Consider the following 53619-nt stretch of genomic DNA (forward strand, 5'->3'; position numbering starts at 1 on the left):
CGTAAGAAATTCGAAAAAAAACTCAACCACATAAGATACCATACTAAGACTGAGAGCTGAGCAAACCAGCTTATCCAAGTTCAGAGCCACTTCGCAAAACAAGCCCGCTTGGGAGCGCCGAAAAACCAATCCCGGAACAGGACCAACGTCAGCTCCGAGCCCAAAGCCTTGGCGCAATTTCCATCGCTCTGTCTGCATTGAATAATGGTTGCAGCTAAAGCTGTAACGAAGACTCTTAGTCCTCGGTTTTTCGCCGTTCCCTTCAAATAGTGTTGTTTTCATTGACACATTGCCTTGCATGCGATCCGCTAAACTACGTCATCTGTTTTAACGCAAGGATTTGATGTCATGCCAGAATCGCTCAACCTGCATAAATTTGAAAACCTAAGTCCTTTCCAAATCAAAGACGAACTTATTAAGTTGGCGCAAAAAGAGGCGCGGCAGATGGCTTTGCCATACTTCAATGCCGGTCGAGGGAACCCTAACTGGATCGCCACTAAAGCGCGGGAGGCGTTTTTCCTTTTAGGGCAGTTCGCTATGACAGAAGCTCAGCGCCATCGTAATGAGCCGCAGGTCGGTTTGGCCGGGATGCCGCAAGGGCCAGGCTGTTATGACCGGCTAAAAGCATATTGTTCCAAATCGGTTGAAGGAAACGGCCCTCCAGGTGCGGAAACTCTGGTGGCCGTAGTGGATTTTGCGATTGAGAAATTTGGTTTTACACCGGACGATTTCGTGCTCGAGTTGACCGACGGTATTGTTGGCGACCACTACCCAATGCCCGACCGGTGCATGGAGCACAACGAGGCGATTGTCCACGAATACGTTATGTGGGCGATGTGCGCGGGGCACCGTCCGGATGCGAAGTTCGATATCTACGCAGTTGAGGGTGGAACCGCTGCGATGTGTTATATTTTCAAGGCACTCAAGAACCAGCGGTTGCTGAATGCCGGCGACACCATTGCGTTGGGCACACCGATTTTCACGCCCTATCTGGAAATGCCGGTACTTGAAGACTATGGGCTGAACACCGTGGATGTATCTTCGAAAGAAGAGGACCACTTTCAACTGAACGACGATGATTTCGAAATTTTGTCCGATCCGAAAGTCAAAGCATTGTTTCTGGTCAACCCGGGCAACCCGTCTTCAGTCGCTATCAGCCCCGAAGTCTCGACTCGGCTTGTCGAGTTTGTAAAGAACCGCCGCCCGGACCTGATCATTCTGACTGACGATGTTTACGGGACCTTCGTTCCGAATTTTCAGTCGATCTTGGGGCATCTGCCTGAGAACACGATCGGGGTTTATTCCTACTCCAAGTATTTCGGTTGCACCGGGTGGCGTTTGGGCGCGATTTTGGTGGCCGAGAACAACATCTTCGACAAGATGATTGCGGAGGCTACGGACGAAACCAAGGCCGTCGTCAACGCACGGTACGAAACGTTGACGCCTGATCCATCCTCGTTCAAGTTCATCGACCGGATCGTCGCCGACAGCCGCGATGTTGCGCTCAACCACACCGCAGGTCTGTCACTGCCGCAGCAGGTGATGATGACTTTGTTTTCACTGGTCGAGCTTATGGACGAAGAGAAGGTCTATCAGAAATTCTGCTGGGGTATTCTGAAGCATCGCTTTGACGAGTTGGTCGAAGGGATGGGCATCGAAGTTCCAGATAACCCGCTGTTCGATAAATACTACGGTATCATCGACTTCGAATTCTGGCTCCGTAAATACGTGGGCGAAGAGGTGGTCGAATGGATTAAGGAGAATATCCACCCGCTAGATATATCCTTCAAACTGGCTCAGGATCACGGGATCGTTTTGCTGAATGGATCGGGCTTTGACGCGCCCAACTGGTCGGCGCGGGTATCGTTCGCCAATTTGGATGATAGCGCTTACCGCCAGATCGGAAAAGCGGTGCGCGCGGTGGCCACGGGTTACGTGCAGGCCTACCGTGCCTCGAAAGGACTGCCGTTGCACGGTTGAGATCTAGCAATAGCAAAGAGGAACGGATCAGCGTGATGGTTTGCACAAACGCTGATCCCACCCGTCCAGGTTAGGACTCCGGTTGTCGCGCCCATTTCCGGTTTGACTCACGGAACAAAAGCCACAACCAACGGTCCCCAGAGCGTTAGGAAGATGTTAGCCACGGCATAGGTCATGGTGAAAGCTGGTGTGGGAGTCGAGTTTCCGGCCTTTTCCAATAGTGTCGCAAAACCGGGATTGCCCGAGCGTGATCCGGTCACAACCGCACAGGCCTCAATCGGGTTTTTAATACGCAGGGCGAAATAGTTGATTGGGAACTGCACGATCATGGGCATCAATGTAACCACCACACCCAACAGCAACAGCGTGATCCCATATTCCTGAATCGCCTCTAGTGCGGGCTTGCCTGCATTGAGGCCAACGACACCAACAAACACAGCTAATCCAAAGCTCTGAAGGAAATTCGCGGCCCCTCGGTTAATGCCGCCGATCTTGGGTCGCCGGATGCGCATGTAGCCGATGATCAACCCTGTAACTAGGCAACCGAGACCGGATCCCAAAGCCACTTTGGTTCCTGCGATGACAAAACTGATCTCTCCTATCAGAAAGCCGATGGCGACGCCGATCCCCAATGCAATGAAATTGGTTACCGAGGCCGAAGGCGGAACGTAGCCCGCAACTTTCGCAACTCGATTCAGATCGTCCTTGTGACCGACAATACTGACCTCGTCACCTGCGTGTATCTCGGTGTTGTGCAGGACAGGGACATCATGGCCCATGCGGGTGATCTTTGAGATGTGAACACCGCGCCTCTGATCCGCTGTCAGAGCCTCGCTCAATTCTGCCAAGGTTTTGCCAGTCAGTTTGCGGTTGGTGACCACTACATTACGACGTTCCTCTACAACCGTCAGTTCAGGTGGATACTCTCCGATTTCACCACTGGCGCTACGCTCGAACTGGGTCAAAGTAGCTACGAGGCCGGAGACGACCACAACGTCTCCGGCATTGACTACTGTTTCAGGATTCGGATCCACAGGAGCGCCATCGTGGAGTAACCGTTCAACGATCAGATCACCATCATAACCGCTTTCGATGTCTTTGACGGGTTTTCCGGCAATGGTTGCATCGGCATTTACCTGATAGGCTCGGGCGTCAAACCGGTTCATAGGAAGGAACTCACCTTCCTCTAGTTTGCGACCGCCGCCGCTGAGTTTCTGAGCCAGCTTAATCGCTTCTTGCCGCAGGTCGACACGCATGATGATTGGAATGACACTAACTGCCAATATTGGGCCGATCGAGCCGAAGATATAAGTAACCGAGTATCCTACGGCGATGTTAGTTTTTAGCTTTTCCGCCTCATCTGCGGCCAGCCCAAGTAGATCGATGGCATTTCCAGCGGTGCCGATGATTGCAGATTGTGTCAGGCCACCAGCGGCCAATCCAGCCGCCAACCCTTTGTCCAAGCCGGCCAACCGAGCAACAACAATAACAAAAAACAACCCCCAGAGGGTCATCATAAACGCGGCAAGTAACTTGGTCAGCGCAGTTCGGTTCAAAGCCGCAAAAAATTGAGGGCCGCCATTATAGCCAACCATAAAAATGAAGAGGGAAAAGAAAACATTCTGAACATCGGTACTGAGGTTGATACCGCCGATCTGGCCAATGAAGACCGCCACCAACAATGTACCAGCGATGCCACCCAGTTCGAACTTGCCGACCCGAAACTTTCCTACGCCGTATCCCAGACCCAGACAAAGAAACAGTGCCATGATCGGGAAGGTGCGCAGTTGTTCTGTAATCAATTCCATTGTGAAATCTCCCGCGTCCCAACGGTGGTTCTTTTCGTTCAAGATACAGCGCCTTACTGTATTGAAAACAAAAAAATTTAGACGACGGGCGGGATGCGGAGTTTTCAAAAGTACTTGGAACAAGCAATTTTGAAGGGCAGATGCATTTGGAACCTAAAAACTAGTTTTTGGAATGAAGGTCACACCATTCACTCTTTGTATTTTTTTGGGGGGTGAGTTTTGGCCATCACGATGGATACCTGTGTACCCTTAAGACATGCTGCAGATATTTACGTAAGTTGCAGCGAACGGCGTTTGTTTTTCTGACCTGATCTGCAGAAATGAAGCCATAAGTTTGAACCTAGGGCGACTGTATACAGGACAGCGTCTTCATACACGCAGTTAAGTCTTCAGTCTCTGTTCTCAGACAATTCCAGTTCCGAGAGTATGGCAGCGTAGTTGGCGTGCAACTTTTCTTGGGTCTATTGGAAGACAACCAACAATAATATGCTAGTAAAAATTTGGTACCTAAACCGGTAACTTTGTCCCGCGGACCCGTGATCGACATACTGAGAATGCTGCGGGGCGCAGGAACGTCCGCAATGCGAGTTGCGCTCGCAGCAACAGGAGTAGCTGATGAACGTCGACTTTCGACGGACCTAACGCTAGATACTAGCTCGGGATCAAGTCAAATGTCTCGCCACCGCATAATATGTCCGAGTCCGTTCACACAAGTCGTCAGATCGCAGCAAAAGACCTGTCTGTTGCTAGGCGGGCTGCGTTCAGCCTTCGCTGGCGCATTTATCACTTTCGAGCAGTGGCGGAGCGCGACGCAAACTCCATGAGGCGTTTGAACTTCGGGCAGTCCATATGGGTCTCTGCCGGGCAATCTGCCACATGACGGAGCGCATCCCGAAGCCGGGTCAGGCCTCGGATTTGTTCGTCGAGAGTATCTGCCCGTAGGTGTAATTCGGGGCGAGGCAATTTCGGTGTTCCATCTTTGGCGAACATGTCCTTGATCTCAGCAAGAGAGAACCCCGCCATTTTCCCTAAAGAGATCAAGGCGAGTTGCGTCAACACCAAGGTCTCAAACTGCCGCCGCAGGCCAGTCCTCGCAGCCGATTGGATCAGTCCAATTTCCTCATAATAACGCAGTGTTGAGGGCGGGACGCCGCTCTTTTTAGACAAGACACCGATATCAAGAAGTTTCATGGTTGACCTCAAGTTGACTTGAAGTGGCAGAGTAACTTCTCACTGGTACACGAGACAAGAGAATTTACGATGACCGATGCGATACAGGCACAAAATCCCACTCCCATCCTGATTGCCCTCGCTGCGGCGACACTGACCGCCTCATTGGGAATCAGTATAGCGGCGGTACTGCTTCCGACACTTGCACACAGCTTCTCCGCCACAGTGTCGGAGGTGCAATGGGTAATGCTGGCTTATCTCACATCAGTGACCATCGCCGTCGTGTCGGCCGGACGGCTTGGCGATCTATTCGGCCATCGTCGCTTGCTGGTCTTAGGTCTCATCGTTTTTATAGCAGCGTCAGTATTAAGCGCGACGGCTCCCAGCCTCAGCTTGTTGATCGCTGGACGTGCGTTGCAGGGGCTTGGCGGAGCGATCCTGATCGCGCTTCCGATGTCTATCGCACGTGACCTCGTCCCGACAGAGAGGTTAGGCACGGCGATGGGGTTGCTCGGGACGACTTCCGCTGCCGGGACTGCTTTGGGTCTCTCGCTGGGTGGTGTGCTACTTGCTATGGGCAACTGGCGCATGGCATTCTGGTTTCTTGCCGGGTTCGCCAGTGTCACGCTTTGTCTGTCCGTCGCCTCTATCACGCGCGATTGCGAACGGAGGACCGTATCTTTCCGAGAGTTGGATTTTCCGGGAACCTTTGTGTTGGTGATAGCTCTCTCAGCCTACGCGGTGGCAACCAGCGGTGGGGCATCAAGCATTCCGTTGTCTCCGGGCGTGCTTATTTTCAATGTTTTGATCGCAATCGTCGTGTTTGGGATGGTCGAAGCCCGTGTGGCCTCTCCACTGGTGCCCATGAAATTGCTCCGCGACCAGAGAACAAGTATCGGGCTTTTGATGAACCTGCTGGTCAGTGCAATCATGATGTCAACTTTGGTTGTTGGTCCGTTCTATCTAGCTTTTTCTCTGGGGTTGAACGATGCAGCCATTGGTTTGGTTTTGGCGGTGGGGCCATTGGTCGCCGCGCTTTTCGGTGTTCCGGCCGGTTGGGTAACAGATCGGGTTGGCGCAGATCGTGCGATGATCATCGGCCTTGTGCAAACCACGCTTGGTCTGCTGTGCTTGGGATACCTGCCGCGATACTTCGGAGTCGGCGGCTATTTGATCTCACTCATCATCCTGACGCCTGGCTTTCAACTTTTTCTCGCCGCCAACAACACAGCAGTTCTGATCCACGCTGCCAGTGAACAGCGAGGCCGACTCTCTGGCCTCCTCGGGCTCTCGCGGAATTTGGGTCTGATGACGGGTGCTTCTGCTATATCCACACTGTTTGTTGCCATAGTCGGGACGGGAGATACTGCGAATGCTCCGGTTGCGGATATTGCACATGCTTTTTCGATGACCTTTACGGCCACTGCATGTTTGGCCCTGATCGCCATGGGATTATTAAGTTTGAGACCGGGTTGATGCCACACAGTTCGGGCTTGGACATGATTTTAGGCAAGAGGAATCGAAACAGTCCAATAGTACTTTCAGGTGAAAACCAACACGGATTGTGTTGCCCCAACAACAGACCACTTATGGATGCTGCGTAGTGCATCAACGGCAGCAATGGCGGGCAGCGCCGGAGCGTGACATGGCCCCGATCGGGTGGCTGCACTGGGCCGTCCTCGCTTGTGTAGACAGCCTTCCACAAGGCAAATGTCATGCTGCATCCAGAGTCTGGAATGTATCCAAAGCAGAAATCCCTTTTTGGGAGCATTGTTATCTTTCTTGAACCCTAGATTTGTTCCGGAACCAACTGCCTCCACCACTACTGCAGTTGCAATATATCCGGGACGCAGAGTTTTCTTTTGGCAGGCATTTTGTCTGCACCATCTGTTCGTTTCAATCGCTTCGGGCCGTCCTTGACCTTGATTTTCGGCTTAGCTAGTGGGCCTTTCAAAGTCACTGGCCAGGGGCTTTTCGAAAGAGGTTCGCCAATTTTGCGGGGCTGTAGATTTAAATCCAATACCTTGCCGGCTACATCGACGCCGCCAAAGACGACAACTTGGACATGATCTGTTTCCAATGTGGTTTGCTTCGTCGAAATACTTCCATTGGAGATACTAATCGGTGCGCGTAAGCATACGATTGGGGCAACCTTTTGTTTTTCTTTGGTAAACACCCAAGGTAGCACCCCTAGTCCTGCCAGATCTAAAAGCTGTGTCTCGATCGAACCGTCACGCATTGAAACTGTGGCGTTGCCACTCATGCTATTGATAAAATGTTTAGATGAATCGGTTCCACCGGTCACCGAAAAATCTGCATAGATCGTACCGCTTGCGCCTTTTTTGAATTTCAGACCATGAAGAATATCATCCAGCTGCCAGCCGCCTGCCTTGCCGGTCAGCGTGAGCAGACGCGCGTCGTTTGATAGATCCATTTGCACGGTGACGTCGAAATGAGCGCCTCCGTATTCAAATTTCAAAGGCCCAGCTTTAAGCTCATTCTTGTCGAGCGTCAGTTCGCTCTGCAAACTGCTAATTCCTTTGGCACCTTCTATGTGCCGAAGGTCAATGTCGACATCCATATCCATACCGGACAAGAGAACTGAACGCCCAATTGGTTTAAGCGTCACATCTCTTAAAGGCCCAGTGTCACCTGCTTCTTGATTGACGTCTTCCTCGTTGGGCTCCGTACCGCCTAGCTTCCGCAACTGTGCGGCGGCCTGAATGATGGTTCGAATATGATCTATCTTTATCAGGTCACTCTCTATGGAACCCTTCAGCACAGGGTTACTTGTTGCATCATCAAGATCGGCGACAATTTCCAGGACAGATTCAGCAACTTCGACATTGGCACTCGCGTTCCAATCGGTGCCTTCGCTAGCGAGGTCGATTTCAAGGCGAGCCTGTCCGGTTTCCACGCGTTCAAGCGATAGTGCCTCCAGAAGGTCCGCACCAGATGGGACTTCGACATCAATTGCCAAATCCAAGTCCTCGAACTTGAGTACGTTCTTGACAGTGCCATGTACTTCGAGGTTCCAGACTTCTGTTTCACTTGTCTTTCCATCTAAATTTGTCAACGAAAGCTGACTGATGTCGCCGTTCAAATGAAAGTTGCCGGAAAACCTGCCGAGTTGGTCGTCTGGTCCCAACAATTCTGGCGAGATCAAGCTGGCTGCCGGAATATCCATTAGACCTTCGGCTGATATTCCTTGCAACTGCAGCGCATCATCGACGGAACCGTTCAAGATAATAAACGGATCAGCAGGGTTTCCAATTCTCAAGTTGATGCTTCCGACCCTTAAGGCGCCTTCTGGTGTTCTGGAAAGCTCGGAGAACTTAATCGGGGGCGGACCCTCGCCAGAGGTGTCCAATGTGAACCCGTTGGTCTTAATGACCATTTGCCGCTGTGGAACCTGCCCGGGTACGCTGTCGATAACCATGTCGACTGCGACAAGTTTTAGATCATACCGCGATGCGGCCGGGGCTGGTTCAGCATCTTCAGGGTACAACCGAATGCGGGTTGTCAACGATACGTCTTCCGGATTTCCCAATTCCCCGATCTGCCCCGTCAACGAAAGGCTTTGTCCGCCTTCCAATTTAGCCAATACAGATAGGTCGTCAATTCGTGCCACACCGTCGACTGATTTGAACGTTGCACCAATATTCCCTGTCCCTTCCAAAACGCGATTAAGCTTCAGGATATCGAGAAGCTGGCCAAGTTCGGCAATCTCCACGGTCGTTGCCACTTGCAGACCGTTTTCTTGAGGGACTTCCTCGGCGACAATCGAAATCTGTTCGAAATTAATCGCCAACTGAAATGGGTCTTCTGCGGGGAATGTCGCGTTCAGATCAAAACTCTCTCCGTTTAACGAACCGGCCCCAACTGCGGTCGCAACATCGGTTTCCGTATCACGCTTTAAGAGCAGTTCAGGAAGCTGCAGATCTAACTCAAGTCCGTTTAAATCGTTCTGATAAAGAATGGCGATATCAGTCAGATCAATTTTGCGGTCCGTTAGAATTCCGGCTAACAGCGGCGTCGGGGAATTTGCAGGTTTCCCGGCTTCGGCTTCCGTTTGGGAAATGGGCTGCCAGTTTCCGAAGCCGTCTTTGTCTGTGATTAGGTTCAGATGAACACCTGAGAGTGAAAGACCACTCAGTGACAGTTTACTGTTCCAAAGGTCGCGCCCGGAAATTTCAAACTCGATCTCATCGATTGCTGCAAGGTTCACATCAGCATTCTGAGAACCGGGTAATTCGAGACCTGCCGCTGACACCTGCAATTGCCGGCCAAGGCCCAGACGCACTTCGTCTTCTATTCTAACCTCCTGACCAAGTTTCTTGGAGATCAGATTTTCGACGAAAGTCGTCCTGACAGAAGAGAACAACGGAGAAGACAGGAAAAGCCAAGCTGCTAACACAGCGACAAACGCGACAGCGCAACTAATCAAAATACCTTTTGCAATGTATCGCACGTTCTTCTCCTAAAACTCCGATTCATCCGGTGGGCAGCCTAGACCATTTAATCATTAAGTTAATGGAATATATGGTCGGTGAATTTTCTGAACTCTGAATGACCTTGAACTTACAGATGAAAACTCTCGCTGATTTGGCAGACAGCAAAGACATAGTGAAACGACAAAGTATCGTTTGTGCTGCTGCACCCAGTTTCAAAACAGCTGGCTTGAAGCGAAAGTAACTGACCAAAAACGGACAGGTTGCAGGAGCTGTGACTTCGGCGGCTAGGCGCATCCTCCTAAATACTGGCAACCAATTTCCTTCGATTTCGCACTTCCATAGAATTGCTTTCATAAGTGAATTCATCAATCAATGAAGTCGCAATGAATTCACCAGCCAGAATAGCACGTGGGATATCTTAAGTTGGCTCGGGCATTTCAAGAATACGCAGGTGTAGGTCGGACAAATTACTTGTCGGATCACGATTCAGATCAGTAAATTACATCGAGTGTTTTAGGGATGGTCCAGTCACTTGAAACCGTCGATATCGCAAGAGACAGTCAAGAAATGGCAGCGGATTGTTGATCTGATCGCGCGCGTTGCCGATGTGCCCGCAAGTTTGGTCATGCGAACACACGAACCGTATCATTCCGTTTTTGTGACCAGCAATTCCGAGGGGAATCCATATTCTACTGACCGCAGATTCACACTGAACGAAAAACTCTACTGTTACGGTGTTCTGCAGCGAGATGGCGAGCTGACGGTCGAGGATGCGACTTGTGATCCTGATTGGGTCGACAATGACGATATGGAACATGGAATGCGGTTCTACGTTGGTTACCCCCTCAAATGGCCGGATGGATCGATATTTGGCACCATTTGCGTCCTCGACTCCCGACGCAACCGACGCGCCTTGCTGTTTCGTGAAGGCTTGCGGGAGTTTGCAAGGGTAATTGAGGCTGATCTTGAGTTGCTTGTCGAGATTGAGCGGCGCATTACGCTTGAAACAGAATTGCAGGCTACCCTGGACCAGCTGGAACAGCGTGTTGACAACCGCACAGCGGATCTTGATGAGGCAAATACGGCGCTTCGTGTGCTGCTCAGCAGCGTCGAAACATCACGGGAAGAGTACGACACCAGAATACTACGTCAGATTAAAGGATTGGTCGTGCCGCATTTGGTCAAATTGCGCAGCAGGCTGGAGGGAGACCCCGCCGGACGTGCATATCTGGAGTTGGCAGAAGAAAGCCTGAAGTCCGTAACGTCAGAAATGAGCGGAAAACTCACCACGGTTTTCGAGATGTTGACACCAACCGAGCAGGAGATTGCGCAGATGATCATGCGCGGTCAAACAACCAAGGACATCGCCCATACGCTTTCGCGTGAACCCAGTACGATCGAGTTTCACCGGAACAATATTCGCTCAAAGCTTGGATTGCGTCGCAGCGGGCAGAACCTGAGGAGTTTGCTGCTCTCGATGCAATAGACTATGGGGGTCTTCCCCATATTTTACCCATGAAAATTCAATGCCTGTTGAAGCAATCCTGATTGGTACCCTTGCGTCGTCCGAGGACAAGCCCGGATCATTCCACAACAGGGACAAGCGATATGGATAAAGACGAGCTTAATCTGAGACCGACGCTGCTGCGCGGTGACAAGGACCATTTGGCACCGGGACTGTCGCGCCGATCCTTCTTCATGGCGGCTGGAGCAGCTGGGTTCGGGGGTGCGGCGACTGTCCTGAGTACGTCGCCGGCCGAAGCACAATCCACGGATTGGACCCAGCCAGGCAACAACAACGGTGTGATCGAGCTGCAGAAAACAACCGGCAGCACCGTCGAGGGCGCGGTTGGTATCGACTATTTCGGTCATTGCGCAATCAAGATTACTTCTCCGGGCGGAGCGACAGTTTTGTTCGATCCCTGGCGAGACGATCCGTCGGGCGCGTGGGGGCTTTGGTTCAAAAACGAATTCCCGGAAACGTCGGTGGATATTTGCATGTCAACGCACACCCATTTCGATCACGACGCCATTCACCGACCTGTTTCGACGATGGTACTGGATCGGATGGTAGGCAGCTTTGAATTTGCAGACATTAAAATTATGGGCTTTGCTGACAAGCACGTTTGTCGGGCACCGGGTTGGTACAACTGGACAAACGCGCTGGGTGAGTTCGGTGTACAGGCTTGTCCGCCCGACAATGTCAGCCACATGGATATGGTAGTCTATCTGGTAGAAACCGGTGGCATCCGCACCTTGATATGGGGCGACAATCGCCATAATCCGCCACAGGAATTCTGGGATGCCATCGGCCAGGTCGATGTGTTGACGCTACCAGTTGACGGATCCCAGCACATTCTGGATTACCAGCAGGGCAATGACATCGTTGCCAAACTCAGGCCAAAAATCATCATTCCGACGCACTATCTGAGTGAGACCACCAGCTATACGTTGACGACCCTGGAAAACGCAGACGAATGGGTGAAATCGCAAAAGAGCTACAAGATGCTAGACACCGCCAGCCTATCACTGGAAGCTGATGACGTTGCCGGCATGGATCGTGAGTTCTTCTATTTCGGGCATAACGCCCAAACAACCTGACAACTTGGCAGGTGGGGCTACGTCGCCCCACCTAATCTGTAGTCTGCGTGGCAGACGAGATTAATAAGACCGTAACGTACCTTTTGAATTCGTCGTTTTCGCAAACGTGATCGGCCCTTGTCCAATGGCTGTAAGCGGACGTTTTGGACGCCAACAACAATTGCGAGCTCGAAACGGTTCTTCGTGAAGCTTGGGGCAATAAACTCTCCGAGGACGGTTCGCGGATCGTCGCAAACTTTGGCGAAGCTTTTGGTCGTTCATTTGCCAGAATCGGATTTTTGGGTGAACCTGATAGAAATTAAAGGATCGCAATATGTTAAAATATTTGATGTTTGCACTCGGTATCGGCGTATCCACGGTGCTGTTTGCGCAAGAGGCATCCGACGACCCAACCGAACCGCAAGACGCTTCGGTGAATTCTTCCGATCTTCTAACGGATGCGGAATTGCAAATATTGGTCGCTCCGGTGGCTCTTTATCCGGACACGTTGCTGATTCAGGTTTTCGTCGCGGCGACACAGCCGATCGAGATTGTGAAGGCCGAACGGTATTTGCTGGATAACGCCGAGCGGGACCCCATTGAGCTTGAGCCGGAAATCGAAGCGATGGGCTGGGATCCTTCTGTCAGTGTGTTGGCGACGGCGTTCCCCGAAGTCGTTGGTCAGATGGCCACACATATTGATTGGACCGAGACAATGGGCACAGCCATGCTGGCGCAATCCGATGATGTGATGGATGCGGTTCAGGTCATGCGAGATCAGGCAATTGACAGCGGTGCCCTTGTTTCAGGACCCGAGCAAACCGTCGAAGTGTCTAACGACGACACGGTCATCATCACTCCGACAGAACCCGAAACAGTTTACGTCCCGCAATACAATCCCGAGACAGTCTACACCGGCCCTTCGACCGGTGACGTGGTGGGGGCGGCGTTGCTGACCTTTGGCACTGTGGCGCTGATCGACGAGATTTTTGACGATGACGACGACTGGTATGGCTACTGGGGGTGCCGAAATTGCGGCGGGTGGGGCGGTGGCCCAATATACAGAAACCCCGACATTGACATCGACGTCGATGGCAACGTCAATATCGGTAATGACATCAATCTTGGCGACCGTACCGATATCGGATGGAACCCGGATCCTGACCGCCAACAGGAAGCCCGGGATAAGATCGCCGATCACAAAAGGCCGGAAGGTGGCCGCGGTGACTTGCCCGTTAACCGGCCCGAGGGCCGCACGGACGAACTCCGTGCAAAACTGAGCCGTGAATCCGGTGCCGCAGACATTAGCCGCGACGGTGCAGCGGCGGTTGCCGCCGGTGCAGGCGCAGGGGCCATCGCAGGAGGTGCTCTGGCAAATCGGGGCAGTGGCGACAAATCTCTGCCGCAGGTGAACCGCGGGAATGTTGATCGGGACAAGGCCGAAGCCAAACAACAGGCCATCGATCGGACCAAACGTCCGGATGCGGCGAAAAAGCCTGTCAAAAAGAAACCTCAGGCAAAGAAGGCTGTGACCCAGCGTAAGTCCGCCTCGTCCAAAGGGAATGCGATGAAGAAAAAAGCGTCAGGCGCCCAAGCCCACAAGGCGTCCAGACGTGGTCACGCTGCCAAAGCCAAGAGGAGACGGTAACATGCGTAAATCGGGTTTTTCTATCGTACTTCTTGCCATGGTGGCCGGACCGGCATTTTCCGACGGTGCACTGTTCGAAACTCCGCAGACCGCATTGGATGCTTTTGTCCAAGCCCTAAAGGACGGTGATCAGAACAAGCTGCTTGAGATATTCGGACCCGAGGCAGAAGACGTGATCGGAACTGGCGATCCTGCGGAAGATCAGCAAAGAAGGCAAGACGTGCTTGGCATGTACTCTGAAGGATACCGCTTTCAACCCGATGATGATGGTGTGGTCCTTTTGTTGGGCGAAGACAGTTGGCCCTTTCCAATCCCAATTCTGCAAGGCGAAACCGGCTGGCGGTTTGATTTGGCGGCCGGGATCGAAGAACTTTCGGCCCGTGAAATCGGTTTGAACGAATTGGATGTGATCGAAACGCTTGAGGCCTATGTCGATCTTCAGGCAGCGTTCCGTTTTGTGGATCACAATGGCGATGGCGTTATGGAGTTTGCCCGGACCATCATATCGGATCCCGGCGAGCGAAACGGCCTTTTCTGGCCGGAAGAAGACAGTTTTGTCGGAGCCGCACTTGCCCGCGCCGCCGCCTCGGGGTGGAGCGACGGTGAGGCCGATTACGAACCCGAACCTTTCCTCGGGTATTACTTCACAATTCTGCAGGGGCAGGGGCCGAATGCTCCGGGTGGTGACTATTCCTATTTTGTCAACGGTTGGTTCGTCGCAGGACACGCCTTGCTTGCGGTGCCTTCGGATTACGGAGAGACGGGCATCCACTCCTTTTTGGTGGGCGAAAACGGCATTGTGTACGAAGCAGACTTTGGCCCGGATACATTAAAAATAACGGCTGAAATATCAACCTACGATCCCGACCAGAATTGGTCACCAACCGAGTGATTGCCTGTTGTTCGAGCTTTGGTTCTGATGCCAATTTTCGGCCAATGGCGCCTTCGGAATTAGTGAATGAATGACTGTCGGTCGTATCAAGTCGAAAGCCAGCTCATGATATCCTTCAAGGGTGCAAAATATCCGAATAATGTGATCCTATTCGCGGTGTTCTTCTTTGTTCGATAGGGCATATTCTACCGCGATCTGGAAGAGATCATGGCGGAGCGAAATGTTTCCGTCGATCACGCCACGCTGAACCGCTCGGTGAAACGATCCTCCTGGGAAATTGCTGACACAGCACGCCCCCGCAATGGCCCATGCGACCGCTACTGGCGAATGGATGAAACTTACTTTAAGATAAAAGAAACAAGGACTTACCTCCATAGAGCCGCCGACAAGCACGGCAAAACTCTCGATTTCATGCATTCACAACGTCGAAACAAACCGGCGGCGACAAAATTCTACGCCCGGATGTCGCAGACTAATGGACTACCGCGAAAAATTGTCAGCGACAAAATCGGTGCCGACTCAGCCACTATCAAGGCTTTAAACAGGATTCTCTAAGGTTTTGTTTGCCTACCCCCGATCGAGATGGTGAGGCGGAACTACCTAAATTCATCGAAGAACAAGATCACAGGTCTTTTAAAAGATGAATCCGCCCGATGCTTGGCTTCATGTCCTTTGAATCTGCATCTGCAACCCTTTCGGCAATCGAAGTCGCGCACATGATCCGCAAAGGTTATTTCACGCTTGGACTCTGTCCATTTCAACAGTTCGCAGAACTGGCCGCCTAACCCATCGACACAAAGGCGGGTTTCCTAATAACCGCTAACTTTGCGACGGAATCTCTTGTATGTGGCCGGTGTAGTCGATCCATTCCAGTTTTACTGTGCTTTCAAAAGTGAACATTAATCCCCGGGCCCCTCAAGATCATAGAAACGCGCAGCGGTCTCATGGAACACCGCCGAATGCGCCTCAGCGGGCACCAGATTGCGGCAAACCTGTACCAGAGAGACGTAATCACTATAGAGCTTATCGACCGGGAAATTTGAGCCAAACATGACCCTCTCTGGTCCGAATTGTTCAAGACATACCTCCACGATCGGGCGAATACTGTTAGGCGTCCAGTTGTGATCGAACATGCCCAAACCAGAGAGTTTGCATGAGACATGCGGCAGATCTGATAGCGTGTGCAGTCTTTGAGCCCAGTCTTTCAAACCTGCCGGGCTGCGGTCATGCGGTGATCCTGCATGGCACAGAGCGACCCGTGTGCCCGGGGTCTGCGCGAGAATTCGAGCAGTTTTTTCGATTAGTTCGGGAACGAGCTGCAGATCAAAGCTGAGACCGCGCCGTCCGGCCTCCTGCAGTCCGTCTAGAAATTGCGGATTGTCCAGCAGAGAATTGGTGCCTGTCTGCGCGTCCTCTCCGGGTGCGCGGCCAACGATCTGACGCACGCCACGCACAGTCGGGAGGGCCTGAAAAACGTCAAGCTGAGCGGATAGGTCGTCGGAGGTCAGGTCACAGAACACTACCTGCGCCATCGACCAGTCTGGATTGGCATCGGCGGCGGATTGAACCCATCTGGCTTCATCTAGACCGTTTTCGGCCCCAACCTGAATATGGATCGAGGCGTGGATACCGCAAGGCGCGGCTTCGGACCGGAACTCGCGCAGAAGGTAATTCCGTTGAATCGGTGTCGGATCACCAAAGAACCTTTCTACCCCGGGCGCCATCAGCCAAGGGTAATGCACTGCATCAAGGTCCCAAAGGTGGTGATGCGCATCAATCCAGCCGGTCATGTCCGCGGTACTTTCGCCATACGCCCCAAAATATCGACACCCTGTTGTTTCCAGAAATGCAGCAGGTCGATGAAGATCCAGTTCTCGGCCAGCTTTTCACCCTCGCGTCGATAGATGTCGATCACCCGGAATTCACCGGCTTTTTTGGTGGAGGGCATGCCCATGAACCCGCCGGTAGGCCGCGCCGTGAAATTCGGCCAGCCGAAAAAGCCTCCATAATGTCCTTCAGCCATGCGGCAAACATGTTTGGTTTTTGATCGGTCCGAGAAGGCGGCGCGGAACGGTCCAGAGTGTTGTTCGGCGTAGCGTTCTATCGTGTAGGTCGCGCCGATCCCTTCGGGTCCCCACCAGATCATGTCTTGGTGCCAGGTTTGGGCCAATTCATCCTCAAGCGACAACCCACTGTCCCATTGGCCGAGATCCGAGATCATCGCATTGATGATCGCCAGGGTCTTTTCGCCTTCTTCAGCAGGTTGTGCGTTCAGCAGTAGGCCGTCATGGGGTCTTGGTCCGGGTTGCACCAAATGCGCTGCTGTTTGTGGGGGGAACGGATTCTGCCCGGCCTGTACCATCAGGTGCGGTATGTCGAAATACATCGCTGTTTCGACAATCCTGTCACCGGCGACCTTGTAGAACGCGCAATAGCGCAGGAATGCCAGCTTGCCAGTTGGGCGAATGCCCAGCCACGGACGATCGAACAGCCCCATCAAATGCCCCATGGACACGACCCAGACGTCGGCCTCGTCCCGCAGCGAGTTTTGCCCTGCGAACAGGATATCGACACGGTTCTGCTGGCGGGTCAGGCTGCTCTTTAGTGGTTGCCAGAACTGCCGGGCAACCTGTTCGGCGCCATTGATTTCGTTGAATGGGTGAAAGCCGCGCCACTTCAGATCCGGGGCGCAGTATTGGCTCATTACCTTCGGGATTTCTTGTTCTGTCGCGGAATCCAACGCGGTGTGAAACGCAGAGACGAGTTTTTTTTCAGTCTGGAAGGTCACGGTATTTGCCATTGTGATCAGAGTTTTACGAGAGGCACGAAGCCGGGTTGAGTCGGGTATTTGCGTCAGTTTTGCATACGTATGCAAAAAAGTCTTGCCTGAATTGACGTATGCGAATTACAGTTTTGCAAACGTATGCAAAATGATTCCTTGCAGGGGGCACCATGGCGGAAATTCAATTGCGGAACGTCGGCAAGCGATGGGGCTCATTCGTTGGGGTTCACAATTTCGACCTGACCATTGCTGATCGCGAGTTTCTGGTCCTGCTCGGCCCCTCGGGTTGCGGCAAGACAACGACGATGCGGATGATCGCAGGGCTTGAGGACGTGACCGAGGGCGAAATCCTGGTCGATGGCAATGTGATCAACGATCTGGAGCCGAAGGACCGCGACGTTGCGATGGTGTTCCAGAGCTATGCGCTCTACCCTAACATGAACGTCTATGAGAACATCCGCTTTCCGCTGAAGGTGCGCGGCATCGACCCGTCGACTCACGACGAGAAGGTACGCCGCGCCAGCGCGATGGTAGAGTTGGACGATTTTCTGCATCGCAAACCCGCCGAGCTCTCAGGTGGTCAGCGACAGCGAGTGGCGCTCGCCCGTGCCATTGTGCGCGAACCAAACGTGTTCCTGATGGACGAGCCGCTGTCGAATCTTGACGCCAAACTGCGGGTCTCGACCCGGGCGCAGATTAAGAACCTCAGTCACGAGCTGGCGGTGACGACGATCTATGTGACCCATGACCAGATCGAAGCGATGACGCTGGCCGACCGCGTTGTGGTGATGAAACAGGGCGTGGTGCAGCAGGTTGGCAGCCCCACGGAAATCTATGACATGCCGGCAAACACGTTTGTGGCCAGCTTCATTGGTTCACCCGCGATGAATTTAATGGATGGCGACGTTTCAGGTGGAATGTTCCGTGCCGAACACGTCGAAATCCCAGTGGATGCCCCAGACGGTCCTATGACGCTGGGCTTCCGCGCCGAGGATGCCAGCCTTGCCGAAGGGCAGGGCCAGATCACAGCGCCGATCTACACGCTGGAATTGCTGGGCGACGCGACCATGATCTCGGTCCGGGTCGGCGGTGCTCTGGTATCGGTTAAAGCCGATAAAGCCTACCGCGCCGAGATTGGCGAGACAGTCTCGTTCTCGGTGCCGAAAGAAATCTGTCACCTCTTTGAAGCTGAAAGCGGTGCGCGGATTGGGGAACGCCCCCACAAACAGCCCAAACGGGCTTAACACCGGTCCGGACGTCGACGACGGACCGATCCTGACAGGGAGAAACGCATGAAACTCAAGACGATCCTTATGGCAGGTGCCATGTCCATCGCCGCCACCGGCGCATGGGCGGAATGCGCCTTTGAAAATGATGTGCCACTGAAATCGCTGTCCGCCGGGTTTGAAGCCTGGAAAGCGGTCACCGATGCAATGGCGGAATGCGGCAACTTCAGTGCTTCGCTGGACCAGGAATTCCGTGAAAAGCAACCCGAAGCCTTTGCGGCCGATCCAGCGCTTTATCAGATCGGCGGTGTTTCGAACGCAACTCTGGTGCCTTTGCTCAACGCCGGTACGATCCGTCCGCTGGACGATCTGGTTGAGAAGTACGGTCAGGATTTGCTGCCCAATCAATTGATCAAAGTCGATGGCAAGACCATGGCGATTGCGATGATGGTGAATGCGCAGCACCTGATGTATCGCGACGATGTTCTGGCTGAACTGGGCATCGAAGAGCCCAAGACATATGGCGATGTTCTTTCCGCAGCTGCCAAGATTAAGGAAGCCGGCGTGATGGATTATCCCATTGGTGGGACGTTCAAGACCGGTTGGAATCTCGGTCAGGAATTCGTCAACATGTATTTGGGCGAGGGCGGTTCGTTCTTTGGTGACGGCAACATGCCTGCAATCAATAACGAGCAGGGCGTAGCAGCGCTTGAGACATTGAAGGCCATGACCGAGTATATGGACCCGGAATACCTGGTCTCTGACTCGACCTATGTGCAACAGCAGTTCCAGCAGGGCAAGATCGCGATGGCGAACCTGTGGGCCAGCCGTGCCGCTGCGATGAACGATGAGGCCGAAAGCCAGGTCGTTGGCAAGGTGACCATGGCCGCGGCTCCAATGGGATCGGCGGTTCCGGCGACCACAATCTGGTGGGACGGTATTGTTCTGGCTTCGAACATGAGCGACGAAGAAGCGGATGCTGCCTTCCGCGTCGCACTTGAGGGCATGGACACCGATACGGTCAGTGCGAACAACGATGTCGCCGTATGGCTGAGCACGGCCTATTCTGCAGGTCCTTTGGCTGCAGGTGCTGCAGCGTCCGCTGAAGGCGGTGCCAAGGCTTACCCGGCTTCCGGTCCTATGGGCATCATGCACACCTCGTTGGGTAACGGACTGGCCGATTACCTGACCGGTGCCAAAGACGCGCAGACGACTCTGGCCGATATCGAGGCAGACTACGTCACTGCCGCGAAAGAAGCGGGTCTGATCAGCAACTGATCCTCCCTTGGGAGGGCTCCGGCCCTCCCATCCTTTTCCCCCGAGAACCATTAGAAAGGCAGAGCCATGAATTTCCGGACATTTGCTGCTTTTGTCGGTCCCTCTGTCTTTATGATGCTTCTCTTTATCGCGTTCCCGCTGGTCAGCGTGTTCCAGCAGAGTTTCTATATCACCCAGCCGATCTATGAGACGGTTGAAAAAGAAACCTGTACCCCCGGTTTCTTGACCCAGACCTGTGTGACCGAAAAGGTGTCGCAGCCAAAGCTGGATGAGCATGGTGAGATCATCACGCAAACCCAATACGTGGGGTTGCAAAGCTATCGCAATGTTCTGGAACCTGACCGCGCATGGCGCGCCATAAGTGACGGCAGCTGGCATGTGCTGTCGACGATCAATTTCTGGAAGGCCCTGCGATTCACACTGACGTTTACTTTGATCACTCTGCCGCTGGTGGTCGGTTGCGGGTTAGGGATCGCGATCCTGATAAACAATGCTGCGCGTTCTATCCGCGGTCCGGTGATATTCGTCTCTCTACTACCTTTCATCATCACGCCGGTGATCGGAGTTCTGTCAATCAATTGGCTGTTTCGCGGCGACGGTATCCTGACTGCGATGATGGAATGGTGGCTGAACCGTGACATAGCCCTGTTCGCGCAGGCTTGGACGATTGAAGTCCTGATGATGATCTACCGCGTCTGGCACGTGGCGCCCTTTGCGGCCATCATCTTTTACGCCGGTCTTCAAACGGTCAATCAGGACAGTCTGGAAAGCGCGGTTATTGACGGGGCGACCCGCTGGCAGCGGCTGAAATACATCGTCATTCCGCATCTGATGCCGCTAATCATATTTGTATCGATGATCCACCTAATGGACAGCTACCGCGTGTTCGAAGAAATCGTTGGCTTCTCAAGCCAGGGCTATGTGATCTCGCTACAGTGGTTGACGTTTGACTACCTGACGCCGGATCAGGCGGGCAACCGGTCGATCAGCCGTGCCTCGGCCAACTCGATGCTGACCATGATTGGCGTTGTCATCCTGCTTATCCTTCCGCTGCGCCGCACATGGCGCGATCATAAAGGAGGTCACTGACATGTCCTCGCGCGCGCTTCGCCAACCGCTCAGCCTGCGGCTGACCTCGAACATCTTTCTGGCGCTTTGGTGCCTGATTGCGGCCTTCCCGATCTTCTGGATCGTGGTGATGAGCTTCAAATCGCCAGTCGATGCATTCGACAGTAACGCGCTGAACGTGATTTTTGGTCCGGCCACTCTGGGGGTTGGCAAGGGTCTGTCGCTGCTGGACATCATTCTGGGTGTCGCGGTGATCTGGGCAACGATAGTCATCGCCACCAAAACACTGCCGTCGATGGTAAAATCCTACTCGAAACCCGGGCAGGAGTGGTTCGGCTGGGTCATTGGCGTACTGGTCGTTTTGGTGGGCTTTCTCGTGGTGTTCTTTGTCGTCCTGCCGGCCGTTCTAAACGTGCTCAACCCGTGGTTCGGGCCCTTGGGCCAGGACGTGCTTGGCCTGACCACCGAACACTACAAGACCGTCTGGATTGACCGGGGCTTTTCAAACAACTTCAAGAACTCCCTGATCGTGACAACAGGTGTGGTGACCGTGTCGCTGACCGTTGGGACGTTGGCGGGATATGGTCTGGCACGGTCTGGATCGACTTTGGCTTTCTGGATCCTAATTGTAGCCTTGGTGTTCCGGGCCCTGCCGCATTCGGTGCTGGTGGCTGGTTATCTGCCGGTTTTCATCAACTCGGCTGAATGGCTGGCCCCGATCCTGGGTGAAAACGCACCAACGCTTTACGGCAAGCCATTTGCGGTGATCGCCGTTCTGGTCGCGATCAATCAGCCATTCACGATCTGGATGCTGCGTTCGTTCTTTCAGAATATCCCGGCAGAGCTGGATGAGGCCGCCCGCGTTGATGGTTGCAGCCATTTTCAGGCCTTCCGCCGTGTGATCATGCCGGTAATGTGGCCGGGGGTGATCACCACAGGCCTGTTCAGTTTCCTGCTGGCGTATAACGACTTTCTTGTCACCGCGTTGCTGCTGGACGCGCAGAACCAGACGATGGTTCCTGCCATCGTCGGCATGTTCAACCGCGAGACGACTACAACCGACCAAGTGGTCGCGGTTGCCGCCGCCGTGTCGATCACTGCGCCGTTGATCTTCCTTGTACTGATCTTCCAGCGCCAGATCGTCAGCGGTCTGACAGCCGGAGCGGTCAAAGGCTGATGAGTAACCATGCACGCCATAACGCCATGTCGCGCCACCCGGCGCTGAACAGGATGCCGAGGGACTTTCTGAGTATAGGGGCTGCGATCCCCAAACTCTCTCTCTGGCAACCTGAAAGGACATAGACATGAAAGGTTCCCGTCCCGAACAAGCGGTTCTGACCCGCGACACGGACATGAGCAAAACCGAAGACACGCGCCGCGTGATTGAAACCATGGTGGATGGTCTGAACGACCACCGCATTGATGATATCGGAGAATTCTTCACCCAAGGCTTCCGCTGGATGGGCAATCAAGGCTGCGGCACCAAAACCGGGCTGAAAGAGTTTCAGGAAAACTGGCAGCGCCCGTTTCAAGCGGCGTTTTCGGACAAGACCTGCATTGATGAGGCCCGCCTTTACATGGGCGAGTGGGCGGCAGCCTTTGGCCGTCAGGAAGCCACGCATTCCGGAGAGTTTCTGGGCATCGCCCCCACCGGCAAGCGTGTCGAGATCCGCTATATGGATTTTTGGAAAGTCGTTGACGGCAAGATCGTCGACAACTGGGTGAATGTCGATTTCGCACATGTCGCGGCGCAACTAGGCGTCGACCTGTTCAACGGCGAAGGCTGGGAAGCATTTGACCGGGGTGAGAAATGTCCACCCCGGCCCGAAAACTGAGGATTGGAAACATGGCAATCGAGTATCTTAAACGCGGCAAATCCGATGCGGACCGGGCTGAAGATGATGCCAAGACCCGCGCCGTGGTTGAGGCGACGCTGAAAGACATTGAAACCCGCGGTGATGCTGCGGTGCGTGAGTTGAGTGAGAAGTTCGACAACTACTCGCCAGCCTCGTTCCGCCTGAGCCAGAAGGAAATCGATGACTTAATCGGTCAACTGACCGATAGGGAACTGGCCGACATAAAATTCGCACAGGAACAGGTGCGCAACTTTGCGCAGGCTCAGCGGGATTCAATGCTGGACATTGAGGTCGAAACCCTGCCGGGCGTGATCCTTGGCCATAAGAATATTCCTGTGCAATCGGTCGGATGCTACGTCCCCGGTGGCAAGTTTCCAATGGTGGCTTCGGCCCACATGTCCGTGGCCACGGCTTCGGTCGCGGGTGTCCCTCGTATCATCGCCTGTACGCCTCCGTTCAAAGGCAAGCCGAACCCAGCAGTGATTGCGGCCATGCATTTGGGTGGCGCGCATGAAATCTACGTTATGGGCGGTATTCAGGCCATTGGTGCGATGGCTTTGGGCACCGAGACGATTGATCCGGTTCACATGCTGGTTGGCCCCGGCAACGCCTTTGTTGCGGAAGCCAAGCGCCAGTTGTTCGGGCGCGTTGGCATTGATCTGTTTGCAGGTCCCACCGAAACCATGGTGATCGCGGACGAGACCGCAGCAGATGCCGAACTGTGCGCAACCGACCTGCTGGGGCAGGCCGAACACGGCTATAACAGCCCCTGTGTGCTGCTGACCAACTCTCACAAGCTTGCCAAAGAGACACTGTCCGAGGTGGACCGCCTTTTGGGCATCCTGCCGACTGCAGACACCGCGAAAGTGTCCTGGGATGAATATGGCGAGGTGATTGTCTGCGACACGTATGACGAGATGCTGCAGGTCGCTGATGATATCGCCTCGGAACATGTGCAGGTGATGACGGATCGTGACGACTGGTTCCTTGAGAATATGACCTGCTACGGCGCGTTGTTCCTTGGTCCGCGCACCAACGTGTCAAACGGGGACAAGGTGATTGGTACGAACCACACGCTGCCAACGAAGAAGGCGGGGCGCTACACCGGTGGGCTTTGGGTTGGGAAGTACCTGAAAACGCATAGTTATCAGAAAGTTATGACCAACGAGGCGGCGACACTAATCGGCGAATACGGCTCGCGTCTGTGCATGTTGGAAGGTTTTGTAGGCCACGCAGAACAGTGCAACGTCCGCGTGCGTCGCTATGGGGGCATCAATGTGCCCTATGGCGAACCCGCGCCTTATCGGGATGCAGCTGAATGAGTGATAGACATACTCAGCATAAGGCCCTGATCGCTCCGCTCAGGGCCGCGATGTATGATTTTTCCGAGGCCGGTGTTCGCGCGGCACTGGCCGAGGTAACGGCCTCGGACGCCGTTTTCCACCTATGCCATCCTTTTGGCGACAGCATTGGCAGCGACGCTTTCTATGACCGCGCCTATAAAGACCTGCTGGTTGCCTGGCCCGATCTGGAACGGCGGGATTATATCGTCATGGGTGGACCGGATGAACATGTTTCTGACTGGATTGGATGCGGCGGCTACTACACCGGTACGTCCACCGGCCCGTGGCTGGACATCCCGCCGACTGGCCAGCAGGTCACCATGCGGTTTCATGAGTTTTACCGTTTCGAAAACGGCAAAGTTGCTGAAATGCAAGCTCTTTGGGATATCCCCGAGGTGATGATGCACGCAAGTGCCTGGCCCATGGCCCCCAGTCTTGGCCGCGAATGGCACGTGCCCGGGCCGGCCACGCAGGACGGGTTAGTGCCTGGGCCCCATGATGAGGCCAAAGGTAAAGAGACCTGCAAACACATCATCGACATGCTGGAGCACCTCAAGAAACACCCGTCGCAAGGCGGCCCCGAGGTGATGGAGATGGAACGGTTCTGGCATCCGCGCATGAACTGGTACGGGCCGTCGGGCATTGGAACCGGGCGTGGCTACGCAGGCTTTCGCAACTGGCACCAGATCCCGTTTCTGAACGGGATGCCGGATCGCGGGCAGTACGTGGACGACATCACCTATCACTTCTTCGGCGATGGCGAATACGCGGCTGTGACCGGCTGGCCTAACATGATCCAGACCGTCACCCATGACGGATGGATGGGGATCGCGCCTGCGGGCAAGAAGATCACCATGCGCAGCCTCGATTTCTGGCGGCTGGAAAACGGGCGCATTCGTGAAAACTGGGTGCTGGTCGATCTTCTGGATGCGTATCGCCAGCTAGGCGTTGACGTCTTTGCCCGTCTGCGGGAATTCAACAAGGCCCGAAACATGGGGCGCATTGATATACCGGATGGAATGAGCTGATGACTGAACTGCCACGCACCCCTTCTTTTTCCCTGAGCGGAAAAACCGCCCTTGTGACCGGAGCTTCTTCGGGTATCGGGCAGGGCTGTGCAGTTGCTTTGGCCGAGGCGGGCGCGCATGTCGTCTGTGCTGCCAGAGGCGAAGATCGGTTGAATGCAACTGTCACTGCTCTGCAGGCAGAGGGGTGGTCGGCCGAGGCGTTGGTTCTGGATCAGGGCGATCTGGATGCGCTAAAGCAGCTTTTTGAAACGCGAAGCTTTGATATCGTTGTGAATTCGGCCGGGGTTGCACGGCACAGTGCTGCAATTGAGACAACACCAGAGGATTTCGATGTTGTCACGGGCGTCAATCTGCGTTCGGCTTACTTCCTGTCGGCCTATGCCGCTCGTGCCTTGATCGAGGCTGACAGGCCAGGTTCGATCATCCACATCTCCAGCCAAATGGGCCATGTGGGCGGCGTAGACAGGGCGCTCTATTGTGCAACCAAGCATGGGCTCGAAGGTATGGTCAAATCCATGGCCATCGAATGGGGCAAGCAGGGCATTCGGATCAACACGGTCTGCCCGACTTTCATTCGAACGCCTCTGACCCAATCCACCTTTGACAACCCAGAACGCGCCGCGTGGATCATGGAAAAGATAAAACTGGGTCGCGTGGGCGAGGTCGAAGATATCATGGGTGCGGTACGCTACCTCGCCTCGGATGCCTCAGCGCTGGTTACAGGCACCTCGATGTTGATTGACGGAGGTTGGACAGCAGATTGATGGCTGAGAAAGTAACATCACTCCAGGTCGCGCAACTGGCCGGTGTCAGCCAATCCGCCGTCAGTCGCGTCTTCACGCCCGGTGCCTCGGTCAGCAAGAAGACGGAAGAAAAGGTGCGCAAAGCCGCGACCGAGCTTGGCTATCGCCCCAATGTGTTGGCGCGCGCGATGGTGTCGGGCAAAAGCCGCATCATCGGTTTGGTCGTCGCCTATCTGGACAATTATTTTTATCCCGAAGCGCTCGAGAAGTTGTCGAACGAGTTGCAGGAGCAGGGGTATCACGTCCTGATCTTCATGGCCTCCAGAACCGCCGGAAACATTGACGACGTTATGGAGGAAATTCTTGATTATCAGGTTGATGGCGTGATCCTGGCCTCGGTTGCGATGTCGTCCGATATCGCGACACGGTGCCAACAAGCTGGTGTACCAGTCGTGTTGTTCAACCGTAGTCAGGATATCGACGGGATCACCTCGGTGACCTCTGACAATTATTCCGGCGGTCGCAAGGTCGCTGAATTCTTTATTGCCGCAGGCCACAGTCGCATCGCTTACATTGCGGGTTGGCAGGGTGCTTCAACCCAGCGAGACCGCGAGGCCGGGTTTCGCGCCGCACTCGGTGATGCAGGCCAGGATCTGTACGCCTACGAAATCGGAGAGTTCCTGACCGAGAATGCGCGATTGGCCGCGCGCCGCATGTTTGATGTTGAACCGCAAAAACGACCCGACGCGGTATTCGTCGCCAATGACCATATGGCGCTTGCCGTGATGGACGTCATTCGGTTTGAACTCGGAATGCGTATACCAGAAGACGTTTCTATCGTTGGATACGATGACGTACCGCAGGCCGGATGGCTTGCCTATAACCTCACCACCATTCGTCAACGCGCCAACCTGATGGTTGCGGAAACCGTTGATGCCTTGTTGGACCATATTGAAAACCCGGCAGTTGCCGCAGCCCGCAAGGTCGCGATTGATGGGCCGTTGATCGTGCGCACTTCGGCACGGCTGCCCAAAGGCTGGACCCCGCAAAGGATGAAAACATGAAAGGCTTTGATCTCAAGTTCCGGGATTTTCCCGACTATATCATCGGAATTACCAAAGAGATCTGGGAAGACCGGGGCATCGCAACCCTGCACGAGTATTACAGCGAAGATATCGTCGTTCGCTCACCCGGTTCGGTGGTTTTGGGGAATCAGAATGTGATCGGCGCGACGATGGCGACCCTGGCCGAGTTTCCGGACCGGCAGTTGATGGGTGAAGATGTGATCTGGTCGGGCACGCCGGAAGAAGGCATGCTCAGCTCTCACCGCATCCTATCTACGGCCACGCATCTGGCCGAAGGGGTTTACGGCAAGCCTACGGGTACAAAGCTATGCTATCGAATTCTGGCCGACTGCCACGCCATCGACAACCAGATCAACGACGAATGGTTGATCCGCGATCAGGGCGCGATTGTGCGGCAGATGGGCTGGGACCCAAAGGAATACGCCGCTGATCTGATTGCGCGCGAGGGCGGTAAGGACAGCTGCGTCAAACCTCTGACCCCCGAGATTGACCAGCCTGGCCCCTACAAGGGGCGCGGCAACGATAATGAGTGGGGGCAGCGATATGCTGATATCCTGAACCGCATCATGAATGCCGATATGGGCACAATCGCGACCGAATATGACCGTGCGGTGCAGTCTGAATATGTGGGCGGCGCCACGGGGCATGGCTGGGGTGCCGTCGATCGTTTCTGGATGGGGCTGCGGGCAAGTTTCCCGAATGCTGAATTCAAGATTGAACACCAGATCGGGCGCGACGACCCGGATATGCCGCCGCGATCAGCAATTCGCTGGAGCCTTTGGGGCAAGCATGACGGCTGGGGCATGTTCGGGGCGCCGACGGGGGCACAGGTTTATGTCCTCGGGATCAGCCATGCCGAGTTTGGCGCACTGATTGCGGGGCAGCCGCAGTTGCGCCGTGAATATACTCTGTTCGATGAAACCTCGGTCTGGAAGCAGATACTGTTGCAGAGCGGAGAGGTCTGAGTGGCCCGTCCGGTCGCATATCGTATCCTTGCAGGTGGTCTGCGTGAAGCCGGAGCCCGTCGACGTTTCCATATGTTCCGTCAAAGCCTGCGGGCGCGGCGGCTGAATCTGCGCCCGCCAGGGGAGTGAGCGCCTGTGCCGTCTGAGCACACGAGCTTGCATTCTTGAAAACAATAAAATCGGATCATACGTCATGACCAAATCAGCCATCACTTCCCGCATTGTCCGCTACGGCGAGCTCCAACCCTGTAAAACCGCGTTTATCGATGCCCATACGCCGGGCAGCGATCAGAAAGAGAATTTCACGATCATCGGCGGTGGCGTCTCGGAATCTCCGGATCAGCACGTGCACATCACCGACAAGATCGGCTTCAACATCGGTGCCGCGGGTCAGCCGCCGAAATGCCGGAACTCATTGCACAGCCACACAACGGCCGAGGTTTTCTTTGTTGCCAAAGGACGCTGGCGCTTTTTCTGGGGCCGTTATGGCACCGCTGGTGAGTTCATCGCCGAGGAGGGCGATATTTTCAACATCCCGACCGGCATCTTCCGTGGTTTTGAAAACGTTGGCCAGGACTACGGTATGATCATGGCGATCCTGGGCGGTGACGACGCGGGAGGAGGCGTCACTTGGGCCCCTCAGGTCATCGAAGATGCGCAGGCGCATGGTCTGATGCTAGGCGACAATGGCGTTCTGTACGACACCAAGAAAGGGCAGGAGCTGCCTCATAATGTGTACCCAATGCCCTTGCTGACCGAAGAACAGTTGAAGGGCTACCCTGAGGTTCCGGTTGAGGATGTCGTCGGCAAATATGTTGCGCGGTATTGGGATTTGATGGCGTTGTCGGCCAACAAGCCTGCGCAGGTGATTGGTGAGAGCGGGCTGATCAAGGATAAGCCGGGGTTTGCAGTAGACTTCCTTGGCCGGGGGTCCTCTGTGACCGAACCGATTGCGGCGGATAAACCTGTGGTTCTGATGCCAGCCAGCGGTCACTGGCATATCTCGATCGACGAGCACGAAACCACAATTTCGACAGGTGACACGGCTCTGGTTTTACCCGGTGAATCCTATAGCGTTCAGCCATCAATGACCGGGCAAGCGGGCCTGTACCGGATCACGGCAACCGATGAACCAGCAGGAGCGACCTGGACAGGATGAGTGCAGACCCGAACGACACCCAAGCCATATATGAGCGGCAAGCCACAGAGTATGACATGCGCCGCTCAAAAGCCCTTTTCGAGGCGCGCTGGCTGGCGCGCTTCACGGCCAGCCTCAAACCGGGTGACCACGTACTGGATCTGGGCTGTGGCACAGGCGATCCCATTGCGCGCTGGTTTATGGCCGAAGGGTTTGATGTCACGGGTGTCGATTTTTCCGCAGCCATGCTGAACATCGCCAAAGAACGCTGGCCGGACGGGGATTGGCGGAAAGCTGACATGCGGGATTTTGAGCTGGATCAGCAATTCGATGGGATCATCGCCTGGAACAGCTTTTTTCACCTGACGGCAGATGAGCAGAAGGGCTGCATCACCCGCATGGCACGCCATTTACATAACGGTGGAATGCTGATGCTGACCGTAGGTCCACGCGCGGGGGAAGTCAGCGGCACGGTCGGATCAGAGCTTGTCTACCACGCCTCGTTGTCCCCGGCCGGTTATGCAGCGTGCCTTGAAGAGAACGGGCTGCAATTGACCGGCTTTTTGGCCGAAGACCCCGAAACTCAAAGCCATACTGTGCTGATGGCACGAAAACTGTAAGGAGGTCTTTATGGCCGTAAAAACCACACATGTTGGGTCTTTGCCCCGAACACAGGACGTCGTGGATCTTATCTTTGCCAGGGAAAACGGCGAACCTTATGAAGCAGCCGCGTTTGACACGTGTATGACCGCCGCAGTCTCTGAAACGGTGCGCAAACAGGTCGAAGCCGGCGTTGATATAGTCAGCGACGGTGAGACGTCGAAGATTTCTTATGCGACCTATGTCAAGGACCGCTACACCGGGTTTTCCGGTGACAGCCCTCGCAATGCGCCGGCAGATTTGAAGATGTTCCCTGGCTTTCTGCAGCGGCTGGCCAATGACGGAGGCACGCCGCAATACGCCCGACCAATGTGCACCGGAGAAGTGCGATCAAAAGGGCAGGGTGAGTTAGAGAAGGACATCGCCAACCTTAAAGCGGCTATGGCGCAGCATGGGGTCGAGCGCGGTTTCATGAATGCCGCGTCCCCGGGCGTGATCTCGCTGTTTTTGCAGAACGATTTCTACCCCACACGTGAGGCATATCTGGCGGCGCTGGCCGATGCCATGAAAGAGGAATATGAGACCATCGTGGCCGCTGGTCTGGATCTGCAACTGGATTGTCCCGATCTGGCCTTGTCGCGCCATATGCTGTTCACAGACCTTTCAGACGACGCGTTCGTCGAAATCGCCGATATGCATGTCGAGGCGCTGAACCACGCGCTTCAGAACGTCCCGCAGGATCGCGTGCGGGTGCATATCTGCTGGGGCAACTACGAGGGTCCGCATTGCTGCGACATTGCGATGGACAAGGTGTTCAACACCCTGATGGCAACCAAATCGCGCTATGTCCTGTTTGAGACCTCGAACCCGCGTCACGCCCACGAGTGGACCGTGTTCCGTGACCGCAAATCTGAGATACCAGATGACAAGGTTCTGGTCCCCGGTGTGGTCGACACAACGACTAACTTTGTCGAACACCCGGAGCTGATCGCGCAGCGTGTTGAGCGGTTTACGAACATTGTTGGGTCTGACAGGGTGATTGCGGGGTCGGATTGTGGCTTTGGCACCTTTGCGGGGTTTGGCGCGGTCGACCCGGAAATCGCCTATGCTAAACTAGGCGCGCTTGCCGAAGGAGTTGCCCTGGTCAAATGACGCCCCTTGTCCTTCTGCCTGGAATGATGTGCGATGCGAGATTGTTCACTCCGCAAATTGCGGCTTTGTCAGGCAAATTCCCAATCCTGTCTGCTCCCATCGGCGGACATAACACGATGCAGGCTCTTGCCGCCGAGGTGCTGACTTACGCACCCCAACGCTTTGCCCTGGCGGGGCTTTCAATGGGTGGCATCGTGGCGATGGAAATACTGCGGCAGGCTCCTAACCGTGTGGCCGGTCTGGCATTGATGGACACCAATCCTCTGGCAGAGTTGGACGAGCTCAAAGCCAGACGAGGCCCTCAGATCAATGCTGTCGAACGCGGCAACCTGCGCAAGGTGATGGCCGAAGAGATGAAGCCGAACTATCTGACTGACGGCCCGCGTCGCGCCTCTATTCTGGATTTGTGCATGGATATGTCCATGGATCTTGGGTCGGACGTTTTCGTCAATCAATCCAAAGCTCTGCGGGATCGTGCAGATCAGACCAACACCCTGCGGGATTTCACCGGCGTAGCACACGTTCTCTGTGGGCGCGACGATGCCCTGTGCCCTGTCTCAACGCATGAATTGATGCACGATCTGATGCCGCAGAGCCGGTTGGAGATCATCGAAAATGCCGGTCATCTTCCGACTCTGGAACAACCTCAACAAACCACGGCGGCTCTGACCCGCTGGCTGGAGATGATATGAACCGATCCCTACTGGAACTGCTGAAAAAGGTCGACACCCCGACTGTTTGCAACGCCATCGAAGTGGCACAGGGCAAGCGCGGCTTCAATGACTTTACCCGAGGCACAATGTTATGCTCGGATCCCGATGCGGGCGCGATGGTGGGATATGCCCGTACCGCGAAGATTGCCGCCGTGAAACCGCCGGCCGAGGCACCCGACGTGATCCGCGCGCGTCGAATGGATTACTATCGGCATATGGCGTCAGGCAACGGCCCATCTGTCGCCGTGGTGGAAGATTCGGATTACCCCGACTGCATTGGCGCTTATTGGGGCGAGATCAACACCACGGTCCACAAAGGCTTTGGCATCAGTGGCGCACTGACCAATGGCGTGATGCGGGACCTTGGCGACCTGCCGGACGATTTTCCTGTGGTTGCCGGGTCCGTCGGGCCAAGTCACGGTTTCGTGCACGTGAAAGAGGTTGGAACACCGGTGACAATCTTCGGCCTGTCAATTAGAGAGGGAGACCTAGTGCATGCCGACTGGCATGGCGCTCTGGTGATCCCGCCTGAGGTGTTGGGCGAGCTTGAGCAGGCGATCATCAAGTTGCTTGAAACCGAAAAGCTGGTCCTCGATCCCGCGCGCTCATCAGGGTTCGATTTCGACACATTTGAAAAAGCATGGGCGGCATTTGAAGCCTCGCGGACTTAGCGGTGAGTGACAGCTCAACGGGAAAATGAGTACGGTCGAGGCGCGATGTTCTGGAGGCGGTTAAGTTGCGTTGCGGCGTGGCTTGACACGTCGAAATGCAGGAAAGGGTCGCCCTTGTTGCCAACTGAAGCCGAAATAGTCTGGATGTCACGCAACACCCGATCGCGGCTGTGTACGCAATCCGAGCTTTGGTTCGGGACTAATGGACCACTCGTGGCGCGCTGATGTTCGCATCATCTCCTACGTGGAAATTAGACCTACTTGAGTGCAAGGTAGTTACGGGCTGCATTTGGAGGAATACGTTTTGACTGAATCGAATTCTGACCCTGGGACTTCTCCAGAATACTCCATAGCGGTGGAGAACTTTGATCTGGACCTCGCATAGTCTGCCTTTTTCGGCAGTTTTAGCGACGGTATTAATGCATGCGTAGAATGTTGTGATGCCCATCTGCAGCGCAATCCCCTGGCTTTGAACTGGATAGCATTGGACGGGCACCATGAGACCCGCGACTTTGTAGAGTTGCGCGACGAAGCTGCGCGTTTCGCCAACTTGCTGAAGGAACAAGGCATCCAACCCGGCGACATCGTGGCGGGTCTGTTGCCGCGCACCCCGGATCTTGCGACAGTTGTTCTCGGCACCCTCCGGGCCGGTGCTGCCTATCAACCTTTGTTTACAGCCTTTGGGCCCAAGGCCATTCAGGATCGTTTGATCATGAGCGGAGCGAAGCTGGTTGTGACCGACGCCGCGAACAGCGAAAAGCTTGACGGAGTGGAAGATTGCCCGCTAGTCGCGACTAGCGCAAACACTCCGCAGCAGCTTGTTGCCGGAGATATTGATTTCCGCCAGACAATGGCCGCGCAATCGCTTGAATTCGTCCCAGTTTTGCGGAACGGCGATGATCTGATGTTCATGATGGCGACCTCTGGAACTACTGGTCCCGCCAAAGGAGTGCCCGTCCCCCTAAAGGCCCTGGCTGCCTTTCGATCATACATGGTCGAAGGGATCGGCCTGCGAGATGAGGGTGTTTTCTGGAACACTGCCAATCCGGGCTGGGCCTATGGTCTATACTATGCATTGATCGGCCCGCTACTGTTGGGTCATGCAACCACTCTGGTCGAGGGGCCATTCACAGTGGAAAGTACATATGACGTGATTTCGAGATTGGGCGTCACTAACTTTGCGGGCGCCCCCACTGCGTTTCGACTAATCATTGCCTCCGGGGCGGAGAACGCGTCACAGCTGCGCGATCAGATCCGCTGCATCAGCAGCGCAGGCGAGCCACTGAACCCCGAAGTTATCCGATGGTTTGAAACCGAACTGAATGCGCCGATCAAAGATCACTATGGGCAGACCGAAACGGGTATGCTGGTGAATAACCATCACGGGCTCGAACATCCGGTTCGCCCGGGATCGGCAGGCTATGTGATGCCGGGATACAGTGTTGAGGTTCTGGCTGAGGACGGCAGCATCGCCGATCTCAATGAGCCAGGTCAATTGGCCGTGAAAATCGCGGATTCACCTCTCTTGTTTTTTTAGCGACTACCTGAACAAGGGCAACAAATCGATCGAGAACGGATACTATCGTACTGGGGACACGGTGGAGCAGGATGAACACGGATGTATCACTTTTGTGGGGCGGAACGACGACGTTATCACCTCTTCGGGTTATCGCATCGGACCGTTTGACGTTGAAAGCGCTCTGATTGAACATCCCTCTGTGACGGAGGCGGCAGTGATAGGCGTGCCGGATAAGGAACGGACCGAAATAGTGAAAGCGGTGGTCGTACTGGCGGAGGGCAAAGAAAGTAATGAGGAGTTAGCTGCAGAGCTGAAGGATTATGTCAAACAGCGCCTTTCTGCACACGCGTATCCTCGGCTTATCGAATTCGTCAAAGAACTGCCTAAGACACCCAGCGGCAAAATTCAAAGGTTCCTGCTCCGACAAGCGAGTGACGGGGCCACTTGATCTAGCCTCTCGAAGGCAAGCCCCGTCGTTCAACTACACGACAATTCTGCTGGGCAACGAACGGCGGCTTAGTCTGATTACCAGATGTTGTCTTTTGCAACGAATTTATGGCGTTCATTACGGGTGGGCGGTAAACAAACAATTCTGAGAGCCACTACGAGCATCGCGTATGGCAAGGGTGGATTTACTTTGGATGGTGATGCACTCTGAAAACCCACGCCCGAGTAGGAGTACCCAGAATGCCCCAATACAACGATATGTTCGAACTCTCGGTCGAGGACATCGATCTGATTGAAGTATCCTTGCGTCGGGCGATGACTTCATTGGCAGTTGGAGCCCTTTGTGAAAGTGAAGACGAAAACAAACAACGGAATGACAGCTTGCACCGAATTCAGGATCTGCTCGGGCGGCTGCACGATCAGAAGATATTCTATCGGCCTAAGTCGGGTGTTTATGTCGGTGGTTGACCAATGGTCCAGCCAGACCTGTGGGGTTAACGTGAGCCGGGCAATCTAAGGGTTCGGAACACGCCTGCCAGGCGGGTGTCGATCTGACAATGACCGCACCGAGCTCATTTTGAACAATGCTGCACCATGCACCAATGTCCTGATTAAGTAGAGGAAAAAGTGTGGAGGGCCACATACTCCCTCCATTTGAACATTGGCTCTATTCCTCCGGATTAAAGTGTACGTCTATTGGACCCTCCCATTGAATCAACCGGATTGTTGGCTCATCGGTGGGAAACGAGTCATCATGATGCTCTCCCCCAGGTTGATACCAGTAGTCGCTGAGGGTTTGCGGCGGCACTTCAGCTTCACTTTCGCCTTTTATGTTGTGATTAGATGCACCGGATACGACAAGGCCGTGATATCCGTGGGTATGCGAGTACAAGGCCCCGGGAAATTTGGCGGGAATTTCATAAAGACCGCCGACGGACCTTCCTTGGGGTTGCCCCACAGGACAGAAAGCTCAAACGGAGCACCTCGGGCTGGAAGAACTCTGCCTCTTCCAAGGCAATTCTGTATGAGCTTTTTTCCGTTTCGTCGTTGAGTGACAGGGTGGCTGTGCTTATAAGTGGAACAGCCACGGCAGCAATCTTAGCGATTGAATTGAACATATTTCTTTCATCAAGATGTGTCTGCGACTGTTACGAGGCGACTTCGCCCCGCCATCCATGCGAGAACCCGATAGTTAAATTGGCTGGCAGTCTCGCTGTCCGAAGATCAATGATGGATTGATATTCGTCACTCTTCCAGAAATGCTCCAGAATTTCGCGGGATGGAAACCGTATCAAGGTAAGTCCCGCGCCGTCTGGCCAGTCTCCTTCAAACTTGGATATGGAGGGTTGCCGACTGGTCGACGACTCGATTGACGCCGTCGACTTAGTATCCGCATAGATCGGTCAAACAGAACTATTGGTCGATAGCCTTCACTTTCAGTAAACCAGTTCAAAGTCCTCTGGTTTCCAAGTCTTTTCGAACCATAGCTCCAATTGGCCATATAAGCGCAACATTGTGTTGAAACCTTTGCCCGGAACCGATTGTGGCCAGTTGTTTTCCCATCCTTGGTGCGCCTCGGGACCAAACTAGATAGTATAGCTGAAGCGGTTGAAATATGACGCTGCCGGGCCGCTCGTTGCCGACTTTCCTCGAACTGCCACATATTTGATCAAAGCCACCTTTCGTTCTCATTGAATTTAGGGTCGCAATCCAAACAACCTTAACTCTGCTCGCCTCGCGCATCATCAACCGACGTTGCGCGAGGGTTTGCCTGCACCGCCTCCAATTTCTTGAACACTTCTGCTTTCCAGCCTGCTTTAATCTGAATTGCCAATTGGGACGGTGGTCGGTGGTCGGGTTCGAGGAGAGCGTATTCATATCTTAGCGGTTTCTCGAAAGGTAAAAACACAAGCTCTCCGTTGGATAGATTAAGCTCTTTTTCGGTCGCAACAGTCAGCGGGTCAACGATGCTGCAACACTGCCCAGAACTGACAAAGGGGATAAGAGGTAGAAAATACTGGCAGGTAACAGTCTGATTGTACTCCGCGGCAACGTCCTCAAACTCCTGCCGGACTTTCCGTTGGAACGGGTGTGAAGGATGCAGGCCGCCCATTGGCGTTCCGTCAAGATCCGACAGTGTCAGGATCTTGCGCGACGCAAGAGGATGTTCACAGTCAATAGCACAGAAGCAATCAGCCCGGATAAGTTCAGTGGAATACTGGGGTTCTTTGCCGGCTGAATGCTCGAAGTCAGCAAAGCCGAAGTCGATATTTTGCGTCCCCGCAAGCTCCATAATCTGCGGTGAACTGCGTGTCGAAAGCGTAATGCGAATATCGGGGTTTTCACCAACTGATTGGCTTATGAAACGTGGGAACAAAAAGGCAGATGGACCCGGCATCGTTGCAATATTCAAGCTTCCGGCATGCCCTTTAATGAGTCCTTCCATCGTGCTGGAGATTGTCGCCAAGCGGTCCAAAATACCCGTAGTTTCGGCTAAGAGATAGTGCGCCTCGGGGACTGGCACCAATCGTCTTCCCTTACGTTCGAACAGCGTCAGGCCCAATGTCTTTTCAAGGTTTTTCAACGCAAGGCTAATCGCGGGTTGCGTGCGATTTAGTTTCTTGGCGGTTTGAGAGATGGAGCCGGTCTCCATCACCTCACGAAATACAGTTAGCTGAGTTAGGTTCATATTTTTAAATATAAGCAAAACTTTAGTTTAGTGAAATATAACAAATTTGTATTTATGCAGTTTGTCTCTACGCTTGCGGGATCGAAGTTTGGGAAAACCAAAACCGAAATTCCAACAAGGGAGATGATAATGAAATTTGTGAAATGCTTGACTGGTCTTGCATTGGCGGGCGCGCTGGCAGCCCCCGCGCTGGCGCAGGACCCAACGTTCTTCCGTATTGGCACTGGTGGCGCTGGCGGCACTTACTTCCCCATCGGTGGCACCATCGCAAACGGAATCTCCGCCCCTCCAGGATCGCGCCCGTGTGAAGAAGGCGGCCAGTGCGGTGTTCCGGGCCTAATCGCGATCGCGCAATCCACCACCGCTTCGGTCTTCAACAATGCCGCCGTGCAGAACGGAGAACTTGAGGCCGGGCTGGCTGCAGCCGACGTCACGCGTTCGATGTATCTGGGTGAAGGTAAGTTCGAAGGTAAACCTCATCCCAAACTGCGCATCGTCGCCAATCTGTTCCCCGAAGACCTGCACCTGGTGCTTCCGGCCGGCTCGACGATTAACGATCTGAGTGATCTGGAAGGCAAGCGCGTTGGCATTGCGCAGGCTGGTTCCGGCACGCAGGTTGCCGTTTTGCAGATGCTGGATGCTTGGGGCGTTAACCGTGACAACATGGATGAGGCCGAGCTGAACAATAGTCAGAGCGCCGAACGTCTGGCCGATGGTCAGCTTGATGCCTATTTCTATGCCGCAGGCTGGCCGGTTGCAGCGATGGTGCAGCTATCTTCGACCAAAGGTATGAACCTGCACTCCTTCTCCGACGAAGATCTGGGCAAGATCAACGAGATCATTCCGGCCTATATCCCCTCAGCCATTCCAGGTGGCGTGTATGAAGGCATCGACAGCGAAACCAAGACCCCTGCTGTCAGCGCGATGCTAGTTGTGTCATCAGACCTGTCCGACGACCTGGTCTATGAGCTGACCAAGGCGATGTGGAACGACAATACCCGCAAGCTACTGGATAACGGTCATGCTAAGGGCAAGCAGATCACCCCTGATACTGCTTTGGATGGTGTCGAAGCACTAGGCGTTCCGCTGCATCCGGGTGCTGAGAAATTCTACAAAGAAGCCGGACTTCTTCAGTAACCCGTTCTCACCTCAACTCATCGTCCGGTGCCCCTATTTGGGGCACCGCACACTCTAAATGCGCGATATCAGGGGGCCATCATGTCCACGACTCAAAATCTTGATGACCACGAGCTCACAGCCGAAGAACTAGCGGCTATCGAAGAACAGTTCGACGAGGGTGCCGCCGTCCGGCAGGTTACGCCGACAACCGGCAAGGTCCTGCGCGTTGTGGCCCTGATCTTTGCGTTTTACGAATTCTTAACGGCCGGTTTTGGCCTGCCGGCCGATCACTGGCACATGGGCATCTATCTGGCTCTACTGTTCATTCTGGTCTACGCGACAATCCCGATTATCGGGGCCAAAAGCCTTTATGCGCTTAAGGTCAGCCGGTTCCGGATCGGCAACATCCCTCTTTACGATCTGGTCTTCATGGCTCTTGGGATCATAGCGGCGCTGTATGTGGGCGTCGCCTGGCGTGGCATTCCGTTTCTTGGAATTGAGGAACAGACCTTCCGTATGGGTAACCCCAACAGTTATGACGTGATTTTGGGTGTGATCATCATCCTGCTGGTGCTGGATATCGCACGCCGCACGCTTGGTTGGGTACTGCCGCTGATCATCTGCGTATTTATCTCATACGCTTTGCTTGGGCCGTATTTCCCCGGATTGTTGCAGCATCCTGGCGTGAACTTCAAAACCTTCGTTTCGTCGATGTACTTCCCGCAGGAGGGCATCTACGGCGTCACGTTGTGGGTCGTCTCGACGATCGTCTTCCATTTCGTGTTGTTCGGCGTGATCGCGCAACGCACCGGGTTAGGGCAACTTTTCATCGATAACGCCACCATTTTGGCGGGCCGCTATACCGGCGGTCCGGCAAAAGTGTCGGTGGTATCCTCGGCCTTCTTCGGCACGATCTCGGGTTCTTCGGTGGCCAACACCGTATCAACCGGCGCGCTGACAATTCCCAACATGAAGCGCCTTGGATACCCCGGCCATTTTGCGGGTGGGGTCGAGGCTGCTTCCTCGGCGGGTGGTCAGATCACTCCGCCGATCATGGGTGCCGCTGCCTTTATCATGGCAGAGTTTCTTGAGGTTCCCTACACCACCATCGTTATTGCTGCGATTTTCCCAGCACTCCTGCACTATGTTGGCGTCTTTGCTGTCGTGCACCTGATGGCACGCAAGCTAAATCTCAAAGGTCTGACCAAAGAGCAACTGCCGCAGCTCAAAGCCGTCTGGGCCGAAGGCTGGGCCAACATAGTTCCCCTGATCGGCCTGCTCGTCGTTCTGTTCACGGGTTACACGCCCTTCATGTCGGCCTTCTGCGGCATATCACTTGCTGTAATCGCGGGCATGTCGCGCTTGAGGCAACCTCCGACACTGATCTACGCGGCAGCGTTCCTCAGCTTTGTACTGTGGAAGTTCTCAGACGGCGGCTTTGACCTGACCATGACAACAATCCTGTGCGGATTGACGGTGGTCGCAACATTGAACCCTCAGAAACGCATCGAAGTGCCCGAGATGCTGAAGGCGGTAGAATTGGGTGTGAAATACTCGCTAGCCGTGGGTGCCGCCGCTGCTGCGGTTGGTATCGTGGTAGGCGTGATCAACACCACTGGCATCGGGTTCCGTATCGGATTCATGGTTACGCAGGGCGCAGGCAACCTGGCATCGGATCTGTACAACATGATCTCGTTCGGCAGCTTCCAGTTCTTTGCGATGGAAGACTTACAATTGTTCATCTCATTGGTGTTCATCGCCGTCGTCTGTATCCTGATGGGCGCGGGCATTCCGACCACCGCGCTGTATATCATGCTGGTGTCAGTGGCGCAGCCTGCGCTGGCGCAACTGGGTGTTCCACCCATCGCCAGCCACCTTTTCGTGCTCTACTATGGTGTGGTGTCCGAGATTACACCACCGGTCTGTACTTCAGCCTATGCCGCGGCTGCCATTGCGAATTCAAACCCGTTCCGAACTGGTCTTTCTGCTTTCACCCTTGGATTGGGCAAAGTGATTGCGCCCATGGCCTTTGTCTATGCGCCGGTCCTGCTGTTCGTGTCGTCAACCGGGTTCAACCTATGGGAATTCACCTATACCGCGACCAGTTGCATCGCCGGGGTTATTGCCCTGTCGGCGGCTGTGGTTGGGTATTGGTTGAGTCCGCTGAATATCGCATCGCGTATTCTGTTGGCCATCGCTGGGATCATCTTTGTCGCGCCTAGTCTGACGGCAGATCTGATCGCGCTGGCTGTGGCCTCGCCGGTCATTGTCACCCAACTAATCGCCCGCAATCGCAGTCACTCACCGGCCTGAATCGATGACAGAACAAGTGACTATCATCGGCGCAGGGATCGTCGGTATTTGTTGCGCTTTGTCGCTACAGGAGCGCGGCATTCCGGTTCGGCTGATTGACCGCGGTCAACCAGGGCAGGAAACCTCTTTCGGGAATGCAGGTGTAGTGTCGCCGTGGTCAATCATTCCGCAAGCGATGCCGGGCATATGGAAATCACTGCCCCAGATGCTACTGGACCCCAAAAGCGCGCTTTCGGTCAGAACCAGTTACTGGCCAAAAATGATCCCCTGGGGCCTGCGGTTTTTGGGAAACTCCGGCGAAAGGTCGGTGCGTGAAATCTCGGACGCGATGGAGCTTTTGTGCCGCCCTTCTATCGACCTGTATCGTCGTCATCTTCAAGGCACCGGGCACGAAAACCTGATCACTGACAGCTACTATATTCACGCTTTTCGCCACCGGAAGCAGGCTGATCTGAATGGGCTTGGATATCTGATCCGCCAGGAAAAAGGAGGCGATCTGGAGCTTGTCGATGGTGCCGAGTTGCGCGGCCTGGAACCTGCACTGTCAGAGGAATTCAAAGCCGCGATCGTGATCAAAGGTCAGGCACGCGTAACCTCACCAGGACGTGTGGGGGCGGTACTGGCTGAAAAAGCGCGCTCGCAAGGCGCCGAAATAGTACAAACCGAAGTCACCAAACTGACACCGGCTGAAGATGGTGGTTGGCAGATTACAACCTCGCAGGGCACGTTGCGTGCCGCCAGCATCATCCTCGCGGCCGGTGTGTGGTCCGCCGACCTGCTGAAACCACTGGGGATGCCTGTGCCGCTTGTGGCCGAGCGGGGTTACCACGTCGAATTCCCGACTCCCTCGGCCCAATTGAACAATTCGGTCATGGATGTAGACGCAAAGGTGGTCGCAAGTTCAATGCAGGACGGTCTGAGAGTCGCTGGCACGGCCGAATTTGGTAGCGTCGACGCGCCCGCTGATCCACGTAAGAAAAAAATCCTGACCGAACAAGCCAAGGCCATGGTCCCAGGCCTCAATACAGGCGAGGCACAATTTTGGATGGGTCGACGCCCGTCCTTTCCGGACAGTTTGCCGGCGATCGGACCAGTTAACGGGCGGGAAGGGCTCTATACCGCGTTCGGGCATTCTCACTATGGGCTGATGATGGCCCCAAAGACCGGCGAGCTTGTGGCCGATCTGGTTTCCGGTCGCAGCCCAAACATCGATCTGGCTCCGTTTTCTCTGGCCCGGTTTTAAAGTTTCAAATCAGAAGGATCCGATGACTATGCCAATCTACAACGGTGGTCAGAACATTTGCGGGGCGTCAATTGGTGTTCTGTGCCTTGAAAGCTATTTTCCAAAACCACCGGGACATATCAAGAACCCTTCCAGTCTGCCATTTCCGGTTCTGTATGAGATGATCGACGGTGTGACGGTACCAAACTTGCTGAACAACCCTTCGCCCGAGTTACTGGCACCGTTCATCGAAGGCGCCAAGCGGCTTGAGGCTGAAGGCGTTCGAGCCATCACAGGCAGTTGCGGCTTTCTAGCCTTGTTTCAAAAAGAATTGGCAGCTGCGGTTTCAGTGCCTGTCTTTGCCTCCAGCCTGATCCAAGTGCCGCTGGCCTTTCACATGACCGGTGCCAACGCGCCGGTGGGCGTGCTAACCGCGGATGCATCTGCATTGACGCCCCGGCATTTCGAGGGTGTTGGTGCAACAGGTGTTCCTGTGGCCGTGAAGGGATTGGAGGATACAACAGAATTCGCCGAAGTGATCTTGCGGAACACACGGACCCGGATGGACACGGACCTGATCGAAACCGAGGTCTTGAATGCGGCCCGTAATCTGGTTCTTGAAGCTCCGGACATTCGGTCGTTGGTTTTGGAATGCACGGACCTGCCGCCTTACGCATCGCGGCTTCAGGAAGAACTGCTGCTTCCTGTTTTTGACCTGACCACACTGGCGCAAATGGCGCACGCTGTGACAACCCGGGCGCAATACTCGGGACTGATGCCGTGGCAGCGCTGACCGTGCCAAAATGGTCAATGATGGACCCTGGCCGGGAACTCAGGATATCTGAGGGCTTGCGACATTGCTTTGGCCCATAGGAGATTTGAGTGTTCGTTGACCTGTCAATCTTGATGATTGCCATCTGCCTCGGCGCAATGCTGCAAGTCGGCGTTGGCATCGGGTTTAGCATCATCGCCGGACCGCCCATGATGATTTTGCTTGGCACGTCGACAGCGGTTCCCGTTTTGCTTTTGCTGAACACATTTGTATCAGTGGTAGCGACAGACCGGCATGTTCTAAAAAACAACCGTCAACTAATCCGAACCGCGGTCATTGGATGCTGTGTCGGAGTGGCCGCTGGCCTTGTTGTGTATCCCTTTTTGAGCGAAGCATTTGTTCTTGCCCTGACGGCGTGTCTATTGCTGATCGGGTTGATTACGACCTTGCTCCCCTTGCGGGGATCCATTGGCAACGCTGGGTTTTCAGTCGTTACAGGACTGTCTGGGCTTGCGACTGTTTGGGCAGCGACACCGGGCCCTCTTATGGTGTTCGGTTTGATAGCTAAAGGCCGTTCCGCCAAAGAAGTAGCGAAACTGGTTCAACCGATAGCGTTGGTGGCATACGGCATAGCTTTCTTGTTGCACAATTTGTCCGAAGCCCAAGCAATCTCATATGAACCGCAGTTAATAGGGTTCGTTGCAATCACTCTGATCGGCAGCATAATTGGTCGTGCAGCAGGCCCTTATTTGCCACAGCCGATCATCATCGCAGTGATCCGCGTGGTATCCTTGATTGCCTGCTGCGTTCTGTTCCATCGGGCTTTTTCAATGGCTTAACCTTAAAGGTCACAAGATGACACGAAACAACAATCTGCACAGGTTTCCACGTGCCAAACTTATGTCGGGTCCAACCCCTTTGGAGCGTTTGGACAACTTGTCGGCAGAACTGGATATCGACCTTTGGCTGAAACGCGATGATCTGACTGGGCTTAGTTTTGGTGGCAACAAAACACGGCAGCTTGAATTTTATCTCGGAGATGCGCGTCAGCAGGGTGCTGATATCATTCTGATCACCGGCGCCGTCCAATCCAATTTCGTTCGGTCTGCGGCCGCTGCCGCAGCCAAACTGGGCATGCAATCCGTGCTTCAGTTGGAAGAGCGTGTCCCTGACATGGGGGCGGAGTACTATTCGTCCGGGAATGTGCTTCTGGCACATATCCTTGGTGCCGAGCATATGGGTTACCCTGAAGGTGAAGACGAAGCGGGAGCCGACGCAGCGCTGCATGCGCGCGCAGTAGAATTGAAAGCCAAAGGTCACAAACCGTACGTTATTCATCTGGGGCTGGGCCATCCGCCCTTGGGTGCCTTGGGCTACGTCGTGGCCGGACAGGAATTGTATCAGCAGATGCCGGATTTCGACGCGGTCGTCGTCCCCTCGGGTAGCGGTGCCACACATGGCGGACTGCTGACCGGTCTGGCGTTAGAAGAAAGCACTGCCTCGGTGTTTGGGATTTGCGTGCGCAGAGATCGTGAAAAGCAGCAGGCCCGAATGAAGGTCGTTTTGCAGAAGCTTGCGGACTTGCTGGATATCGACGCAGGACTTCTACAGGACAAGATCAATGTTTTCGACGAAGCCTTGCCGCCGGGTTATGGCAAAGTGAATGCAATAACGCGCGATGCATTGGAAAAGATGGCCCGGACGGAAGGGATTTTTCTCGACCCTGTTTATTCTGCGAAAACGTTCGCTGGTTTGCTGAACCTGGTCGAAAGTGGGAAGATCAAGCCAGGCGAAAAAATCGTATTGTTACATTCGGGTGGATTGCCCGCACTTTTTGGATATCAAAGTGAATTGATCGATAGCCCAACTTGAAGCGTTCGCAGTCCTCATACGTTTCAGAAACTTGGTTGCCCCTATCTTTGGTACGCAAACGAAATTCCTAAAGGTGGCCAACAAATAGCATTTGTGCGAAGTGGTCAACCTGATCAACGGTCGGAAATGCTGGCTCTGGCGGGCGGTGAATGCGAACCGGGGTGCCCTTGATATTCTCGTCCAGCCACAGCGGAACGCCAAGGCGGCTCGGCGTTGTTTGAAGCGATTGATTTCGCAATACGGCGAACCCCGTGTTGTGATCACGGATAGTTTGAGACGCTATTTAAAGCTGATCCGAGATCTCGCGCCGAGTGTAGATCGACGAGCACATAAAGAGTAAAACAATCGGATCGAAGAATCACACAGACCCACGCGAAAGCGTGCGAGCTTGATGGGACGTTGCAAGTCCTCAAGGCAAGCGCAAAGTTTGCTTGCCGCCCACGATCAGATATCCACCATCTCATTCCGTCACGCCAGGACCAATGCTTTCGACCTATGGGACGATTACGCTCTCGAAATGACCGCCTGACGGACAAAGATCAGACCGCAGTCAGGCGCGCACGAATAAGTTGGCAACGCTGCCAACCTCCCTCTTGGTTTAAGCGACCTTTGGGCCCAAAAACGTCTGCCGACGTACGAGCCTAGCAGACCTCGGGCACCTTCGTCAGAGGTGATGCGCGCAGAATGCGTTCGTAGCCAAGATGTGCGCCTAGCGGATCCTTGTGCGGTACCTCGCCGGGCAGGGTCTCGACAACGAGACAGCTGAGCGGTGCATCGGGGCCGAGCGTTATGTCGGCCAGAAGACTCGTGATCTCTGCGGCCGACCAGCTTGTCTGGCCGGCGGGCTCGGTTGTGGCGGTAAATCCAAAGCTTCTGTCATCGAAGGGCTGGCGCGTGCGGCGCGGAGCTGCAAGCTGGCGACGACCCAGAAGCACGTTGCGCCGGTCTTCGTCATCAGCTTGCACCGCTTGTACGTAAAGCAGCACCCAAAGGTCGGTGCGTGGCACCACAGGTTGCACGGAGCGACCATTCTTGACCGGGTCGGCGAATTCGGCGCTGACGGTCAACCGCTGGGTCGAGCGGGTGACGCCGCAGGTAAGCGGAGGAGGTGCGTGCTGGATACCTGCGACTTGCAGGGGCCGCCCGTATCTGCCTTGCGCAGTACTCCACATCTCGGCGTGACCGACGCGGAATTCGTAAAGGAAGAAACCGAAGAGTTCGGGCGCTTCGGGCGGCAGCCCTTGGGGCAGCGGCAGCATGAAGTGCCGAGGGCTGTTCGTGGGCAAAAGCTTCTGCATCGCGCCCAGCCCGCTGCGGTCATCGGCTTGCTCGGGGATGATCGTGCGGATCAGTTCGCGGTCGATGGGCAGGGGCGTGTTACCCAGCGTCGGGTCGCCGGTAAGGTCGCCGGTGAGTACCGGGTCCGGACTGGTGGCGAGCATGCGCGCGAACAGGCTATCATTTGGATCGTCGGGCGGGCGGTCGAACTCGAGCCAGACCAGCCGGGTTCGTTCCTCGGAGCGGGAATACGCTGGGTCGCGCAGGTAGGGTGATAATGCGATGCCTGCCGAGACAATCTTGGGCACCTGGCGCGGAGGTCGGGCGACGGGCAAAGTCAGATCGACCTCTTCGGCACCGTCCTCTTGTGTGGGGGCAACCTTGTATTCGGGGATGGCGGTGTACTTCAACTGCAAAGGACGCGGGAAGCTGCCGTCCGCAGGCTCGGGGTCGATCGCATCGAGGAAAATCAGCGTCGTTTCTCCATTAGCGGCGGCATGGGCGACTTCGTGCGGGGCGGACTGACGCCAGCTCACCCGGCCCTCTTGGTTGCCGTCACGCTCGATGCGCAACGCACTAAGCCCATCCCATGTCCAGTCCCTTTCGATGTTGACAACGACCGCGACGATCCACTGGCTGGTCACTTCGGATTTGGTTGCGAAGCGAACTGAACCTCCGTCGGGACCGATAACTGCGTTCAGACTTGAGTGCAGCCCGAATAGGCAGCGCTGTCCCGGGCGAGCGCGCAGGCTTGCGCCCACATGATCGAGGTCGAGCGCGGAGGCAAGCCGCGCGATCGGGTTCTCGGCCCCCTGGCCGGTACGACCTCCGGCACGGTTGGCTCTGACAAGCGCCCGGCTTCCCGGTTCCGTAGGTTGCAGGTAGAAACCCTCGGCCGCCCACCCACGTGGCAGGCTGAAGAGGCCGCGTTCGTCCTGAGCCGGGCTGCGTAGGTACCGCCGCGCAGTTTCGCCGCGGCGCACGTCATCGGCACCGAAGTAGTCGGGCTTGTCCGAGCAGATAGGGGTCAGGTTCAGCCGCACATTGCGCGAAGTCGGAATAGTAATCGCGCCGTCTGTGGGGATTGTCATGGTCCCGATGTCGGCGGTGTCAACGTATTCGAGATCTAGCAGGGCCTGACCATCGGCATCGAAGGCGCGCTCTATAGTATAGAGTTGTTCGTAGACCGGCTCATCGTCTTCCGGGTTCACGTCTGGACGCAGCACTTCAACCGAAATCTCGAGGATGTCCACATCTGGGTCCGGAAGGCCAGGTGCGCGCTGCTCGGTGGCGGCCTGGGGTATATCTGCCTCAAGCTCGGCCTCGGTCCCGCCGGCCACGAGGCACGCGGGGTAGTGCAGCCGGGGTTTGGTAACTATGAGCGAGGCTGGAGGGTCGGAGGGATCGGCTGCCGAAGGCAAGGCTGGCGTCGTACTCAGTCCAGCGGGCCGGACGTAGCGCTTCATCGTTGCGGTGAAGACAGGTTGTGCGCCGGGGTTCAGGGCCTCGGTTTCGATGCCGGGGCCGCCGCCGGAAAGATCGCAAAGTCGAATGCGCAGATCGTATGTGGTGCCATAGCGCAGCGGGATATCGGGGGGCACTCCTATGACAGGTTCAGGTTCATCGTCGCCGCCCATCAGCCGGTCGGCGAAGCGGTCGACCCCCACAAGCGGCCGGCCGTTCCAGGCAGCAAAGTAGGAGGGAAGCCACATGTTGGCAGTGGGATCGCCGAGGATCTTGTTCGGTCCGACCTCAACGGGGAAGTTGGCCTGAACACTACCAAGGTCATTGCCGCCGAGAACAAGAGCGGTTTCCCCCATCGTCAGCGGAACCCAGTCGGAATTGCCGGTTTCCCGGGCATCGATGCGATAGCCGCGTACGCCCATCGGCGCATCCAACGGCGCAGCACCGGGGCTAATCTGACGGTTGAACCAGGTGACTAGCTGCGAGTCGTCGCACCCGACAAGCAGGCCGCGTTCTGTCGCGGGACGCTCCGCTTCGTCGTCACCGTCCTCGTCGAAGGGGTCGGCCCAGGCCGGTTGCGCGCCATAGACCTCTTTAGCGAAGCCGTCGTCGTAACGTACGGCCTCGGCGAAGATATCGTCGTAGCCCGGGATGGGTGCTGCTGTGACGGGGAACTGCACGGCCGTGAACAGCGGGCGTGGCCCCGATAGCGGGGACAGCCGCGCGGCGTAGAGACGCAGCGCTCCGGGAATGCCGGCAAGCGACTGCCACGGACTGCCGGGGGCGAGATCGATATAGACCCAGCCCCCTTGTGAGACGACGTCTGCAGGAAGGGGGATGTCGATTGCGCGAATGAGACCTACGGCTTCGGCAAGTAAAGGTTGGCGAAGTACGCCGGCCAGAACCTGGCCCCACGACAACGGTGGTGCCGTATCGGCGATGGACGTGCCTGCGGGCGGAACGGCCTTGAGCGCGCAGCGATACGTGTCATCGGTCAGAAGAAAGGGATTGGCGCCTTGGCCATAGCCTGTGGCCTCGCGATAGGGCGGTGGCGCGTACTTCATGATCCGGATCGAGGCGGTGCGTGGGTCGGTGGGCGTGACGGAACTGTCGATGGGGAGCTCGGACGCCAGTGATTGAAACAGCGTTTCGGCCTGCGGCATTGCGGGCAAAGTGATTGCTGTCTCGCCGGCGGCGACGCTGGCCGGTGACGGCAGCACCGTCGGGTCCGCGATGGCGCGAACCACAACGTCGAAATCCGTTGTCGCATAGGGTGACAGGCCCGGTGCGGGGGGCGAGGTCGGATCGGTCTGGGGGGTCACCATCAGACGTAGCGAGAGATTTGCGCCATCCCAATTCTGGAGGAACGGCAGCAGCACAAGGCGGGACGCGGCAGTCATCGGGCGATCCTCCGCTTTTGATCATTACAGCACATCTGGAGCATCCTCTTTGCCGAGGGGGCCGCGCGTGATTTCAACCATCTTTGCGTCCCAGGAGGCGGAAAAACTCAGGACCAGAAAGACCGAGATGTCGATCGATACGGTAACTTTCGAGACGAAGAACACGGTCTCGTTGCCGGTGCCCGGTTGCGCGAGCAGTCGTGCACCCATTGCCTCGAACCGGATGGCGACGGATATGATTGGTTTGATGGCTGCCTCGGCCTGAAGCAGAATCCCTCCGCCCCAACCCATTACGGTTTCACCGATAATGGCGATGAAGGTGAACCCAACCATACCCTTGAGCTTGAGGAAGTCGCCCGGTCCGACCTTTTTCATGTAGGCGATCCCGAAGCCGATAGTGACCACGAAGGTCGTGCCGTCCTTCACAGACATGATGAGCGAGAACTTGATGATCGCAACGGCGTATAGGCCGGGAACAGCCTTGATCGCGAACATCGGTTTGCCACCCAGCGAGAACTTCGCTTTGGTCTTTTCCTTCGCCAAGGTAATCAGAACTTCTACGCCTGTGTCGGCAAAGATGATGTCTCCCGGCAGCGGTGAGGGCGGAATCTGAAGATCGGCACCGCTACTGGTCTTGAAGGGAACCTTCATTCCGAACGTGAATTTCCATTTATTCTCCATCCGGACATCCGGTTCGCCCGAGATACCCAGTTCCTGCAGGATTGTCAGAAGGTCCTGCACGATCTGTACGGGTCCGCCCATTCGGAGTTCGGGCGCTTCGAAACGGGTGTCGGGGTCACCAAGGGCGCTGACCTGCGCAACCGTAGTGATCACATCGCCCATATCAGTATGCGCCATGATGCGGGTGGCGTTGGTTAGGCCGAACTCCCACGGAGTTGGCTGACTGGTGTCGACTTCGTATGTGACCTCTGAGTTGGTGTAGTCAACGTCGCTTTGCACGCTTCCGGCAGACGCGGTCGTGCGTCGCCCGATCCCCGCATTGAAAGTGCCGGGGCCGTCTAGGCGGAAGCTGCCGCCATCAGCCACCAATGCGAAATTGGCATTCGGGAAGGGGATGCAGTCGGACTGCTCAGGGAACATGGACAACGAGTCGGCGAGGACGAAAGGATCGGCGATGATCGGGCGTTCGGTCGAGACGATGCGATTAGGTTCGGTCGGCTCGATCCGGGGTCGACGAAAGAAGGCACGCTGCATCCCCATGGAGTGCAGGATGCCATAATCCTTGGCCGGGTTGACAGCGAAGAGATCCTCGGGGTCGGCAAAGCGGTAAGGTTCTCCTGTCGGCAGGCCCGCTGCGCCGCGCCGGATTAGCGGCAAGCCTTCATCTTCAGGCACCGGCGATGGTGCGCCGCTGGCGTCGAGCGTCTCGAGCACAGACCATTCGCCGCCGGGAAAAACGAGGCTGCCCCATGCAGTCATCGCGAACTCGGTTCCCGCGACAGCAATGCCGACGCGGTTCATGCGCATCTTCTGCTCGCCGCCTGCGACGGCACAAACTGCTTCGACGGGGCCGCACATCGGCCCGACCTGATTGATCAGGTCGGTGTAGGTGGCGACGTCGAAGGCTGGCGGGTCGGCGGTAATGCGCACGTAGCCCAGGTGCTGTTTGACCGGCACAGGAGTGTCGGCACCATCCATGACCAGATCACCCTGGAAGTAGACGGCCATGAAATCCTGCCCATTGGCGGTGACGATCTGGCCGGTCTCGGCGATCTCGGTGACATTTGTAATCCGGCTTACGACGCCGGGATGAGTGATCAGGCCGAGACCTGGGAAGTCATAAAGGCCATCGCCGCCCGCGACCCAGCCGGTGTCGCTGCGACCGACAATGGCGTCTGCCTTACGCTGAAGCGTGATCGTGCGCACAACAGGTACGCCGTAGGGAACCAGAACCGATTTGACGGTGACGACTTCCCGCGCGGTGCGTCCGACGGGCACGTCGAGTTCGACTTTCTCCACCTGAGTTGTGGCGTTCAGTGGGTTGTTCCACTTGCTGAAGATGCTTTCGCCATAGCCCGAAAGGTCGAGCCGCGTGACGGGGACGAGCGCAGTGCTGGGTGAGCCAGCACCAAGGCTGGAGTTGAAGATGCTCGTCGCGCTGGTTCCCAGGATGCTGACCGGCGCACCGGGTACATCCGCAGGCACGGCCACGGGAAGTTGCACCGTATGGCCGGGCATGGCCGGGGTCTGGCGACGTGCGAGAGTGCGGTCCCGCGCGCGTATCGAAAGCTGGTGCGCGCCTTGCATGTCATCGGGTGCCTCCGGGCGGGTTTCCTGCACCCGCACACCGCGTTCGGTATCGGTCGGCGCCGTCAATCGAGCGGAGGCGATCATTCCAAAGGGGAGGGTGACTCGCGCCCGGCTAGACGGGTGGGTGTCGCCGCGAAGTCGGTCGAGGATCGCGTCATAGGCGGGCACCGGTGCGAACGGTACGCGGTCTCCGTCGGGCAGGTCGATGACCGCGGGGACGCCGGAATTGAGAAACACCACACGTTCGGGAAAGGCGATGGCGTCCGCTGGCTCGGGCGGAACGACAACCGCGGGTTCCCATTGAACCGCAGGAAGGGTCAGCAGCACCATCCAATTAGGATCTACCTCGAAAGCCAGGTCTTCTATGGCGACGACCTGGCTGACTGCAGTCGGGGCAGTGCTGGAAACTCCGATAGGATCGCGCGGGCCACGTGGTGGGCGCAGCGCGACACCAAACTGGCCCGCGCCACTGGAAACATCGAGAAGGGTGATCTTAGGGACAAATTCGAAGTCTAGCGCATCGCCAAGCGCTTTCCCCCAACTCGGATCAGCGGCGGCCGCGGCAGTGTTGGGACGCGCGGCGATGGAGACGTCGGTGACCGAGGCAACAGCCGCACCGGAATTCGACAGTAAGTCCATGGATGCGCCGGTGTCGCCGTTGTTGGGGGCCGCGACAGGCGCTGGACCCGGGAGAAAAAAGTCCAGTGTCCGGCTTCCCGGCTGGACGGCAAACCTGCTGATCAGAAGCTGAGCGCCCCGTTTCTCGGACGTGTCGCCAATACCGACGTTGGCGGCATAAGGGTCAGGCAGTGTCGGTACGATCCCCTCCAGTCTGTAGCCTGCCCAAAGGGCACCGGAGTTAATGCGCTCGCCATCGAAAAAGCCGTATAGAAGGGCGTTGATCGGGTCGTTGGTGCGCAGGAGACCATTCTTTATCTGAAAGCACCGTCGCTGGTCCGCGTGATTTCGACCATAGATTGCGAGCGCGCCGATATCCCCAATCTGAGCGATGATGACGACCGCATCCAGTAAGCGCAGCGGCACACGATCGCCTGCGACATCGCGCGGAAGGTCCGGGCGCAGGCTTACATCGGCCACATACTGGACGGCCTCCTGCCCGCCAGTCTGGGCGAAGTAACGAACCGAACCTTGGGTCGCGCGCCCGATTTCAGCGCGTGACGCCGGGGTGACGTCGCCAATCTCGATCAGTGTGCGGCGACCATCCTGTTCGGCTTGCAGGGCGGTGAGTGCAAGTCGCTCCTGGTCGACCATCAAAGTGGTTAGCCCAAGCTGTCCGAGCGCGGTTTCAGAAGAGATTTGAGCCGAAAGTCCGGGGTCGATCTGGAGCATTAATGCGCCGACTCCCGCCGCTTCGCCCAAAAGCGCGGGGGCGATCCGCGCGGCCGGCAGTGCAAGGCCACCGCCGGTGATCGGGGCCTCACCCGCGATCGCAAAGTCCTTGGCATCAGAGGCGGTGACCGTGAACTCCGTTTCGGTCGGGGTCATTGGCACCAACAGGCGGTTGAATTCCGGCAGGTACTGTGCTGCGGATTGCGCAGGCGTTAATTTCACCTCTTCACCGAAGCCACCAATGGTGGCGTCTGCCGTCGCTTCAATCTGATTGCCGCCAGGGCCAATGGCGATCTGCAGGGCTTCTGGTGGATCGAAGATCGAGGCGCGCGCGTCGGCGCCGGCGTGGTCCAGTGGGACGCCCGAAATGCCCTGCGCGGGCGGGTCCAGCAAGATGTCCAGCTTGCAGGTGACATTGGTCGGGACGACGACCTCGTCGCCATTGACCGCAATAGGTGAAGAAAAAGAAAGCGAGCCGCCTTTGATCCGGATGCCAGTGTAGGTGTCGCCAGCCACAGTCGCAAAGAGGTTCGTTGCCATCCAAAAGCTGCCACCCGCGAGATCGTGATCGACTTGTGCGGCGGAATGGAACACTGAAGCAAACTGGACGTGCGGGGCGCTTAGGAACGGGGCGCCGCCGGGGGCGCGGACAAATCGGACCTGGCGGACGACCCGGAATATATGGATCCAAATGTCACGACCGAAAGCATCACGTACTGGCCCGATGACCACTTCGGCGGCCAAGCCACTGGTCCAGGCCGGAAGGGCGTCATTCAGTTGCGTACTGAAGATCGGAACCCGGCGCACCGCCACCACACGGTCGGAGCCGGAGCGCAGTACTCTCTCCGCGCCGTCGATCCGGTCCCAAGAAAGGCCGTGCTCTGCGAGACTTGCAAGCGTATCGCGATCCTGGGCGCTACCGACGTAAAGTGTTCGAAGGGCCGCAGCCGCTTCCTCAGCCTCGGCTACGCTGATTTCCGCCGGAGCAGCGCCAGAAAGCGCCGCAGCGAAGGCTTCGCTCGACCCTGCCAGCGCTGCACGCCGCACGTCCAGGGCATTGGAATCGGGAACGGTATCTGGTGTGTTGGGCCGCTCGTCCTGGTTTCGCAAGAATTCTACGGCAAAGTTGTAAAGCGTTGAATCGGCTGACATATGACCTCCAAGAACAAGTGGAGAGATGCGACGATAAACAAATACTGGTTGAAAAATTGAAGTTAATAGATCGACGTTGTCGATGGGAAATTCTAACATATATTGCGATTCGAAACGAACTTCAGGCAGTGTTTTTTCCGGTCGCTGCATTTTCGCTTGGTTTGCCGCTCCGCTTTTTTCCGGGTGCGAACAACGTGGCAGGGGCCCCGAAACCCGGCTTTTACATCGTGGCGATGAACGGTATCCGCGTTCGGCACGTGGCAGGTAAGAAGGAACAGGTGCCTTCGGCGTCTGATCTACAAATCAGCCCCGATTTTGCCAATACGGGGTCAGGATCAATGAAATCGGTTAGGTTGCTGGATGAAGGAAGCGTGGTGAAAATGGATAAGTTCTTTCGCTGGAGGCAGAACTATGTGTCGCCTTACAAGGCACCTGTGGAACATCGTACACCTTTGATTCAATTTACTCAAAGAACTTAAGAAAACACGCGCAAAGTTGATTTCACGTTAACTTGCCGTTTGGCTGCTCAAGTCCGTAATCAGACATAGGTGACATCGATGAAGTCATCGTC

40 protein-coding genes and 2 pseudogenes are annotated in these 53619 nt (G+C 55.7%); 33 read left to right on the forward strand and 9 right to left on the reverse strand.

Annotated features, from left to right (window positions below):
* Window positions 1–348: 348 nt before the first annotated feature.
* Window positions 349–1980: a bifunctional aspartate transaminase/aspartate 4-decarboxylase gene (locus QMP16_RS16740; protein WP_282153289.1), complete on the forward strand. Its 1632-nt coding sequence runs from the start codon at window positions 349–351 to the stop codon at window positions 1978–1980.
* A 107-nt stretch (window positions 1981–2087) separates the two neighbouring features.
* On the opposite strand, the gene aspT is transcribed toward QMP16_RS16740, so the two are convergent.
* Together aspT and QMP16_RS16750 are read right to left on the reverse strand one after the other, a co-directional pair.
* A complete protein-coding gene (gene aspT, locus QMP16_RS16745) occupies window positions 2088–3788 on the reverse strand; it encodes an aspartate-alanine antiporter (RefSeq protein ID WP_282153290.1) in 1701 nt (566 codons plus the stop codon).
* Window positions 3789–4571: 783 nt separating this feature from the next.
* On the reverse strand, window positions 4572–4979 hold the full coding sequence (locus tag QMP16_RS16750) for a helix-turn-helix domain-containing protein (protein WP_282153291.1): 408 nt from the start codon (window positions 4977–4979) through the stop codon (window positions 4572–4574).
* Window positions 4980–4997: 18 nt separating this feature from the next.
* Between QMP16_RS16750 and QMP16_RS16755 the strand changes: the two genes are divergently transcribed.
* Complete coding sequence (locus QMP16_RS16755) at window positions 4998–6434, forward strand: MFS transporter (RefSeq protein WP_282153292.1); 1437 nt, start codon at window positions 4998–5000, stop codon at window positions 6432–6434.
* Between the two features lie 346 nt (window positions 6435–6780).
* Here QMP16_RS16755 and QMP16_RS16760 read toward each other — a convergent pair whose 3' ends face one another.
* On the reverse strand, window positions 6781–9429 hold the full coding sequence (locus QMP16_RS16760; protein WP_282153293.1) for an AsmA family protein: 2649 nt from the start codon (window positions 9427–9429) through the stop codon (window positions 6781–6783).
* 515 nt (window positions 9430–9944) lie between these two features.
* Between QMP16_RS16760 and QMP16_RS16765 the strand changes: the two genes are divergently transcribed.
* The 5 genes and pseudogenes from QMP16_RS16765 to QMP16_RS16785 all read left to right on the forward strand — a co-directional run bounded on the left by QMP16_RS16765 (window position 9945) and on the right by QMP16_RS16785 (window position 15317).
* Window positions 9945–10898, forward strand: a complete 954-nt coding sequence (locus tag QMP16_RS16765; RefSeq protein WP_348774609.1) for a LuxR C-terminal-related transcriptional regulator — start codon at window positions 9945–9947, stop codon at window positions 10896–10898.
* A 122-nt stretch (window positions 10899–11020) separates the two neighbouring features.
* Window positions 11021–12013, forward strand: coding sequence for an MBL fold metallo-hydrolase (locus tag QMP16_RS16770; protein WP_282153295.1), 993 nt, complete (start codon window positions 11021–11023; stop codon window positions 12011–12013).
* Between the two features lie 313 nt (window positions 12014–12326).
* On the forward strand, window positions 12327–13640 hold the full coding sequence (locus QMP16_RS16775; protein ID WP_282153296.1) for a DUF3300 domain-containing protein: 1314 nt from the start codon (window positions 12327–12329) through the stop codon (window positions 13638–13640).
* Between the two features lies 1 nt (window position 13641).
* Entirely contained in the window at window positions 13642–14532 is an 891-nt protein-coding gene (locus tag QMP16_RS16780; RefSeq protein WP_282153297.1) for a DUF2950 family protein, read from the forward strand.
* Between the two features lie 105 nt (window positions 14533–14637).
* Window positions 14638–15317, forward strand: a pseudogene (locus QMP16_RS16785) (IS6 family transposase).
* 114 nt (window positions 15318–15431) lie between these two features.
* On the opposite strand, the gene QMP16_RS16790 reads toward QMP16_RS16785, so the two are convergent.
* The gene (locus QMP16_RS16790; protein WP_282153298.1) at window positions 15432–16322 is read right to left on the reverse strand and encodes an amidohydrolase family protein; all 891 of its coding nucleotides are present in this window, start codon (window positions 16320–16322) and stop codon (window positions 15432–15434) included.
* Window positions 16319–17332, reverse strand: a complete 1014-nt coding sequence (locus QMP16_RS16795; RefSeq protein ID WP_282153299.1) for a nuclear transport factor 2 family protein — start codon at window positions 17330–17332, stop codon at window positions 16319–16321. The genes QMP16_RS16790 and QMP16_RS16795 overlap by 4 nt, the downstream gene beginning before the upstream one ends.
* Before the next feature lie 152 nt (window positions 17333–17484).
* Here QMP16_RS16795 and QMP16_RS16800 point away from each other — a divergent pair, with 152 nt between their 5' ends.
* The 18 genes from QMP16_RS16800 (at window position 17485) to QMP16_RS16885 (ending at window position 34614) form a co-directional block, all read left to right on the forward strand.
* Window positions 17485–18558: an ABC transporter ATP-binding protein gene (locus tag QMP16_RS16800; RefSeq protein ID WP_282153300.1), complete on the forward strand. Its 1074-nt coding sequence runs from the start codon at window positions 17485–17487 to the stop codon at window positions 18556–18558.
* A gap of 48 nt (window positions 18559–18606) precedes the next feature.
* The gene (locus QMP16_RS16805; protein WP_282153301.1) at window positions 18607–19818 is read left to right on the forward strand and encodes an ABC transporter substrate-binding protein; all 1212 of its coding nucleotides are present in this window, start codon (window positions 18607–18609) and stop codon (window positions 19816–19818) included.
* Window positions 19819–19884: 66 nt separating this feature from the next.
* Window positions 19885–20907, forward strand: coding sequence for a carbohydrate ABC transporter permease (locus QMP16_RS16810; protein ID WP_282153302.1), 1023 nt, complete (start codon window positions 19885–19887; stop codon window positions 20905–20907).
* Between the two features lies 1 nt (window position 20908).
* Window positions 20909–22063, forward strand: a complete 1155-nt coding sequence (locus QMP16_RS16815) for a carbohydrate ABC transporter permease (RefSeq protein ID WP_282153303.1) — start codon at window positions 20909–20911, stop codon at window positions 22061–22063.
* A 127-nt stretch (window positions 22064–22190) separates the two neighbouring features.
* Complete coding sequence (locus QMP16_RS16820) at window positions 22191–22721, forward strand: ester cyclase (protein WP_282153304.1); 531 nt, start codon at window positions 22191–22193, stop codon at window positions 22719–22721.
* A gap of 11 nt (window positions 22722–22732) precedes the next feature.
* Window positions 22733–24064, forward strand: coding sequence for a histidinol dehydrogenase (hisD, locus tag QMP16_RS16825; RefSeq protein ID WP_282153305.1), 1332 nt, complete (start codon window positions 22733–22735; stop codon window positions 24062–24064).
* Window positions 24061–25113: an ester cyclase gene (locus tag QMP16_RS16830; RefSeq protein WP_282153306.1), complete on the forward strand. Its 1053-nt coding sequence runs from the start codon at window positions 24061–24063 to the stop codon at window positions 25111–25113. The genes hisD and QMP16_RS16830 overlap by 4 nt, the downstream gene beginning before the upstream one ends.
* Window positions 25113–25877, forward strand: a complete 765-nt coding sequence (locus QMP16_RS16835; RefSeq protein ID WP_282153307.1) for an SDR family NAD(P)-dependent oxidoreductase — start codon at window positions 25113–25115, stop codon at window positions 25875–25877. Before QMP16_RS16830 ends, QMP16_RS16835 begins: the two co-directional genes overlap by 1 nt.
* Window positions 25877–26920: a LacI family DNA-binding transcriptional regulator gene (locus QMP16_RS16840; protein WP_282153308.1), complete on the forward strand. Its 1044-nt coding sequence runs from the start codon at window positions 25877–25879 to the stop codon at window positions 26918–26920. The genes QMP16_RS16835 and QMP16_RS16840 overlap by 1 nt, the downstream gene beginning before the upstream one ends.
* Window positions 26917–27906 (forward strand): nuclear transport factor 2 family protein, encoded by a 990-nt coding sequence (locus tag QMP16_RS16845; protein ID WP_282153309.1) that lies wholly within the window; start codon window positions 26917–26919, stop codon window positions 27904–27906. Before QMP16_RS16840 ends, QMP16_RS16845 begins: the two co-directional genes overlap by 4 nt.
* 193 nt (window positions 27907–28099) lie before the next feature.
* Window positions 28100–29065 (forward strand): cupin, encoded by a 966-nt coding sequence (locus QMP16_RS16850; protein ID WP_282153310.1) that lies wholly within the window; start codon window positions 28100–28102, stop codon window positions 29063–29065.
* Window positions 29062–29664: a class I SAM-dependent DNA methyltransferase gene (locus QMP16_RS16855; protein WP_282153311.1), complete on the forward strand. Its 603-nt coding sequence runs from the start codon at window positions 29062–29064 to the stop codon at window positions 29662–29664. The genes QMP16_RS16850 and QMP16_RS16855 overlap by 4 nt, the downstream gene beginning before the upstream one ends.
* A 10-nt stretch (window positions 29665–29674) precedes the next feature.
* Window positions 29675–30796, forward strand: a complete 1122-nt coding sequence (locus QMP16_RS16860) for a cobalamin-independent methionine synthase II family protein (RefSeq protein WP_282153312.1) — start codon at window positions 29675–29677, stop codon at window positions 30794–30796.
* Window positions 30793–31488: an alpha/beta fold hydrolase gene (locus QMP16_RS16865; RefSeq protein ID WP_282153313.1), complete on the forward strand. Its 696-nt coding sequence runs from the start codon at window positions 30793–30795 to the stop codon at window positions 31486–31488. The genes QMP16_RS16860 and QMP16_RS16865 overlap by 4 nt, the downstream gene beginning before the upstream one ends.
* On the forward strand, window positions 31485–32180 hold the full coding sequence (locus QMP16_RS16870; protein ID WP_282153314.1) for an RraA family protein: 696 nt from the start codon (window positions 31485–31487) through the stop codon (window positions 32178–32180). Before QMP16_RS16865 ends, QMP16_RS16870 begins: the two co-directional genes overlap by 4 nt.
* Before the next feature lie 469 nt (window positions 32181–32649).
* A complete protein-coding gene (locus QMP16_RS16875; RefSeq protein WP_282153315.1) occupies window positions 32650–33717 on the forward strand; it encodes an AMP-binding protein in 1068 nt (355 codons plus the stop codon).
* A gap of 61 nt (window positions 33718–33778) precedes the next feature.
* Window positions 33779–34147: an AMP-binding enzyme gene (locus QMP16_RS16880; protein ID WP_282153316.1), complete on the forward strand. Its 369-nt coding sequence runs from the start codon at window positions 33779–33781 to the stop codon at window positions 34145–34147.
* A gap of 239 nt (window positions 34148–34386) precedes the next feature.
* A complete protein-coding gene (locus QMP16_RS16885; protein ID WP_282153317.1) occupies window positions 34387–34614 on the forward strand; it encodes a hypothetical protein in 228 nt (75 codons plus the stop codon).
* 680 nt (window positions 34615–35294) lie between these two features.
* Here QMP16_RS16885 and QMP16_RS23660 read toward each other — a convergent pair.
* Both QMP16_RS23660 and QMP16_RS16890 read right to left on the reverse strand, forming a co-directional pair.
* Window positions 35295–35546 (reverse strand): DUF1330 domain-containing protein, encoded by a 252-nt coding sequence (locus QMP16_RS23660; RefSeq protein WP_432653412.1) that lies wholly within the window; start codon window positions 35544–35546, stop codon window positions 35295–35297.
* Window positions 35547–35866: 320 nt separating this feature from the next.
* Window positions 35867–36835, reverse strand: a complete 969-nt coding sequence (locus QMP16_RS16890) for a LysR family transcriptional regulator (RefSeq protein ID WP_282153318.1) — start codon at window positions 36833–36835, stop codon at window positions 35867–35869.
* A gap of 129 nt (window positions 36836–36964) precedes the next feature.
* Between QMP16_RS16890 and QMP16_RS16895 the strand changes: the two genes are divergently transcribed.
* From QMP16_RS16895 to QMP16_RS16925, 7 genes and pseudogenes are all read left to right on the forward strand, one after another.
* Window positions 36965–37972: a TAXI family TRAP transporter solute-binding subunit gene (locus QMP16_RS16895; protein ID WP_282153319.1), complete on the forward strand. Its 1008-nt coding sequence runs from the start codon at window positions 36965–36967 to the stop codon at window positions 37970–37972.
* 81 nt (window positions 37973–38053) lie between these two features.
* Window positions 38054–40267: a TRAP transporter permease gene (locus QMP16_RS16900; protein ID WP_282153320.1), complete on the forward strand. Its 2214-nt coding sequence runs from the start codon at window positions 38054–38056 to the stop codon at window positions 40265–40267.
* Between the two features lie 4 nt (window positions 40268–40271).
* Entirely contained in the window at window positions 40272–41510 is a 1239-nt protein-coding gene (locus QMP16_RS16905; RefSeq protein ID WP_282153321.1) for an NAD(P)/FAD-dependent oxidoreductase, read from the forward strand.
* Between the two features lie 22 nt (window positions 41511–41532).
* Window positions 41533–42282 (forward strand): aspartate/glutamate racemase family protein, encoded by a 750-nt coding sequence (locus tag QMP16_RS16910; protein ID WP_282153322.1) that lies wholly within the window; start codon window positions 41533–41535, stop codon window positions 42280–42282.
* 89 nt (window positions 42283–42371) lie between these two features.
* Complete coding sequence (locus QMP16_RS16915) at window positions 42372–43100, forward strand: TSUP family transporter (RefSeq protein WP_282153323.1); 729 nt, start codon at window positions 42372–42374, stop codon at window positions 43098–43100.
* A 16-nt stretch (window positions 43101–43116) separates the two neighbouring features.
* The gene (locus QMP16_RS16920) at window positions 43117–44133 is read left to right on the forward strand and encodes a D-cysteine desulfhydrase family protein (protein WP_282153324.1); all 1017 of its coding nucleotides are present in this window, start codon (window positions 43117–43119) and stop codon (window positions 44131–44133) included.
* Window positions 44134–44221: 88 nt separating this feature from the next.
* Window positions 44222–44662, forward strand: a pseudogene (locus QMP16_RS16925) (DDE-type integrase/transposase/recombinase); the annotation flags it as partial.
* A gap of 112 nt (window positions 44663–44774) precedes the next feature.
* On the opposite strand, the gene QMP16_RS16930 reads toward QMP16_RS16925, so the two are convergent.
* Window positions 44775–48275, reverse strand: a complete 3501-nt coding sequence (locus QMP16_RS16930) for a hypothetical protein (protein ID WP_282153325.1) — start codon at window positions 48273–48275, stop codon at window positions 44775–44777.
* Between the two features lie 24 nt (window positions 48276–48299).
* Window positions 48300–53048 carry a hypothetical protein gene (locus QMP16_RS16935; protein ID WP_282153326.1) on the reverse strand — a complete coding sequence of 1583 codons (4749 nt, stop codon included), beginning with the start codon at window positions 53046–53048 and terminating at the stop codon, window positions 48300–48302.
* Between QMP16_RS16935 and QMP16_RS16940 the strand changes: the two genes are divergently transcribed.
* Window positions 53033–53527, forward strand: a complete 495-nt coding sequence (locus QMP16_RS16940) for a hypothetical protein (RefSeq protein WP_282153327.1) — start codon at window positions 53033–53035, stop codon at window positions 53525–53527. The genes QMP16_RS16935 and QMP16_RS16940 overlap by 16 nt on opposite strands.
* Window positions 53528–53619: the final 92 nt, after the last annotated feature.

This window comes from Ruegeria atlantica (genome assembly GCF_947495585.1).
GTDB classification, from domain to species: Bacteria; Pseudomonadota; Alphaproteobacteria; order Rhodobacterales; family Rhodobacteraceae; genus Ruegeria; species Ruegeria atlantica_G.

Bases quoted from the DNA above. Each gene is read 5' to 3' on its own strand.
- QMP16_RS16740 (WP_282153289.1), top strand. From the start codon at position 349: ATGCCAGAATCGCTCAACCTGCATAAATTTGAAAACCTAAGTCCTTTC.
- aspT (WP_282153290.1), bottom strand. From the start codon at position 3,788: ATGGAATTGATTACAGAACAACTGCGCACCTTCCCGATCATGGCACTG.
- QMP16_RS16750 (WP_282153291.1), bottom strand. From the start codon at position 4,979: ATGAAACTTCTTGATATCGGTGTCTTGTCTAAAAAGAGCGGCGTCCCG.
- QMP16_RS16770 (WP_282153295.1), top strand. From the start codon at position 11,021: ATGGATAAAGACGAGCTTAATCTGAGACCGACGCTGCTGCGCGGTGAC.
- QMP16_RS16775 (WP_282153296.1), top strand. From the start codon at position 12,327: ATGTTAAAATATTTGATGTTTGCACTCGGTATCGGCGTATCCACGGTG.
- QMP16_RS16780 (WP_282153297.1), top strand. From the start codon at position 13,642: ATGCGTAAATCGGGTTTTTCTATCGTACTTCTTGCCATGGTGGCCGGA.
- QMP16_RS16790 (WP_282153298.1), bottom strand. From the start codon at position 16,322: ATGACCGGCTGGATTGATGCGCATCACCACCTTTGGGACCTTGATGCA.
- QMP16_RS16795 (WP_282153299.1), bottom strand. From the start codon at position 17,332: ATGGCAAATACCGTGACCTTCCAGACTGAAAAAAAACTCGTCTCTGCG.
- QMP16_RS16800 (WP_282153300.1), top strand. From the start codon at position 17,485: ATGGCGGAAATTCAATTGCGGAACGTCGGCAAGCGATGGGGCTCATTC.
- QMP16_RS16805 (WP_282153301.1), top strand. From the start codon at position 18,607: ATGAAACTCAAGACGATCCTTATGGCAGGTGCCATGTCCATCGCCGCC.
- QMP16_RS16810 (WP_282153302.1), top strand. From the start codon at position 19,885: ATGAATTTCCGGACATTTGCTGCTTTTGTCGGTCCCTCTGTCTTTATG.
- QMP16_RS16815 (WP_282153303.1), top strand. From the start codon at position 20,909: ATGTCCTCGCGCGCGCTTCGCCAACCGCTCAGCCTGCGGCTGACCTCG.
- QMP16_RS16820 (WP_282153304.1), top strand. From the start codon at position 22,191: ATGAAAGGTTCCCGTCCCGAACAAGCGGTTCTGACCCGCGACACGGAC.
- hisD (WP_282153305.1), top strand. From the start codon at position 22,733: ATGGCAATCGAGTATCTTAAACGCGGCAAATCCGATGCGGACCGGGCT.
- QMP16_RS16830 (WP_282153306.1), top strand. From the start codon at position 24,061: ATGAGTGATAGACATACTCAGCATAAGGCCCTGATCGCTCCGCTCAGG.
- QMP16_RS16835 (WP_282153307.1), top strand. From the start codon at position 25,113: ATGACTGAACTGCCACGCACCCCTTCTTTTTCCCTGAGCGGAAAAACC.
- QMP16_RS16840 (WP_282153308.1), top strand. From the start codon at position 25,877: ATGGCTGAGAAAGTAACATCACTCCAGGTCGCGCAACTGGCCGGTGTC.
- QMP16_RS16845 (WP_282153309.1), top strand. From the start codon at position 26,917: ATGAAAGGCTTTGATCTCAAGTTCCGGGATTTTCCCGACTATATCATC.
- QMP16_RS16850 (WP_282153310.1), top strand. From the start codon at position 28,100: ATGACCAAATCAGCCATCACTTCCCGCATTGTCCGCTACGGCGAGCTC.
- QMP16_RS16855 (WP_282153311.1), top strand. From the start codon at position 29,062: ATGAGTGCAGACCCGAACGACACCCAAGCCATATATGAGCGGCAAGCC.
- QMP16_RS16860 (WP_282153312.1), top strand. From the start codon at position 29,675: ATGGCCGTAAAAACCACACATGTTGGGTCTTTGCCCCGAACACAGGAC.
- QMP16_RS16865 (WP_282153313.1), top strand. From the start codon at position 30,793: ATGACGCCCCTTGTCCTTCTGCCTGGAATGATGTGCGATGCGAGATTG.
- QMP16_RS16870 (WP_282153314.1), top strand. From the start codon at position 31,485: ATGAACCGATCCCTACTGGAACTGCTGAAAAAGGTCGACACCCCGACT.
- QMP16_RS16885 (WP_282153317.1), top strand. From the start codon at position 34,387: ATGCCCCAATACAACGATATGTTCGAACTCTCGGTCGAGGACATCGAT.
- QMP16_RS16890 (WP_282153318.1), bottom strand. From the start codon at position 36,835: ATGAACCTAACTCAGCTAACTGTATTTCGTGAGGTGATGGAGACCGGC.
- QMP16_RS16895 (WP_282153319.1), top strand. From the start codon at position 36,965: ATGAAATTTGTGAAATGCTTGACTGGTCTTGCATTGGCGGGCGCGCTG.
- QMP16_RS16900 (WP_282153320.1), top strand. From the start codon at position 38,054: ATGTCCACGACTCAAAATCTTGATGACCACGAGCTCACAGCCGAAGAA.
- QMP16_RS16905 (WP_282153321.1), top strand. From the start codon at position 40,272: ATGACAGAACAAGTGACTATCATCGGCGCAGGGATCGTCGGTATTTGT.
- QMP16_RS16910 (WP_282153322.1), top strand. From the start codon at position 41,533: ATGACTATGCCAATCTACAACGGTGGTCAGAACATTTGCGGGGCGTCA.
- QMP16_RS16920 (WP_282153324.1), top strand. From the start codon at position 43,117: ATGACACGAAACAACAATCTGCACAGGTTTCCACGTGCCAAACTTATG.
- QMP16_RS16930 (WP_282153325.1), bottom strand. From the start codon at position 48,275: ATGACTGCCGCGTCCCGCCTTGTGCTGCTGCCGTTCCTCCAGAATTGG.
- QMP16_RS16935 (WP_282153326.1), bottom strand. From the start codon at position 53,048: ATGTCAGCCGATTCAACGCTTTACAACTTTGCCGTAGAATTCTTGCGA.